This is a genomic window from Pseudomonas linyingensis (genome assembly GCF_900109175.1).
In the GTDB taxonomy this organism is placed as follows: domain Bacteria; phylum Pseudomonadota; class Gammaproteobacteria; order Pseudomonadales; family Pseudomonadaceae; genus Geopseudomonas; species Geopseudomonas linyingensis.
The window spans coordinates 54,162-109,757 of sequence record NZ_FNZE01000012.1 but is presented as its reverse complement, the minus strand read 5'-3'; the positions used below and the strand labels follow the sequence as shown (position 1 = coordinate 109,757).

The 55,596-nt window shown below is 68.5% G+C and carries 50 protein-coding genes and 1 pseudogene (1 of these 51 cut by a window edge); 21 read left to right on the top strand and 30 right to left on the bottom strand.

Translation table 11 applies throughout. The features are described from left to right. Window positions 1-285, top strand: partial view of an addiction module antidote protein gene (locus BMZ19_RS15355; RefSeq protein WP_090312399.1) — the 3' portion only. 6 nt of this gene lie to the left of the window's left edge; the window shows 285 of its 291 coding nt (coding positions 7-291); its start codon lies beyond the left edge, outside the window; the stop codon is at window positions 283-285. 160 nt (window positions 286-445) lie between these two features. On the opposite strand, the gene BMZ19_RS15350 is transcribed toward BMZ19_RS15355, so the two are convergent. Continuing rightward, complete coding sequence (locus BMZ19_RS15350; RefSeq protein ID WP_090312397.1) at window positions 446-973, bottom strand: CAP domain-containing protein; 528 nt, start codon at window positions 971-973, stop codon at window positions 446-448. A gap of 260 nt (window positions 974-1,233) precedes the next feature. Between BMZ19_RS15350 and BMZ19_RS15345 the strand changes: the two genes are divergently transcribed. From BMZ19_RS15345 to BMZ19_RS15335, 3 genes are all read left to right on the top strand, one after another. Next, window positions 1,234-2,193, top strand: coding sequence for a class I SAM-dependent methyltransferase (locus tag BMZ19_RS15345; protein ID WP_090312396.1), 960 nt, complete (start codon window positions 1,234-1,236; stop codon window positions 2,191-2,193). Between the two features lie 66 nt (window positions 2,194-2,259). After that, complete coding sequence (locus BMZ19_RS15340; RefSeq protein WP_090312394.1) at window positions 2,260-3,018, top strand: FRG domain-containing protein; 759 nt, start codon at window positions 2,260-2,262, stop codon at window positions 3,016-3,018. A gap of 163 nt (window positions 3,019-3,181) precedes the next feature. Beyond that, complete coding sequence (locus BMZ19_RS15335; RefSeq protein ID WP_090312392.1) at window positions 3,182-4,270, top strand: FUSC family protein; 1,089 nt, start codon at window positions 3,182-3,184, stop codon at window positions 4,268-4,270. Here BMZ19_RS15335 and BMZ19_RS15330 read toward each other — a convergent pair whose 3' ends face one another. After that, entirely contained in the window at window positions 4,271-5,143 is an 873-nt protein-coding gene (locus tag BMZ19_RS15330) for a carboxylate/amino acid/amine transporter (RefSeq protein ID WP_090312390.1), read from the bottom strand. It lies immediately after the preceding gene. A gap of 99 nt (window positions 5,144-5,242) precedes the next feature. Next, complete coding sequence (locus BMZ19_RS15325) at window positions 5,243-6,142, bottom strand: LysR substrate-binding domain-containing protein (protein WP_090312389.1); 900 nt, start codon at window positions 6,140-6,142, stop codon at window positions 5,243-5,245. A gap of 145 nt (window positions 6,143-6,287) precedes the next feature. On the opposite strand from BMZ19_RS15325, the gene BMZ19_RS15320 reads away from it, so the two are divergent. Then, entirely contained in the window at window positions 6,288-7,238 is a 951-nt protein-coding gene (locus tag BMZ19_RS15320) for a DMT family transporter (protein WP_090312387.1), read from the top strand. Between the two features lie 44 nt (window positions 7,239-7,282). Here BMZ19_RS15320 and BMZ19_RS15315 read toward each other — a convergent pair whose 3' ends face one another. The 7 genes from BMZ19_RS15315 to uvrD all read right to left on the bottom strand — a co-directional run bounded on the left by BMZ19_RS15315 (window position 7,283) and on the right by uvrD (window position 16,386). After that, window positions 7,283-8,512: a DUF3422 domain-containing protein gene (locus BMZ19_RS15315; RefSeq protein ID WP_090312386.1), complete on the bottom strand. Its 1,230-nt coding sequence runs from the start codon at window positions 8,510-8,512 to the stop codon at window positions 7,283-7,285. 238 nt (window positions 8,513-8,750) lie between these two features. Beyond that, window positions 8,751-9,545, bottom strand: a complete 795-nt coding sequence (locus tag BMZ19_RS15310) for an ankyrin repeat domain-containing protein (protein WP_090312384.1) — start codon at window positions 9,543-9,545, stop codon at window positions 8,751-8,753. A 20-nt stretch (window positions 9,546-9,565) separates the two neighbouring features. Then, window positions 9,566-11,221 (bottom strand): SagB family peptide dehydrogenase, encoded by a 1,656-nt coding sequence (locus BMZ19_RS15305; RefSeq protein WP_090312383.1) that lies wholly within the window; start codon window positions 11,219-11,221, stop codon window positions 9,566-9,568. 194 nt (window positions 11,222-11,415) lie between these two features. Beyond that, window positions 11,416-11,820 carry an SMI1/KNR4 family protein gene (locus BMZ19_RS15300; RefSeq protein ID WP_090312380.1) on the bottom strand — a complete coding sequence of 135 codons (405 nt, stop codon included), beginning with the start codon at window positions 11,818-11,820 and terminating at the stop codon, window positions 11,416-11,418. 146 nt (window positions 11,821-11,966) lie between these two features. Next, a complete protein-coding gene (locus BMZ19_RS15295) occupies window positions 11,967-12,848 on the bottom strand; it encodes a Tim44 domain-containing protein (protein ID WP_090312378.1) in 882 nt (293 codons plus the stop codon). A gap of 172 nt (window positions 12,849-13,020) precedes the next feature. After that, the gene (locus BMZ19_RS15290) at window positions 13,021-14,124 is read right to left on the bottom strand and encodes a TRAP transporter substrate-binding protein (RefSeq protein ID WP_090312376.1); all 1,104 of its coding nucleotides are present in this window, start codon (window positions 14,122-14,124) and stop codon (window positions 13,021-13,023) included. An 84-nt stretch (window positions 14,125-14,208) separates the two neighbouring features. Continuing rightward, window positions 14,209-16,386, bottom strand: a complete 2,178-nt coding sequence (gene uvrD / locus BMZ19_RS15285; RefSeq protein WP_090312476.1) for a DNA helicase II — start codon at window positions 16,384-16,386, stop codon at window positions 14,209-14,211. Between the two features lie 937 nt (window positions 16,387-17,323). Between uvrD and BMZ19_RS22930 the strand changes: the two are divergent. Further along, window positions 17,324-18,661 (top strand): annotated as a pseudogene (locus tag BMZ19_RS22930) (putative bifunctional diguanylate cyclase/phosphodiesterase); the annotation flags it as partial. A 142-nt stretch (window positions 18,662-18,803) separates the two neighbouring features. Here the strand turns inward: BMZ19_RS22930 and trhP are convergent. Then, window positions 18,804-20,180, bottom strand: coding sequence for a prephenate-dependent tRNA uridine(34) hydroxylase TrhP (gene trhP, locus BMZ19_RS15275; protein WP_090312374.1), 1,377 nt, complete (start codon window positions 20,178-20,180; stop codon window positions 18,804-18,806). 368 nt (window positions 20,181-20,548) lie between these two features. On the opposite strand from trhP, the gene BMZ19_RS15270 reads away from it, so the two are divergent. Next, window positions 20,549-21,226: a thiopurine S-methyltransferase gene (locus tag BMZ19_RS15270; RefSeq protein ID WP_090312373.1), complete on the top strand. Its 678-nt coding sequence runs from the start codon at window positions 20,549-20,551 to the stop codon at window positions 21,224-21,226. Window positions 21,227-21,379: 153 nt separating this feature from the next. Here BMZ19_RS15270 and BMZ19_RS15265 read toward each other — a convergent pair whose 3' ends face one another. The 6 genes from BMZ19_RS15265 to BMZ19_RS15240 form a co-directional block, all read right to left on the bottom strand. After that, on the bottom strand, window positions 21,380-22,780 hold the full coding sequence (locus BMZ19_RS15265) for an efflux transporter outer membrane subunit (protein ID WP_090312371.1): 1,401 nt from the start codon (window positions 22,778-22,780) through the stop codon (window positions 21,380-21,382). Continuing rightward, on the bottom strand, window positions 22,777-25,953 hold the full coding sequence (locus BMZ19_RS15260; RefSeq protein WP_090312370.1) for an efflux RND transporter permease subunit: 3,177 nt from the start codon (window positions 25,951-25,953) through the stop codon (window positions 22,777-22,779). Before BMZ19_RS15260 ends, BMZ19_RS15265 begins: the two co-directional genes overlap by 4 nt. A gap of 11 nt (window positions 25,954-25,964) precedes the next feature. Further along, entirely contained in the window at window positions 25,965-27,206 is a 1,242-nt protein-coding gene (gene mexE / locus BMZ19_RS15255; RefSeq protein WP_090312368.1) for a multidrug efflux RND transporter periplasmic adaptor subunit MexE, read from the bottom strand. A gap of 136 nt (window positions 27,207-27,342) precedes the next feature. Beyond that, window positions 27,343-28,257 carry a LysR family transcriptional regulator gene (locus BMZ19_RS15250; protein ID WP_090312366.1) on the bottom strand — a complete coding sequence of 305 codons (915 nt, stop codon included), beginning with the start codon at window positions 28,255-28,257 and terminating at the stop codon, window positions 27,343-27,345. Between the two features lie 144 nt (window positions 28,258-28,401). After that, window positions 28,402-28,875, bottom strand: coding sequence for a tetratricopeptide repeat protein (locus BMZ19_RS15245; protein ID WP_090312364.1), 474 nt, complete (start codon window positions 28,873-28,875; stop codon window positions 28,402-28,404). A gap of 157 nt (window positions 28,876-29,032) precedes the next feature. Then, the gene (locus tag BMZ19_RS15240; RefSeq protein WP_090312363.1) at window positions 29,033-29,437 is read right to left on the bottom strand and encodes a hypothetical protein; all 405 of its coding nucleotides are present in this window, start codon (window positions 29,435-29,437) and stop codon (window positions 29,033-29,035) included. Between the two features lie 501 nt (window positions 29,438-29,938). Here BMZ19_RS15240 and BMZ19_RS15235 point away from each other — a divergent pair. Continuing rightward, window positions 29,939-30,958 (top strand): zinc-dependent alcohol dehydrogenase family protein, encoded by a 1,020-nt coding sequence (locus BMZ19_RS15235; RefSeq protein WP_090312360.1) that lies wholly within the window; start codon window positions 29,939-29,941, stop codon window positions 30,956-30,958. Between the two features lie 214 nt (window positions 30,959-31,172). Further along, window positions 31,173-31,958 carry an endonuclease gene (locus BMZ19_RS15230; protein WP_244517256.1) on the top strand — a complete coding sequence of 262 codons (786 nt, stop codon included), beginning with the start codon at window positions 31,173-31,175 and terminating at the stop codon, window positions 31,956-31,958. 162 nt (window positions 31,959-32,120) lie between these two features. Here BMZ19_RS15230 and BMZ19_RS15225 read toward each other — a convergent pair whose 3' ends face one another. Then, window positions 32,121-32,339 (bottom strand): HP1242/YdcH family protein, encoded by a 219-nt coding sequence (locus BMZ19_RS15225; RefSeq protein ID WP_090312357.1) that lies wholly within the window; start codon window positions 32,337-32,339, stop codon window positions 32,121-32,123. A 333-nt stretch (window positions 32,340-32,672) separates the two neighbouring features. Between BMZ19_RS15225 and BMZ19_RS15220 the strand changes: the two genes are divergently transcribed. Then, window positions 32,673-33,683, top strand: a complete 1,011-nt coding sequence (locus BMZ19_RS15220; protein WP_090312355.1) for a zinc-dependent alcohol dehydrogenase family protein — start codon at window positions 32,673-32,675, stop codon at window positions 33,681-33,683. A gap of 40 nt (window positions 33,684-33,723) precedes the next feature. Here BMZ19_RS15220 and BMZ19_RS15215 read toward each other — a convergent pair whose 3' ends face one another. The 9 genes from BMZ19_RS15215 to ectA all read right to left on the bottom strand — a co-directional run bounded on the left by BMZ19_RS15215 (window position 33,724) and on the right by ectA (window position 41,770). Beyond that, window positions 33,724-34,656, bottom strand: coding sequence for a phosphatidate cytidylyltransferase (locus BMZ19_RS15215; RefSeq protein WP_090312353.1), 933 nt, complete (start codon window positions 34,654-34,656; stop codon window positions 33,724-33,726). A gap of 1 nt (window position 34,657) precedes the next feature. Then, on the bottom strand, window positions 34,658-35,353 hold the full coding sequence (locus BMZ19_RS15210; protein ID WP_090312351.1) for a lysophospholipid acyltransferase family protein: 696 nt from the start codon (window positions 35,351-35,353) through the stop codon (window positions 34,658-34,660). 29 nt (window positions 35,354-35,382) lie between these two features. Continuing rightward, window positions 35,383-36,006: a CDP-alcohol phosphatidyltransferase family protein gene (locus BMZ19_RS15205; RefSeq protein WP_090312349.1), complete on the bottom strand. Its 624-nt coding sequence runs from the start codon at window positions 36,004-36,006 to the stop codon at window positions 35,383-35,385. An 87-nt stretch (window positions 36,007-36,093) separates the two neighbouring features. Then, window positions 36,094-36,975, bottom strand: coding sequence for a universal stress protein (locus BMZ19_RS15200; RefSeq protein WP_090312347.1), 882 nt, complete (start codon window positions 36,973-36,975; stop codon window positions 36,094-36,096). 112 nt (window positions 36,976-37,087) lie between these two features. Continuing rightward, window positions 37,088-38,518, bottom strand: coding sequence for an aspartate kinase (locus BMZ19_RS15195; RefSeq protein ID WP_090312345.1), 1,431 nt, complete (start codon window positions 38,516-38,518; stop codon window positions 37,088-37,090). A gap of 93 nt (window positions 38,519-38,611) precedes the next feature. Continuing rightward, entirely contained in the window at window positions 38,612-39,520 is a 909-nt protein-coding gene (thpD, locus tag BMZ19_RS15190) for an ectoine hydroxylase (protein ID WP_090312344.1), read from the bottom strand. A 35-nt stretch (window positions 39,521-39,555) separates the two neighbouring features. Further along, on the bottom strand, window positions 39,556-39,951 hold the full coding sequence (locus tag BMZ19_RS15185; RefSeq protein WP_090312342.1) for an ectoine synthase: 396 nt from the start codon (window positions 39,949-39,951) through the stop codon (window positions 39,556-39,558). An 11-nt stretch (window positions 39,952-39,962) separates the two neighbouring features. Next, window positions 39,963-41,240, bottom strand: coding sequence for a diaminobutyrate--2-oxoglutarate transaminase (gene ectB, locus BMZ19_RS15180; protein WP_090312340.1), 1,278 nt, complete (start codon window positions 41,238-41,240; stop codon window positions 39,963-39,965). Next, entirely contained in the window at window positions 41,237-41,770 is a 534-nt protein-coding gene (gene ectA / locus BMZ19_RS15175) for a diaminobutyrate acetyltransferase (protein WP_090312339.1), read from the bottom strand. Before ectA ends, ectB begins: the two co-directional genes overlap by 4 nt. A 61-nt stretch (window positions 41,771-41,831) precedes the next feature. Between ectA and BMZ19_RS22220 the strand changes: the two genes are divergently transcribed. Then, window positions 41,832-42,074 carry a hypothetical protein gene (locus tag BMZ19_RS22220; RefSeq protein ID WP_139214693.1) on the top strand — a complete coding sequence of 81 codons (243 nt, stop codon included), beginning with the start codon at window positions 41,832-41,834 and terminating at the stop codon, window positions 42,072-42,074. A 187-nt stretch (window positions 42,075-42,261) separates the two neighbouring features. On the opposite strand, the gene zwf is transcribed toward BMZ19_RS22220, so the two are convergent. Then, on the bottom strand, window positions 42,262-43,692 hold the full coding sequence (zwf, locus tag BMZ19_RS15170; protein WP_090312337.1) for a glucose-6-phosphate dehydrogenase: 1,431 nt from the start codon (window positions 43,690-43,692) through the stop codon (window positions 42,262-42,264). Between the two features lie 136 nt (window positions 43,693-43,828). Between zwf and hexR the strand changes: the two genes are divergently transcribed. Both hexR and BMZ19_RS15160 read left to right on the top strand, forming a co-directional pair. Beyond that, entirely contained in the window at window positions 43,829-44,710 is an 882-nt protein-coding gene (gene hexR, locus BMZ19_RS15165) for a transcriptional regulator HexR (RefSeq protein ID WP_090312335.1), read from the top strand. A 150-nt stretch (window positions 44,711-44,860) separates the two neighbouring features. Then, the gene (locus BMZ19_RS15160) at window positions 44,861-45,085 is read left to right on the top strand and encodes a PA3496 family putative envelope integrity protein (protein WP_090312334.1); all 225 of its coding nucleotides are present in this window, start codon (window positions 44,861-44,863) and stop codon (window positions 45,083-45,085) included. An 18-nt stretch (window positions 45,086-45,103) separates the two neighbouring features. Here the strand turns inward: BMZ19_RS15160 and BMZ19_RS15155 are convergent, their stop codons facing one another. Beyond that, entirely contained in the window at window positions 45,104-46,033 is a 930-nt protein-coding gene (locus tag BMZ19_RS15155; RefSeq protein ID WP_090312332.1) for a LysR family transcriptional regulator, read from the bottom strand. Window positions 46,034-46,195: 162 nt separating this feature from the next. Between BMZ19_RS15155 and BMZ19_RS15150 the strand changes: the two genes are divergently transcribed. The 6 genes from BMZ19_RS15150 to acuI all read left to right on the top strand — a co-directional run bounded on the left by BMZ19_RS15150 (window position 46,196) and on the right by acuI (window position 52,463). Then, the gene (locus BMZ19_RS15150) at window positions 46,196-47,611 is read left to right on the top strand and encodes an acetyl-CoA carboxylase biotin carboxylase subunit (RefSeq protein ID WP_090312331.1); all 1,416 of its coding nucleotides are present in this window, start codon (window positions 46,196-46,198) and stop codon (window positions 47,609-47,611) included. A gap of 9 nt (window positions 47,612-47,620) precedes the next feature. Further along, the gene (gene oadA, locus BMZ19_RS15145; protein ID WP_090312329.1) at window positions 47,621-49,429 is read left to right on the top strand and encodes a sodium-extruding oxaloacetate decarboxylase subunit alpha; all 1,809 of its coding nucleotides are present in this window, start codon (window positions 47,621-47,623) and stop codon (window positions 49,427-49,429) included. Between the two features lie 74 nt (window positions 49,430-49,503). Beyond that, entirely contained in the window at window positions 49,504-50,445 is a 942-nt protein-coding gene (locus BMZ19_RS15140) for a sodium-dependent bicarbonate transport family permease (RefSeq protein ID WP_090312328.1), read from the top strand. Window position 50,446: 1 nt separating this feature from the next. Further along, a complete protein-coding gene (locus BMZ19_RS15135; RefSeq protein ID WP_090312326.1) occupies window positions 50,447-50,761 on the top strand; it encodes a P-II family nitrogen regulator in 315 nt (104 codons plus the stop codon). Between the two features lie 32 nt (window positions 50,762-50,793). Beyond that, window positions 50,794-51,426 (top strand): acrylate utilization transcriptional regulator AcuR, encoded by a 633-nt coding sequence (gene acuR, locus BMZ19_RS15130; RefSeq protein WP_090312324.1) that lies wholly within the window; start codon window positions 50,794-50,796, stop codon window positions 51,424-51,426. A gap of 53 nt (window positions 51,427-51,479) precedes the next feature. Next, a complete protein-coding gene (gene acuI / locus BMZ19_RS15125; RefSeq protein ID WP_090312323.1) occupies window positions 51,480-52,463 on the top strand; it encodes an acrylyl-CoA reductase (NADPH) in 984 nt (327 codons plus the stop codon). An 85-nt stretch (window positions 52,464-52,548) separates the two neighbouring features. On the opposite strand, the gene BMZ19_RS15120 is transcribed toward acuI, so the two are convergent. Continuing rightward, entirely contained in the window at window positions 52,549-53,091 is a 543-nt protein-coding gene (locus BMZ19_RS15120; RefSeq protein ID WP_090312320.1) for a gamma carbonic anhydrase family protein, read from the bottom strand. 169 nt (window positions 53,092-53,260) lie between these two features. Between BMZ19_RS15120 and prlC the strand changes: the two genes are divergently transcribed. Next, window positions 53,261-55,312, top strand: coding sequence for an oligopeptidase A (prlC, locus tag BMZ19_RS15115; RefSeq protein ID WP_090312319.1), 2,052 nt, complete (start codon window positions 53,261-53,263; stop codon window positions 55,310-55,312). Further along, window positions 55,309-55,593, top strand: coding sequence for a YheV family putative zinc ribbon protein (locus BMZ19_RS15110; RefSeq protein ID WP_090312317.1), 285 nt, complete (start codon window positions 55,309-55,311; stop codon window positions 55,591-55,593). The genes prlC and BMZ19_RS15110 overlap by 4 nt, the downstream gene beginning before the upstream one ends. Window positions 55,594-55,596 lie beyond the last annotated feature (3 nt).

The following is a 55,596-nucleotide window of genomic DNA, read 5'->3' as shown; positions in this document are numbered from 1 at the left end:
CCCGTGATTACCGAGTTCGACCTGGCGGCGCTGCTCGACAGCGAGGAAGCCATCAGCGAATACCTGTCCCAGGTGCTGGCCGAGGGCGATATCGACGAACTGATTCGCGCCGTCGGCCACGTCGCCAAGGCGCGCGGCATGGCGCAGATCGCCCGGGACTCCGGTCTGGGACGCGCAAGCCTGTACAAGGCCTTCGCCCCCGGCGCAAAGCCCCGTTTTGATACTGTGGTGAAGGTGATGCGCGCAATGGGCGTCGAGCTGGCGGCGCATCCGCTGCGGGCCTGACCCCACCACACTGCTTGGCGGAAGGCCGGCAATTGATCGTGCCCACGCTGCCGCGTGGGCACGTACTCCAAACCGCTCCTGCGGCTGGACGCAGAGCGTCCAGAGGTCGGGCTCCCACGCAGGAGCGTGGGAGCCATCATTTGCGCTCCGGCGGATCACCTCAATACGGCGCCCGCCCTATGAAGTTCCCCTTCGGCTCGTAGTGGCACACCACGATCATCTTGTCGTCGCACTCGCTGACGCCGCAGCCGAGGCGGCGGGTGTCGCGCCAGACCATCTGGGTGTAGTGGCCGCTGGGTGCCCAGTTGTGCCGCTTGAGCGGGCCGCCGCGATAGAGGCGTTTCTCCCGCGCCCAGGACCGGGCGGCGTCGCGCACCTCGTAGTGGTCGACGGTGGCCCGGTACAGGTTCTCGCCGTAGCCCGAGCCGCGGCTGTGCTGCATGCGGCAACTGCTGTCGGCGAGGCGGTCGGCCCAGCGCTGGGCGGATTTGGCGACCTGCGGCGACCATTGCAGCGGCCGCACGCCGACATCGGCGCGCGCGCGGTTGTGTTCGCGCAGCAGGTCTTTCACCTCGTCCGGGTAGAGCCGCGAGCCGTTCGCGCCGGAGGCGGCCGGGGCGCTGGGGCAGGCGAGCAGCAACAGGGAGGCAACGCAGATCGACAGGTAGCGGGCAGGGCGGGTAGGCATGGGGAGTGCTTCGAGTGGGTGGGAACGGGAATGGATTTATTGGTGGAGCGCAGACAACGCGCCGCCCGCCGCGTTCCCGACGTCCGGCCTGTGGCGGCAGATAGCCGCCGGACGGCTGCGGCGCGGGGCGCTTGCGCGCAGCCACGCGTCTGCGTCGGGACCCCGGCACGAACAGTCAGCGGCGTTTCATCGCCGGAGCAGCACCGCCAGCCCCTCGGCTGCGCTTAAAATACGCCGCAACCTCTGCCCGATACCGAGCCATGCATCCACAAGCCATCGCCACCCTGCACGAGCAATTGATCTGCGCCCTGAGTTCCCTGCCCGACGAAACCCGCCGCCTGTTTCACGGCCGCGGCCGGCGCTGGGCGGGGCTCGAACATGTCACCGCGGACTGGCTGCAGGGCGTGCTGCTGGTGGCGCTGTTCCGCGAGCCGGGCGAGGCCGAGCTGGCCGCACTGAAGCAGATGCTGATGGCCCTGAGCGAGTCCCCGGCCTGGCAGGCCAGCCAGGCGCACACCCTGTTGCTGCAGCACCGCTACCTGCCGGAGAGCACCACCGAGTTCCTGCGCGGCGAGCCCATCGACGAATGGCTGATCAGCGAGAATGGCCTGCGCTTCAAGCTGGATATCGGCAGGAAGCAGAACAACGGCCTGTTCCTCGACATGCGCTACGGCCGCCGCTGGGTGCAGGAGCAGGCGCAGGGCAAGCGGGTGCTCAACCTGTTCGCCTATACCTGCGGCTTTTCGGTGGCGGCGCTGGCCGGCGGCGCCGAGCAGGTGGTCAACCTGGACATGGCCAAGGCGGCGCTGAACCGCGGGCGCGACAATCACCGCCTGAACGGCCAGGATCTCGACCGGGTGAGCTTCCTCGGCCATGACCTGTTCAAGTCGTGGGGCAAGCTGAAGAAGTACGGTCCCTACGACCTGATCATCATCGATCCGCCGTCCTTCCAGAAGGGCAGCTTTGCGCTGACCAAGGACTACCAGAAGATCCTCCGCCGCCTGCCCGATCTGCTGACCGCCGACGGCACGGTACTGGCCTGCGTGAACGACCCGGCCATCGGCGTCGACTTCCTGATCGACGGCATGGCCAGCGAGGCGCCCAGCCTGCTCTTTGTCGAGCGCCTGGAAAACCCGCCCGAGTTCGCCGATATCCACCCCGACAGCGGCCTCAAGGCGCTGGTGTTCACCCAGCACGGCGCCGCCGCTCACCCCGCGTAACCGAACCGGGAGCGAGCCCGCGCGGTTCGCTCCCGGTGCAGTACCCAGCCAACAGGTTTTTCGAACATGAACAAGGGAACGCAACCCCGCTGGACATCCGGCCGAGTCCGCGACGGCATCGAGGAGATCCACATCCGCAAGTGGAACTTCTTCATCGACTACGTGCAGGAAACCTTCTCGCCCGGCTGCGGCTGGATCTATCGCGGCCATCGCAAGGACTACTACAAGCTCGAGTCGACCATCGACCGACGGATCGCCGACAAGTCGAAGACCGCCAAGCTGCGTCAGGAGCAGCTCAACCGCTTCAAGATGGCCATCCGCGGCAAGCGTGGCGCCAATCCGCCGCAGTACGACGAGCCGCTGGAGTGGTGGGCGCTGGGCCAGCACTTCGAGCTGCTGACGCCGCTGGTCGACTGGACCCACTCGCCCTACACCGCGGCGTTCTTCGCCTTCGCCAACACCGACAAGGACGACACCCGCAAGCGCATCGTCGTGTCGCTGAACAAGCGTGAAGTGGAGGAGCGCCCCAATCTGGCGAAGATGGTGCGCTTTTACACGCCGAACTCCGACGAGAATGCCCGGGTGCTCGGCCAGAACGGCCTGTTCTCCTATTCGGAATCCGGCGAGGAGCTGGAAGCGCTGATCGCCCATGAGTTCGCCGGCTCGAACCGGGCGGTCATCCGCAAGATCCACCTGCCCAACGCGGAACGAATCGACGTCCTGCGCGGCCTCGAGCAGATGAACATCAACCACCTGACGCTGTTCCCGGACCTCAGTGGGGCGAGCAACTACGCCAACATGCAGTTCGAGCTTTACTCCAACTAGCGACCTGCCCGCTGCATTCCGTCAGTCGAGTGCCGCGCCCAGGGCGCGCTGCCGGGGTGCCACCCGCCGTATTCAGAGAGCCGTCGTGCATTTGCCGCGACGCGGCGCTGGCCGGAGCTTAGGATGGCAGGGCGGATAGCGCGGCAGCGGACGGGGAGGCGCGATGCACGGCAAATGGACTGAACTGCAAAGACTGCTGCAGGCGCAGTGGCGCCAGCTGGTGACCGTCAACCCCAGCGACCGGCCCTGGCAGAAGCCCTTCGCCGCGGCGCTGGCCAGTGGCCTGCCGCTGCTGATCGGCACGCTGCTCGGCCGCATGGACTACGGCCTGGTGGCCGCGCTGGGCGGCCTGGTGTTCCTCTACACGCCGCGCACGCCGCTGTACCACCGCATGCTGACGGTGATGGCAGCGGCCTTCGCGATGATCGCCTGCTATGCGCTGGGGCTGCTGAGCCACTTCGTGCCGCTGCTGAAGATGCCGGCACTGGTGTTCGTCACCATCCTGGTGAGCATGGCCTGCCGCTTCTACGGCTTGGGCGTGCCCGGCAGCCTGTTCTTCGTCATGGCCGCGTCGCTCGGCGCCTACACTCCGCTGGAATGGCAACAGGTGCCGCTGATGGTCGGCCTGGTGGCTTTGGGGGCGCTGCTGGCCTGCCTGATCGCCTTCTTCTACAGCGCCTACATCCTGCGCTCTCGCGAGCCCGATCCGGCACCGCCGCTGCCGGTGCCGACCTTCGACTTCGTGGTGTTCGACTCGGTGGTGATCGGCCTGTTCGTCGGCCTGTCACTGGCCATCGCCCAGCTCCTGCAGCTGGAGAAGGCCTACTGGGTACCGGTCAGCTGCCTGGCGGTGATCCAGGGCGCCTCGCTGCAGGCGGTATGGAACAAGCAGCTGCACCGTCTGCTCGGCACCGCCATCGGCCTGCTGGTCGCCTGGGGGCTGCTCCTGCTGCCGCTCGAGCCCTGGAGCATCACCCTGACGATGATGCTGCTGGCCTTCGTGGTGGAGACCGCGGTGGTGCGCCACTACGGTTTCGCGGTGATCTTCATCACACCGATGACCATCCTCCTCGCCGAGGCCGCCACCCTCGGCCAGGGGCCGGTCGCCGCGCTGATCGAGGCGCGCTTCTTCGATACCGTGCTGGGCTGCCTGGTCGGCCTGGCCGGCGGCGTGTGCATCCACAACGCACGCTTTCGCGCCGTGGTGGGCCGGCAGCTGCGCCGGCTGGTGCCGGCGCGCTTCGGCGGCTAGCTAGGCCGGACTGGGAGCGCTCCAGCGCCGCCGTCCCAGCCGGCACAACCACAGCGAGGCGAGGATCACCGCGCCGCCGGCGGCCAGGCGTGGCAGGTCGGCGTCGCGGTTCCAGATCAGCAGATTGACCAGCAGGCCGGCCGGCACGTGCAGCTCGTTGAGCACCGCCAGGGTGCCGGCGTTCACCCGCGTGCTGCCCTTGACCCACCAGAACATGCCCAGCGCGGTGGCGAACAGGCCCATCCACAGCAGCACGCCCCACTGCACGGCGGTGTGCGGCAGCTTGGCCGGGTTGCCGAACAGCAGGAACGAGGGCAGCGCCAGCACCAGTGCGCCGAGGAAGAAGTGGCCGAAGTAGCGATGCAGCGGCTGCTCTACCGGATAGCGCGCCAGCAGCTGGCGGCACAGCACCTGGCCGGCGGCGAAGGTGGCGTTGGCGACCTGCAGCAGCAGGAAGCCGAGCAGGTAGTCGCCCTCCAGCGGCTTGAAGCGGATGATCGCCCCGCCGCCCACCGCCACCACGGCGGCGAACAGCGCCCAGGGGTTGAAGCGCCGCGCCAGAGCGTCGTCGAGCAGGGTCACGTAGATCGGCGTGAGCACGGTGAACAACAGCACCTCGGGCACCGTCAGCACGGTGAAGCTGCGGTACAGGCACAGGTAGGTGATGCCGAACTGCAGCGCCCCGGCCAGCCAGAAGCCGGCCAGCAGCCGCACCGGCAGGCCGCGCCAGACGGTGAACGGCAGGAACACCAGGGCGGCGACCAGTACCCGCGCCAGCACGGCGAAGTCGCTGTCCACCTGGCCGGCCAGGTATTCGCCGATCAGGCTGAAGGAGAAGGCCCAGAGCAGGGTGACGATCAACAGGTAGGGCATGGATAGTGCGCTTGGCGACGGAACGGGCGCGGATCATAGGCCGCAGCGGCGGCCAGCGTCGAGACAGGCGCCCTTGCGCCGTCGGGGTCAGCGCGCCGATCAGGCCGGCGTCTGGCCCAGCAGCCAGTCGCGAAAGGTCGCCGCCGCCGCCGACAGCGGCTTGTGCCGCGGGTGGACCAGGTAGTCGGCGTTGCCGGTGACGAACGCGAAGGCGCCGACCCGCTTCAGCTCGCCGCGCGCGATGCCGTCGCGGGCCATGAACTCCCAGCCGAGGCCGACGCCCAGGCCCTGCTCGATGGCCTTGAAGGCCAGGGTCACCTGGTTGAAGGTCGGCGCGTCCTCGGCCGGAATGTGCTCGAGGCCAAAGTGGCGGAACCAGTCGCGCCAGTCGATGCAGTTCCACGCCGAGGCGTCGAGCTCGATCAGCGGCAGCGCCGCCACCTCCGCGGGCGTGCCGACCGGCGCGGTCTGCAGGCGGGCGCTGGCCAGCGGATAGACGATCTCGGGGAACAGCAGCTCGGCACTCAACGACGACCAGCGCCCCGCGCCGTAGAGAATGCCGAAGTCGTGGTCGGCCACCCGGGATTCGTCGATCTCGTTGCTGGCGTGCAGGTTCACGGTGATCGCCGGGTGCGCGCGGTTGAAGCTGAGCAGGTGGGGGAACAGCCAGAACTGCGCCACCGCGTGGGTGCACAGCACGCTGACGCTGTTGCTCTGGTGGGCGGCGCGGATGCGCGTCGCGGCGCCCTGCAGCCGCTCCAGGGCGACACCGACCTCGGCGTAGAAGGCCGCGCCCGCCGCGGTCAGGCGGATGCCGCGGGCCTGGCGCTCGAACAGGGCGACGCCGAGGCTGTCCTCGAGGGCGCGGATCTGCTTGCTCACCGCGCTCTGGGTCAAGTACAGCTCAGTGGCGGCGCGGGTGAAGCTGCCGTTGCGGCCCACCGCCTCGAAGGCGATCAGGGTTTCCAGCGGTGGCAGATGGCGGGCGTAGCGGCTCACGGGGACCTCCGGGGATGGGGACAGGGGGAGCCCCGATGATCGCCAAAGCCATTCCAGACAGGAATGGACCTGTGCCGATTTATCTTTTGTGGAGTGCCGTCCCGCTGCCTATTCTTGGCCGCCTCGACAACTGGGGGTGGCTGGAATGAAACGCGGTGTAGTCTACGGAGGCATGGCGGGCGCGACCTGGGGGCTGGTCATCCTGGCCCCCAGCCTGCTGCCGGAATTCAGCCCGCTGCTGCTCAGCTGCGCGCGCTACAGCCTGTACGGCCTGGTCTCCCTGCTGATCGCCCTGCCGGTGGCGCCGCGCCTGCTGCGCCGGCTGACCATCGACGACACGCTCAAGCTGGTGCAGCTCGCCCTCACCGGCAACATCGTCTACTACCTGCTGCTGGCCAGCGCCATCCAGCTCGCCGGGGTGGCCAGCGCGGCGCTGATTGTCGGCGTGGTGCCGGTGACCGTCACCCTGCTCGGCCGCCGCGACGCCGGCGCCGTGCCGCTCAGGCGCCTGGCCGTGCCGCTGCTGCTGGTGGTGGTCGGTATCGCCTGCATCAACCTGGAAACCCTACTGTTCGACCCCGCGCCGCAGCGCCCGCTCGGCGAGCGCCTGCTCGGCATCGCCTGCGCCTTCGCCGCGCTGGGCTGCTGGACCTGGTTCGCCGCCGCCAATGCCCGCTGCCTCAAGCAGAGCCGCTTCGACAGCGGCGAGTGGTCGACGCTGTGGGGCATCGTCACCGGCCTGCTCGCCGCGCTGCTGTGGCTGGGCGCCGCCCTGCTGCTGCCCGACAGCCTGCGGGTCGAGGCCAGCGAGCAGCGCTGGACGGCCTTCTGGCTGCTCAGCCTGAGCTCCGCGGTGCTCGGCTCCTGGCTCGCCAACCTACTGTGGAACGCCGCCTCGCGGCGCCTGCCGCTGACCCTGACCGGGCAGCTGATCGTCTTCGAGACCCTGTTCTCCCTGCTCTACGGCTTCCTCTACCTGCAGCGCCTGCCGACCCTGCTGGAAACCCTGGCCATCGGCCTGCTGATCGGCGGAGTGACCTGGGCGGTCAGGCGGCATGCCGTGCCGCACGGCGAGATGGCCGGCGGCGCGGGGTAGGGCGCTGACCGCGCCCGGCCTTGTGACGAGGGGCAGAAACTTTCTCAGTGCTGCCTGGCCTGGCGGATGCGCCGCATGATGCCGAGCAGGATCAGCAAGGCCAGCGGGCCCATGCCGAGCATCGCGCTGCGTACCGAGATGTCCAGACCGAGTCCGTGCAGCCCCTGATACAGCAGCTTGAACAGGCTCAGCAGGTAGTAGCTGATGGCGATGATCGACAGGCCCTCGACCGCCTTCTGGATGCGGATCTGCGTATCGGCGCGGGCGTTCAGGCTGTGCAGGATGGCCGAGTTCTGCTCCTCCACTTCCACCTGTACCCGTGCCTGCAGCAGGTCACCGAGGTTGGCCACGCTCTGGCCGAGGCGCTCCAGGCGCTGGTCGGTGGCCGCGCAATAGCGCACGGTGGGGCGGAAGCGTCGCTCGATGAACACGCCGAGACGCTGGCAGTCGTCGACATGGCCTTCGCGCAGCTCGGCGATGCGCTCGAAAACGATCTGCGCATAGGCGGCGGTGGCGCCGAAGCGCTGGCGGGTGCGCACGGAGCAACTGACGATGCGCGCGGACAGCTGGGCGATGGCGGCGGAGAGCACCTTGGCGCTGTCGCTGCCCTCGGCATTGCGGTCGGACAGGCTGGCCAGTTCGCGGTCGTAGTCCTTCAGTTGCAGGCTGACCTCCTGCGCCACCGGCAGGGTCAGCGAGGCCATCATGCGGTAGGTCTCGATCTCCAGCAGGCGCCGGATTATGCGCCCCAGGCGGTAGGCATTGAGCCGGCGATTGACCAGCAGGATGCGGTTGACGCCGTTGTCGTCGAGGCGAAAGTCCGACCAGGCGGTGGCGTCACCATCGCCCAGATGGGAGCCGGCGGGATCCTTGAAACCATAGGCAGTGGCCGCGCCCGCCCAGTCCCGCTCGGCTTCCACCAGCACCTGAACGGCGCTGATCAGCAGCGGCCGGTGCGCCTCGATCAGCCCGGCCCACGGTTCGGGCAGCGGCGGCCAGGGCGCGCCCTGCGCGGGGCGTGGCAGCACCAGGGTGAGGGTGAAGAACTCGCTGTGGCGCTCCCACTTCAGGGTGGCGGCGTCCAGGCGCAGCAGGCCCTGCATGCCGTTGCCCGGCAGCACGTCGCTGGCCAACTGGCCAAGCTGCCCGATCAGTTCGTCACAGGCCTGCTCGGCATCGACGAAAGCCAGGTGATAGACATGGGATGGCTCGCGGAAATAGATCGACGGGCGCGAGTGCAGTTCGTTGTGCAGGGTTGTGCGCAAAGGGTGCATGGGGGCGGCGGACCATAAAGGGAGAGATGCTCAGAATGACGCAGACGCGTGACCGCATGGTCACATTTTCCGGTCAGTGCTCGCCAGCGGCTCGCGCAGTGGCCTCTCGTCCTGCGCGGATGCCGAACGGCGAGCGGCGGACCGAGCCCGGCGGCAGGTCCGCGGGCTGAGCTCGTAGACGGCGAAACGCCTGGCGCGGCCGTCCTTGTGGCCATTCGGGACCTCGCTCAGCGCGGCCTCACTCCGCCGTATGGCGCAGCAGCTTCAGGCAGGCCCTGGAGGCGGCCAGTTCCACCGCGCGCAGGTCGTCGAAGTTGCGCAGCTGCGGGTCGGCGCCGGCGGCGAGCAGCAGTTCGAGCAGTTGCGGGCGGTCGCTGGAGGCGGTGTACATCAGCGCGGTGGCGCCGGCGTCGTTGCGGTTGTCCAGCTCGCTACCGGCTTCGATCAGGTCCTGCACCAGGCCGGCGTCGCGCGACACGCAGGCCAGCCACAGGGCGGTGTTGCCGTCGTCGTTGCGCGCGTGCAGGTCGACGCCGAGGGCCAGCAGTTCCTGGACGATCTCGCGCTCGCCCTGCAGGGCGGCGCGCATCAGCAGGGTCAGTCCGTGGGGGCCACCGGCGTCGAGGTCGCCGGCCGGGTATTCCCAGTCGGCGAGAAAGGCGCTCAGTGCGGAGCTGAGCGCATCGCTCGGTGCCTCTTCCCCCGCGGGCGCGGCCAGGGCGTTGGCCAGCGGCCGGAAGCCGCCGTCGACGCTGTACACGCGGGCGAAGCGGAAGTCGCTGAACATCTGCGCGAAGGTCTTGCTGGCGTTGCCGTGGTAGCAGTAGACCAGCAGCGGCGCCTCCCTGGGCAGGCGGCCGACCCACAGCGGCACGCGGTCCTCGCTGAGGTGCATGGCACCGTCGAGGTGCTCCTGCTGGTAGCTCTGCAGGTCGCGCACGTCGAACAGCTTGAGGTCCGGCTCGGCGCGGATCAGCGCCGCGGCTGCGTCGGCAGCGAGGCATTGGAAGGGCACGCGTTCGGCTGTGGTCATGGGAAATCTCCGCAGAGGGGTCAGTCGGGGTAGGCCGGCGCGGTTTCGATGCGCGCATCGTCCAGCGCCCGGCCGACGGTGAAGTGGTAGAGGCTCTGCCAGGCCGTGCCGGCGAGGCCGAGCAGTTCGTGCACCGGGTCGTCGAAGAAGCAGCCGATACCGGTACCGCGCAGGCCGTGGACTTCGGCCTCCAGGTAGAGCGCCTGGCCGATCAGCCCGGCTTCGCGGTGCAGCGCGCGGTAGGCGGCGGGACCGGCGGCCAGGGCGGCGTCGAACTCGCAGAGCATGCCGACGGCGAAGCAGGCGGTGGACGCCAGCTCCTGGTGGCAGTGCAGGGCGCGGGCGATGCGCGCCAGGGCGAGCGGCTCCAGCGCGGCGAGCTGCAGCAGGGACTCGATGCCGGGGATCGGCCACAGGCGGAAGCGCTCGGCCAACTGCGGACGCAGGGCGGACAGCTGCGCCTCGCTGCGCGGCAGCAGGTAGAGGCCGGGCACCAAGCCCTCGACCCGGTTGACGAACAGCAGCAGCGCCGCACGCGGGGTGGCGGCGCACACGTCCCAGGGCACGCCGGCGGCGGGCTGCAGGCGGGCGAGCAGGGCGGTGAACTGGGCGAGCGTCATGCGGTGCTGATGGTCGAAGCGCTGGGCGCTGCGCCGTCCGAGGATCAGCGGCTGCAGCGGCTGGGCGGCCTCGCCCGGCGCGCGCGGACGCGGCGGTGCCAGCACGGCGGCGGGCGGCACAGCGCCATCCTCGCCGCGGCTGGCGGCGGCCACCTCGGCGATCAGCGGCCAGTGGTACAGCGGGTGGCGGTCGATGCTCGAGGCGACGCCATGCCACTGCGCGCTGGCGGCCAGCGCCTGCAGTTCGGCGGCGGCCAGCGGCGTCGGCGGCGCGCCGGTCAGGCCGACGGCGAGAAGGATCTCGGCTTCCTCCACTTCGGTCTCGGCGCGCTTGCGGGCGGGGAACTCGGCCAGGCGGTCGATGCCGGCCAGCTGCGCCAGACTGCCGCTGCCGACCTGCGGCTGTTCGGCCAACGTCCAGCCCAGCGCGGCAGCGGCGTAGCGCAGGGCGCCGGCGGCGTGGCCGGTATCGAGCTGGCAGTAGCGGAAGGCGCGTTCGCCGTACTTCCAGGCCTCGCGCCACATCACCGAGGTGAGCAGCACGGCCAGACGCGGGCCGCCGCCGGTGGTCGCGTGACTGGCGCGCAGCTCGAGGGCGTGGCTTTCCGGGCGGTAGTGGTAGAGGCCGTCGACCAGGCCGTCGATCCCGCCGAGCAGCAGGTAGGCCTCGATGGGGTGCAGGTTGCCGCTGGAGGGGTTGGCGCGCAGCGCCCAGCGGTCCGGGCCGTAACTCTTCCAGGCGGTGAGGCCGAGCGACAGCTGCAGCAGGGCGCCGATGCTCGCCAGGTCCACCGGCAGCGGCGGCAGGGGGTCGTCCAGCGCGGCGAACGGCCGTTGCAGCGCCGCGTACAGGACGCTGCCGGGCGCCAGCGCGGCGAGGCGCGGCAGGGCGATCTGCGCCGCACCGTCGAAATGGCGGAACGGCGCCGGCTGCGCGTCCCAGTCGAGGGTGCCCGGGCCGTGGGCGTAGGCGGCGAAGCGGTGCTTGGTGCGCTGGTGGTAGTCGCGCACCACGGCGAGGGCTGCGGCGGGGTCGGGCAGGGTCTGGGTCGACATGGGACGGGCACGCTCCTGTAGGCCTGGGAGAGGCCGTTGCAAGAGCGATACCAAGATGGCGACCCGCCTGCAAGCCAGATGCGGCGGGCGGTTGCTGGCCAAGCGGCGGGGCGGCCTGTCGGCTTTGCGACATTCGCCTGGGGACGACGCCACAACGGCGTCGCTTCAGCCGAAGGCGTCGCGGTCGAGGCGCGTCAGGCGCCTTCCAGCCAGACCTCGTCGATCCAGTGCCAGACCGAGTCCCAGCTCTGGTCCTCGTCGATCTCGCCGTCCCACAGCAGCACCTGGCCTTCCGGGTCGACCGCGTAGTAGCGGCCGCGGTCCTCGCACAGCGGCACCAGATAGCGCGGCAGGCCCTCGTGCCAGGCGCGGGAGGCGACGTCGGGCAGGTAGGTGTGCGAGTGCGGATCGCTGGCGGTCACCGGCTCCAGGTGGCCGTAGACCACATCGCTGGCCTTGAGCAGGTACTCGCGCAGCTCGAAGGGCAGGTGGATGAGGATCTGCTCCTGGATTTCCACCAGCATGTCCTCGTCCGGTAGTTCCAGCGGCACCGGCACCGGCTCGTTCAGCTCGTGCAGTCGGTCGATCACTTCTTCCACGGCAACAGCCCTCTTGATGGGTAATGGGGAACGGCAAAGCGGGGTGCTTTATAGCGCAACGGCGCGCGCCCCGCGAATGCCTGAAACGACAAGACCCGGGCCAGGCCCGGGTCTTGTCTCGTTCTTGTGGGTCGTGCGCTGCGCAATCAGCCGTTCTGGCGGATACCGGCGACCAGCCAGGGCTGGTTGTCGCCGTCGGCACGCTCCATGCGCCAGCTTTCGCTGAAGGCTTCGCCCTGGTCGAAACGCGAGGTCTTGGCCACGCCGTCGAAGGTCAGGGTGGCGATGGTCTTGCCGCCCTGCTGCTCGATGCCGTCCAGGTTGACCTGCAACTGGTCGACGTAGGTGGACTGGAAGCCGTCGCCCAGGCTGGCGCGCTCCTGCTTGAGGAACTCGAGCATCTGCGGGGTGACGAACTCGGCGATCTTGTCCATCTCCGCGGCGTCCCAGTGCTGCTGCAGGTTGAGGAAGTGCTCGCGGGCCACGCCGACGAAGCGCTGCTCGTCGAACCAGGCCGGGGCGTTGAAGGTGCGCGCCGGCTGCGCGGCGCCGCCACCGAACACGGTGTTGGCGGCCGGACTGGCCGCCGCAGCGACCTGCGGCTGGGCCGGGGCCTGGTAGGCCTGGGCGTTGCCCATGCCGGCGTAGGCCGGAGTAGCGCCCTGGGCCTTGCGCCGCGAGGCGAAGAAACGGAAGGCCAGGAAGGCGATCAGGCCGAGAATCAGGAAGTCGAGAAACTGGAAACCCTCGAAGCCGTCACCCATGAACATCGAGGCGAGCAGGCCGCCGGCGGCGATGCCGGCCAGCGGGCCGAGCCAGCGCGAAGCACCGCTGGCCGGACGGGCTGCGGCACCGGCGGTCGGGGCGGTGGCCGTCGGCGCCGCCTGGGTGGTCTGGCGCTGCTGGGTCTGGTGCGTCGGCGCGGAGCCGAACGACTTGCCGCCGCCGAAGCGCTTGGCGGCGAAGGCATCAATGCTGAGAGTCAGGCTGAGGCACAGGGCCATGGCCAGGCTGAGAAATCGTTGCATGTGAGAGGGCTCTCGGTTGTGAAATTCACGCGGACCATCTTTGCCCAGCGGCGGGCAGGCGGCCAGTTGCAGATTGTTTCGGGCTGTTGCACGCCCGCATGTCGGGCCCGCCCTGCGGCAGGCGCCGACGTACGGCAACCTCAGGACGGACGATTGCGCCGCCGGGCGGGTCTCAGCGCCAGTTGTGCAGCTCTTTCTCGGAGATTTTGCTCATCTCGACGGCCTGCTCGCGGTAGGCCTTCATCGACGACCAGATGCGGCCGTTCAGGTCGCTCTGGGCAGCCAGCTGGTCGAGCACCTGCTCGGACTCGTGGCGCATGGCGGCCAGCACTTCGTCGGGGAAGCGCTTGATCACCACGCCCTGCTTCTTCAGCTCGGCCAGCGCCTTGGCGTTGTTCCAGGAGTACTCCTCGAGCATGACCTGCACGGAGCCGCGCGAGGCTTCCTCGACGATCGCCTTGAGGTCGGCCGGCAGGCTGTCCCAGGCCTTCTGGTTGATCAGCAGTTCGATGACCGCCTGCGGCTCCTGCCAGCCTGGGGCGTAGTAGTACTTGGCCGCCTTGTGGATGCCGAAGGCCAGGTCGTTGTATGGGCTGACCCAGTCGGTGGCGTCGATGACGCCGGTCTGCATGGCGGTGAACACCTCGCCGCCGGGCAGGTTGACGGTGGTCGCGCCCAGACGGTTGTAGACCTCGGCGCCGAGGCCCGGGGTGCGGATCTTCAGGCCCTTGAGGTCTTCCAGGCTGTTGATCTCCTTGTTGAACCAGCCGCCCATCTGCATGCCGGAGTTGCCCGCGGCCAGCGGCTTGATGCCGAACGGCGCGTAGGCTTCCTGCCACAGGGCCATGCCGCCGCCGTGGGTCAGCCAGGCGTGCATTTCCATGGTCGACAGGCCGAACGGTACGGCGGTGAAGAACTGCGCCGCGGCGGTCTTGCCCTTCCAGTAGTAGGGGGTGGTGTGGGCCAGCTCGGCGGTGCCCTGGGACACGGCGTCGAACGCCTCCAGCGGCGGCACCAGCTCGCCGCCGGCGTACACCTTGATGGTCAGGCGGCCGCCGCTCATGGCGTTGACCCGCTGGGCGAAGCCCTCGGCGCCGGTGCCCAGGCCCGGGTAGTTCTTCGGCCAGGAGGTGACCATCTTCCAGGTGAAGGTCTGCGCCGGCGCAGCGGCCGGCTGGGTGGTGCTCTGTGCTGTGGCAGCTTCTTCCTTGCAGCCGGTCAGGCCCATGGCAGCCAGCAGCGCTGCGGCAGCGCCGAACAGTTGGCGACGATTCATCGGGTGTTCTCCATTGCTCGATGGGGCCGCAATCGGCCGTTTTTTGTTGTGTCGTTTGGAACGCGCAGCCAGCGACAGCGCCGGCTACAGCGCTTCCAGCTTGGCGTAGGACAGCATCAGCCACTTGGTGCCTTCGCTGGCGAAGTTCACCTGCACCCGCGCCTGGGCGCCGGAGCCTTCATAGTTGAGGATCACCCCTTCGCCGAACAGGCTGTGGCGCACCTGCTGGCCGAGGGCGAAGGCGGTTTCCGGCACGCTGGCGCCGGCGAACGGGCTGGCCACGCTGCGGTTGCCGGTATACGGCCGGCTGACCGCGTTGGCCAGGCGCACCTCGTGGATCAGTCCCGGCGGAATCTCGCGGACGAAGCGCGACACCTTGTTGTAGGTCTCGCTGCCGTACAGGCGGCGCGTCTCGGCGTAGGTCAGCACCAGGCGCTGCATGGCGCGGGTCAGGCCGACGTAGGCGAGACGGCGCTCCTCCTCGAGGCGGCCGGGCTCCTCCATGCTCATCTTGTGGGGGAACAGGCCTTCCTCCATGCCGACCAGGAACACCAGCGGGAACTCCAGGCCCTTGGCGCTGTGCAGGGTCATCAGCTGCACGCTGTCCTCGTCGACGTCGGCCTGGGTGTCGCCGGCTTCCAGCGCGGCGTGGTCGATGAACGCGGCCAGCGGCGACAGCTCCTCCTCGGTGGTCTCGAACGCGCGCGCGGCGCTGACCAGTTCCTCGAGGTTGTCGATGCGGGTCTGGCCCTTCTCGCCCTTTTCGGCGAGGTGGAAGGGAATCAGCCCGGACTGCTCGATCACCGTCTGGGTCTGCAGGTGCAGCGGCATCTCCTCGACGCGCAGGGCGAGGGTGTCGATCAGCTCGACGAAGGCGTTCAGCGCGCCGGCGGCGCGGCCGGGCACCAGCTTGTTGCCAACCGCCTGGTGCAGCGCGCGCCACAACGACAGGTTCTCACTGCGGGCGATCTCGCGCAGGGTCTCCACGGTCTTCTCGCCGATGCCGCGCGGCGGCAGGTTGAGCACCCGCTCCAGCGCCGCGTCGTCCTCGCGCTCGCGCACCAGGCGCAGGTAGGCCATGGCGTTCTTGATCTCGGCGCGCTCGAAGAAGCGCTGGCCGCCGTAGATGCGGTAGGGCACCTTCTCGCGCAGCAAGGACTCCTCGAGCACCCGCGACTGGGCGTTGGAGCGGTAGAGGATGGCGATCTCGCTGCGCTTGAGGCCGTCCTTGCGCACCGCGTCGACGATGCTCTCGACCACGTAGCGCGCCTCGTCGTACTCGTTGAACGCGGCGTACAGCGCCAGCGGATCGCCCTCGTGGCCCTCGGTCCACAGTTCCTTGCCCAGGCGGCCCTGGTTGTTGGCGATCAGCGCGTTGGCGGCCTTGAGGATGCGCGCGGTGGAGCGGTAGTTCTGCTCCAGGCGGATGGTTTCGGCGTCGGCGAAGTCGCGGCCGAACTGCTGGATGTTCTCGATCCGCGCGCCGCGCCAGCCGTAGATCGACTGGTCGTCGTCGCCGACCACCATCAGGCTCGATCCACCCTGGCCGAGCAGGCGCAGCCAGGCGTACTGCACGGCGTTGGTGTCCTGGAACTCGTCGACCAGAATATGCCGGAAGCGCCGCTGGTAGTGCTCGAGCAGGCCGGGCTGGTCGCGCCACAGGTCCAGCGCGCGCAGCAGCAGCTCGGCGAAGTCGATCGCCCCGGCGCGCCGGCAGGCGGCCTCGTAGGCGCTGTAGATCTGCAGCATGGTGGTCAGGTAGTGGTCGCCGGCCGGCTGGATGTGCTGCGGGCGGATGCCCTCGTCCTTCTGGCCGTTGATGAACCACTGTGCCTGGCGCGCCGGCCACTTGTTGTCGTCGAGGCCCAGCTCGCGGATCACCCGCTTGACCAGGCGCTGCTGGTCGTCGGAGTCGAGGATCTGGAAGTTCTCCGCCAGGCCCGCCTCCTGCCAGTGGGCGCGCAGCAGGCGGTGGGCCAGGCCGTGGAAGGTGCCCACCCACATGCCGGCCGGGCTGATGCCGAGCAGCTGCTCGATGCGCGCACGCATCTCGGCGGCGGCCTTGTTGGTGAAGGTGACCGAGAGGATCGAATGCGCCGGCGCATTCTCCACCTCGATCAGCCAGGCGATGCGATGCACCAGCACGCGGGTCTTGCCCGAGCCGGCACCGGCCAGCACCAGCTGGCGGCCGAGTGGAGCGGCGACGGCCTGGCGTTGGGCATCGTTGAGAGTACTAAGCAGAAAGGATAGGTCTTCGCGCATCATGGCATTCTAGCGGTCGGCGCGAAGACGGGGCAAACTCTGCGCTGGCCGGAAGTGCCGGCCACTCGCCACAGGGAGTGAGCCGCGCCATGTCCAGGACGACAATACAAAAACAACAAGACAAGCAGCACTCATGACCTTTCTCTTTTCGTCTGATGTCGCCCCGCCGGTGATCGCGCCGGAGGACGTACGTCAGCACTATGCCGCGCAGATCGACGCGGCGCTGACCCGCCAGCTGTACCGCGGCTCGCGCCTGCCCACCCTGCTGATGCTGCTCGGCGGCCTGAGTTGCGTCACCCTGCTCTGGGGTCAGCACAGCCCGCTCCTGCTCGGCGGCCTGCTGGCCTGGCTGAGCCTGCTCGGCGGCCTGCGCCTGTGGCAGACCCGTGCCTTCCAACAGGCGCCGGCCGAGTTGCAGGCCGCCCCGGCCTGGCGACAGACCTTCCTGTTCGGCGCCGCCGCCTCGGGCATCACCCTGGCACTGGTCGGCGTGCTGCTCATCCCGCTGGCCGCGCCGCTGCAGCAGGCGCTGATCTACGGCATCCTGGTGGCGGCGATCATTACCTCCAGCGTCGCCTATGCCGCCAGCCTGCGCGCCTTCCTGGCCTTCGCCGTGCCCGGCCTGCTGCCCTCCAGTCTGTACCTGCTCGGTCGCGCCGACGCCCAGCTGCAGGGCTGGGGGGTGTTCGGCCTGATCCTGCTGGCGGCGCTGCTGGTCAGCGCCTGGCAGATCAACCGCGCGTCCCTGCGCAACCTGCTGCAGCGCTTCCAGAACCAGTCGCTGATGACCTTCGAGGAGCACGCCCGCCGCGCCAGCGACCAGCTGAACCGCGAGCTGGCCAGCGAAGTGCGCCAGCGCCAGCAGGTCGAGGAGGAACTGCGCGCCGCCCAGCGCGCCCTCGAGCAGCGGGTCAGCGAGCGCACCCAGGCGCTGAGCGCCAGCGAGCAGGCGCGCCGCGAGGAGGAAGCGCAGCGGCGTTTCCTGGCCAACCACGACACCCTGACCGGGTTGGCCAATCGCAGCCTGCTGCTGGAGCGGGTCAAGGAAGCCGCGCGCCGCGTGCGGCCGAAGGGGCACGAACTGGTCCTGCTGCACCTCGACCTCGACCGCTTCAAGCTGCTCAACGAGAGCCTCGGCCTGCAGGTGGCCGACGACATCCTCTGCGAGATCGCCCGCCGCCTGACCCGCAGCGTGGGCCGCGCCGACATCATCGCGCGGCTGGCCGTGGACGAGTTCGCCATCCTACTCGACGGCCAGCTGGCGGCCGAGGAGCTCGAGCCCATGGCGCGCCGGCTGCTCGCCGAACTGCGCCAGAGCCTGCAGGCCGGCGGCCACGAACTGGTGGTCAGTGCCTCGCTGGGCATCAGCCTGCTGTCCAGCGCCGGCGATCCGGCCGCTCTGCTCAGCCAGGCGAGCATGGCCATGCGCCACGCCAAGCAGCTCGGCGGCAACACCGCGCAGCTCTACCGCGACAGCCTGCAGAGCAGCAGCCACGAGCGCCTGCTGCTCGAGGCGCAGCTGGACAAGGCGCTGGACAAGGGCCAGCTGGAGGTGTTCTACCAGCCCAAGCTGACCCTCGGCGCGGATCGACTGCTCAGCGCCGAGGCGCTGGTGCGCTGGCGCCATCCGGAGTTCGGCCTGGTGGCGCCGTCCAGCTTCATCGAGCTGGCCGAGGAAACCGGGCAGATCACCGCCATCGGCGCGTTCGTGCTGCGCGAGGCCTGCCAGCAGGCACGCAGCTGGCAGCTGGCCGGGCTGGCCGAGCTGCGCGTGTCGGTGAACATCTCCATGCACCAGCTGCGCCAGGCGGACTTCGTCGCCCAGGTCGCCGCGGTGCTGGCGGAAACCGGCCTGCCGGGATCGCTGCTGGAGCTGGAGCTGACCGAGAGCCTGCTGTCGGACAACGTCGAGGCGCTGGTCGGCGTGTTCCGCGAGCTGCGCGTGCTGGGCGTGCGCCTGGCGATCGACGATTTCGGTACCGGCTACTCCTCGCTCGGCTACCTCAAGCACCTGCCGGTGGACGTGGTGAAGATCGACCGGGCCTTCATCCGCGAGCTGGATGGCAGCGGCCAAGGCGGCGATGCGGCGATCACCCGGGCGATCATCGTCATGGCCCACAGCCTGGGTCTGGAGGTGGTCGCCGAGGGCGTCGAGGAGCCGGCGCAGCTGGAATTCCTGCGCGCCCACCATTGCGACGAGATTCAGGGCTACCTGATCAGCCGGCCGGTGGAAGCCCGGGAGATGACCGAACTGCTGCGCGCCCAGGCGGCCTGAGAGCGGCTACGGCCGCCCCATTCATCCTTGTGGGAGGCCCGACCTCGGGGCGATGCCCTTGATCCGTTGGCGGGCCTGCGGCCCGCTTCGCCGCGAGGGCGCGCCTCGCCCACTACAAGGGCGACGGGGCGCCGCGCACCACTCAACCGCGGGTGCTGCTGCCGTCGAGGTGGCGCATCAGCAGCGCCAGGTTGAGGTCGACCTCTTCCGGTACCGGCAGGTAGACGACGTGGCCGTCGCCCGGCGCCACCTGGCTGGCCTCGGCCTTCTTGTTGAGCATGTGCTCGAGGCGGAAATTCAGGTTGCCCTGCGGGGTCATCAGCTCGAGCAGGTCGCCGACCTGGAAGCGGTTCTTCACCGCCACCTCGGCGAGGCCGTCCTTGCGCACGCCGGTGAACTCGCCGACGAACTGCTGGCGCTCGGACAGCGAGTAGCCGTGCTGGTAGTTCTGGTACTCGTCGTGCACGTGGCGGCGCAGGAAGCCCTCGGTGTAGCCGCGGTGGGCCAGCGATTCGAGGGTATCCATCAGCGACATGTCGAACGGCCGGCCGGCCACCGCGTCGTCGATCGCCTTGCGGTACACCTGGGCGGTGCGCGCCACGTAGTAGTGGCTCTTGGTGCGCCCCTCGATCTTCAGCGAGTGCACGCCCATCTGGGTCAGACGCTCGACGTGCTGCACCGCGCGCAGGTCCTTGGAGTTCATGATGTAGGTGCCGTGCTCGTCCTCGAACGCCTCCATGTACTCGCCGGGACGGTTGCTCTCCTCGAGCAGCATCACCTGATCGGTGGGCGCGCCGGCACCCAGGGTCGGCTCCACCGCTGCATTGGGGTCGATCTGCATCACCGGGATCGGCTCGTGGACGTGGACCACGTTACCCAGCTCGTCCTCCTTGCCCTCGTGCACCTTGTACTCCCAGCGGCAGGCGTTGGTGCAGGTGCCCTGGTTGGGATCGCGCTTGTTGAGGTAGCCGGACAGCAGGCAGCGCCCGGAGTAGGCCATGCACAGCGCGCCGTGGACGAACACCTCCAGCTCGATGCCCGGCACCTGCTCGCGGATCTCGCCGATCTCCTCCAGCGACAGCTCGCGGGAGAGGATGATGCGGCTGACGCCGATGCGCCGCCAGAACTCCACCGACGCCCAGTTCACCGCGTTGGCCTGCACCGACAGGTGGATGACCTGCTGCGGGAAGTGGTCGCGCACCAGCATGATCAGCCCCGGGTCGGACATGATCAACGCATCCGGCCCCATCGCCACCACCGGCTCGAGGTCCTTGATGAAGGTCTTCAGCTTGGCGTTGTGCGGGGCGATGTTGACCACCACGTAGAACTTCTTGCCCTGCGCATGGGCTTCGTCGATGCCCAGCTTGAGGTTGGCGTGGTCGAACTCGTTGTTGCGCACCCGCAGGCTGTAGCGCGGCTGGCCGGCGTACACCGCATCGGCGCCGTAGGCGAAGGCGTAGCGCATGCTTTTCAGCGTGCCGGCGGGAGATAGCAGTTCGGGGCGGAAGGCGGTGGTCATGGCGCAGCGACTCGCAAGGCGTACACAAAGTGCGGGATTTTACTGCGCTTTGCCACGAAATGCGCCACCCGCAGCGGACGCTGGACGGGTGGCGGCGCTCGACCGTGCTACTGTCCCCCGATGACCTCCCCAAGGCGATCCCGGGGCGTCTCTGCGAGTGTCTTGTCGATCCGCATCCCGCCTCTCGGGAAGTTTGGTGCTCATTCGATCGGAACCTTTTCCTGATCCACCACGCTTCACCCGCACGAGGAAAGCGCCATGCCCGTCCGTCACCCGCCAGCGCCGGCCTGCGTTGTCGCAACGCCGCCGCCACGCCATTGCCCCGCCACCCAGCCTACGGAGGCAGCAAGGTCCCAGCTGCAGTCCGCATGAGCGGGCGCGACAACCAGCTGTGGCTGCAGCTCTGGCGCGAGCGGCGCACCGACTTCCACCAGCGCACGGTGAACCGCCTGCTGACCGGATTCTGGCCGACCCTCGGCCTGCCCCGCGACAGCCGTATCTTCGTGCCCCTGTGCGGCAAGAGTCTGGACATGCTCTGGCTGGCCGAGCAGGGCCACGAGGTCGTCGGCGTCGAGCTGAGTCCGCTGGCGGTGCGCGCCTTTTTCCGCGAGAACCGCCTGCAGCCGGTCAGGCGCCAGCAGGGCGAGCTGACCCTGTGGCAGCATGGCAACATCCGCATCCTCTGCGGCGACTACTTCGCGCTGACCACAGCGGACCTCGGCCCGATCGACACGGTGTACGACCGCGCCGCGCTCACCGCCCTGCCGGCGGAGGTGCGCACCCTCTACGTGGCCCACCTGCGGCGGATCGTGCCGGCCACCGCCACGGTGTTTCTGCTGACCGTCGAGGACGCCGAGGAAGACGCCACCCTGGCGCAGGCCCTGGGCGTGGACGACGAGGTCGCCGCGCTCTACGCGGACGGTTTCGAGATTGCCCTGGCGCACGTCGAAAGCGTGCTCGAGGCCGACCCACAGGCGCCGGAACAGGCGCCGAAACGCGCCGAATACAAGGTCTACCGACTCGCCGGCAAGAAACGCGAGCGCTGAGGAGCAGCCTACGCAAGGGGCGGGACTTACTGCGAATTGCCGGCAAATGCACGACCGGCGAGCGCACGGGACGAATGGCGAAAAACCCCACGGCGCGAAGTGGTGCCGTGGGGGGGGCAATGGCCGACCGGCGTGGTCGACCCAAGGGGAAAATCAGCCGCGCGGCTGCCAACCACCACCGAGGGCCTTGTAGATGGCGACGATGCCGCGGTACAGCTCGATCTCGGCCTGCGCCTGGGCGTCCTCGGCGGCCAGGCGTTCGCGTTCGGCATCCAGCAGCACCAGGAAGTCCGCCGCGCCCTCGCGGTAGCGGATCGCCGCCTGCCCGGCGGCGGCGCGGCTGGCCTCGGCCTGGCGTACCAGGGCGAGCAGGCGCTGCTGGCGCTGGCCGTAGTCGCTGAAGGCGTTGGCCGACTCCTCGAGGGCCAGCAGCACCTGCTGCTCGTACTGCGCCAGCGCGCCCTCGGCCCCGGCCTCGGCGCCGCGCAGGCGGGCGCGCACGCTGCCCAGGTCGAAGGCCGCCCAGCTGATGGTCGGCGCCACGCTCCAGGCGTTGGCCGCGGCGGCGCCCAGTTGCGAGCCGCGCCCGGCGGTGAAGCCGAGGAAACCGGCGACGCTGACCCGCGGGAACAGGTCGGCGGTGGCCACCCCGACATTCGCCGTGGCGGCGGCCAGGCGGCGCTCGGCGACGCGCACGTCCGGGCGGCGGCGCAGCAGCTCGGCCGGATCGCCGACCGGCAGGGCCTTGGCGATCACCGGCAGCGGCTGCGGCGACAGGTCGGCGTCCAGCTGCTCGGGGCGCTGGCCGAGCAGGGTGGCGATGCGGTGGCGCGCGCGCGCCTCCTCGGCCTGCAGCTGCGGCAGGCTGGATTCGGTGGCGGCCAGGCGGGCGTCGGCGCGCAGCACGTCCAGTTCGCTGCCGATCCCGGCGTCGCGCAGCTGCGCGGTGAGCGCGCGCGACTCCTGCTGGTTGCTCAGGTTGTCGCGGGCGATGCGTTCGCGCAGCTGCGCGCCGCGCAGGTTGCCGTAGGCGTCGACCAGCTCGGCGATCAGGCTGACCTGCAGCTGGTACAGCTCGGCCTCGGCGGCCTCGCTGTGCGCCTCGCTGGCTTCGATGCGGCGCTGGATGCGGCCGAACAGGTCGAGCTCCCAGGCCATGTCCAGGCCCAGGTCGTAGCGATCGACATTCACCCGCTGCTCGCTGAAGCCCGGCTGCTGCGCCTTGCCGATCTCGGCGCCGGCGCGGCTGGTGACGGTGGGCAGCTGGTCGTTGGCCGCATCGTCGCGCAGCGCGCGGGCGGCCTTGAAGCGTGCGAAGGCCACGCGCAGCTCGCGGTTGCCCTCCAGCGCCTGCTGCACCAGGCGGCTCAGGGTCGGATCGTCGAACTGCCGCCACCAGGCCGTCTCGAAGCGCGTGCGGTCGTAGCCGGCGGAGGCGCTCGCGGCGAGGCTGGCCGGGGCGGTCTGCGGCGCCTGGTAGTCGGGACCGACGGCGCAGGCGCTCAACATGAAGGCGGGCGCCAGGGCGAGCAGGGCGGGGATCAGGGCTTTCATGCGTGCACCTCGACAGCGATGGAGTGCGCCTTGCGTGCCTGGCGCTTCTCCACGAAGGCGCGGATCAGCACGTAGAACAGCGGGGTCAGCAGCAGGCCGAACAGGGTCACCCCGATCATCCCGGAGAACACCGCCACGCCCATGGCATGGCGCATCTCGGCGCCGGCGCCGGAGGACAGCACCAGCGGCACCACGCCCATGATGAAGGCGATGGAGGTCATCAGGATCGGCCGCAGACGCAGGCGGCAGGCTTCCAGCACCGCGCGGACGCGGTCCAGGCCTGCCTCCTGCTTCTCCTTGGCGAACTCGACGATGAGAATGGCGTTCTTGCACGCCAGGCCCACCAGCACGATCAGGCCGATCTGGGTGAAGATGTTGTTGTCGCCACCGGTGAGGATCACCCCGCTGATCGCCGAGAACAGCACGGTCGGCACGATCAGGATCACCGCCAGCGGCAGACTCCAGCTCTCGTACTGGGCGGCCAGCACCAGGAAGGCCAGCAGCACGCACAGCGGGAAGACGAAGATCGCGGTGTTGCCGGCGAGGATCTGCTGGTAGGTCAGCTCGGTCCACTCGAAGCTCATGCCGTTGGGCAGCTCCTCGCGCAGCAGCCGCTCCAGCGCCGCCTCGGCCTGGCCGGAGCTGTAGCCGGGCGCCGCGGCGCCGTTGATCTCGGCGGTGAGGAAGCCGTTGTAGTGCATCACCCGGTCGGGGCCGGCGCTGTCCGCGACCGTGACGAAGGTGGACAGCGGGATCATCTCGCCGCGGTTGTTGCGCACCTTGAGCTGGCCGATCTGCTCGGGCTCCAGGCGGAACTGCTGGTCGGCCTGGACGTTGACCTGGTAGGTGCGGCCGAAGCGGTTGAAGTCGTTGGCGTACAGCGAGCCGAGGTACACCTGCAGGGTGTCGAAGATGTCGCTGATCGCCACGCCATGGGTCTTGGCCTTCTCGCGGTCGATGTCGGCGTCGACCTGCGGCACGTTGACCTGGTAGCTGGTGAACAGCCCGGCCAGCTCCGGCACCTCGCGGCTCTTGGCGATGACGTTCTGCACCTGGCGGTACAGCTCCTCGTAGCCGAGGTTGCCGCGATCCTGGATCTGCACGCGGAAGCCGCCGATGGTGCCCAGCCCCTGCACCGGCGGCGGCGGGAAGATGGCGATGTAGGCGTCCTGGATCTCGGCGAACTGGGCGTTGAGCTCGGCGGCGATGGCGCCGGCGGACAGCGCAGGATCGCGGCGCTGGTCGAACGGCTTGAGCGGGGTGAACACGATGCCGCTGTTCGGGCTGTTGGTGAAACCGTTGATCGACAGGCCGGGGAAGGCCACGGTGTTCTCCACGCCCGGATGGCGGCCGGCGATCTCCGACATCTGCTTGATCACCGCCTCGGTGCGGTCGAGGGTGGCGGCGTCCGGCAGCTGGGCGAAGGCCACCAGGTACTGCTTGTCCTGCGGCGGCACGAAGGCGGTCGGCGTGCTGGCGAAGCCCAGCCAGGTCAGGCCCATCAACCCGGCGTAGAGCACCAGGGCGATGCCGCTGCCTCGCAGCACGCGGCGCACAGTGCCGACGTAGCCGTGGCTGGCGCGCTCGAACAGGCGGTTGAACGGCGCGAACAGCCAGCCGGCGAACAGGCGGTCGAGCAGCCGCGAGAAGCGGTCGCGCGGCGCGTGGTGCTCCTTGAGCAGCACGGCGGCCAGCGCCGGCGACAGGGTCAGCGAGTTGAACGCCGAGATCACCGTGGAGATGGCGATGGTCAACGCGAACTGCTGGTAGAACTGCCCGGTCAGCCCGGAGATGAACGCGGTCGGCACGAACACCGCGCACAGCACCAGGGCGGTGGCGACGATCGGTCCGGTCACCTCGCGCATCGCCTGGCGGGTGGCGTCCACCGGATTCTTGCCGAGGGCGATGTTGCGCTCGACGTTCTCCACCACGACGATGGCGTCGTCGACCACGATGCCGATGGCCAGCACCAAGCCGAACAGCGACAGCGCGTTGAGCGAAAAGCCGAGCAGGTGCATCACCGCGAAGGTGCCGATCAGCGACACCGGCACGGCGACCAGCGGGATGATCGACGCGCGCCAGGTCTGCAGGAACAGGATCACCACCAGCACCACCAGGGCGATGGCTTCGAGCAGGGTGTGCACCACCGCCTCGATGGAGCCGCGCACGAAGATGGTCGGGTCGTAGACGATCTCGTAGTCCACGCCCTGCGGGAAGCTCTGCTTCAGCTCGGCCATGCGTGCGCGCACTGAGTCGGAAATCTCGATGGCGTTGGAGCCGGGGCGCTGGAAGATCGGGATGGCCACCGCCGGCTGGTTGTTGAGCAGCGAGCGCAGGGCGTACTGGCTGGAACCCAGTTCGATGCGGGCGATGTCCTTCAGGCGGGTGATTTCGCCGTTGTCGCCGGCGCGCACGATGATGTTCTCGAACTCCTCCTCGCTGACCAGGCGGCCCTGGGTGTTGATCGACAGCTGGAAGCTGTTGTCGGCAGCGGCCGGCGGCGCGCCGAGGGCACCGGCGGCGACCTGGCGGTTCTGCTCGCGGATCGCCTCGACCACATCCGAGGCGGTGAGGCCGCGCGAGGCCACCTGGTGCGGGTCGAGCCACACGCGCAGCGAGTAGTCGCCCATGCCGAACAGCTGCACGTCGCCGACGCCGTCCAGGCGCGCCAGCTCGTCCTTGACGTTGAGCGCGGCGTAGTTGGACAGGTAGAGCATGTCGTAGCGGTTGTCCGGCGAGGTCAGGTGCACCACCAGGGTCAGGTCCGGCGAGGCCTTGTCCACGGTCACGCCGAGGCGCTGCACCTCGGTGGGCAGGGTCGGCTGGGTGCGGGTCACGCGGTTCTGCACCTGCACCTGGGCGTTGTCCAGATCGGTGCCGAGGGCGAAGGTGACGGTCAGGGTCAGCTTGCCGTCGGCGGTGGCCTGCGAGGACATGTACAGCATGCCCTCGACGCCGACGATGGCCTGCTCCAGCGGCGAGGCGACGGTCTCGCCGATCACCTTGGGGTTGGCGCCGGGGAAGTTGGCGCGCACCACCACGGTCGGCGGCACCACTTCCGGGTATTCGCTGATCGGCAGCTGGAACAGCGAGATGGCGCCGCCGATCAGGATCAGCAGGGAGAGCACGGCGGCGAAGATCGGCCGCCGGATGAAGAACTGGGAAAAATTCATGGTGTTCTACCTCAGCCGCGCGGCGCGCTGGCGGGTTGGGCGTTCTGTTCGACCAGGCGCGGCGCAGCGGCGCCGTCGACGGCCCGGCGCAGGCGCGCCAGCTGGGCCAGGGTGGCCTCGTCGGCCATCGGCACGCTCTGCGGCGCGACGGTGGCGCCGGGGCGGGCGCGCTGCAGGCCGTTGACCACCACCTGCTCGCCCTTGGCCAGGCCGCTGCGCACGATGCGCAGGCCCTCCAGCTTCGGCCCCAGCTCGATGGCGCGGTAGGCCACGCTGTTGTCCGCGCCGAGGACCAGGACGAACTTCTTGCCCAGGTCGGTGCCCACCGCGCCGTCCTGGATCAGGGTGGCGGCGTAGCTGCCGCTGCCGACCAGCTTCAGGCGCGCGTACAGGCCCGGAGTGAAGCGGCCCTCGGGGTTGGCGAACACCGCGCGGCCGCGGATGGTGCCGGTGCGCGGGTTGACCTGGTTGTCGAGGAAGTCCAGCCGGCCTTCGTGCGGATGGCCGTCCTCGCCGCTCAGGCCGAGGTACACCGGGCTCCCGGCGCGCACGTCGCCACCGGCCTGGCGGGCCAGTTCGAGGTACTTGAGGTAGGCGCGCTCGTCGGCGTCGAAGTAGGCGTACACCTTGTCGGTGGAGACCAGGCTGGTGAGCAGGCTCTGCCCGGCGCTGACCAGGTTGCCGGCGGTGACTTCGGCGCGGCTGACGCGGCCGTCGATGGGCGCGGTGATACGGGTAAAACTCAGATTGAGCCGGGCATTGTCCAGCTCGGCCTGGGTCGCGGCGACCGCGGCCTGGGCCTCGGCGGCGGCGCTGGCGCGGGCGTCGGCCAGCTCGGCGGAGATGGCGTTGCTGGCGCGCAGGCGCTCGCCGCGCTTGGCCTCGCTGGCCAGGCGGGTGTGGCTGGCGCGGGCCTGCTGCAGCTGCGCCTGCAGGCGCTTGACCTCGGCCTCGAAGGGCCGCGGGTCGATCTGGAACAGCAGGTCGCCCTTGTTGACCAGGCTGCCCTCATCGAAGGCCACCCGGTCGATGTAGCCGGCCACCCGCGGACGCACCTCCACCGACTCCGGCGCCTCCAGGCGCCCGGTGAACTCGTCCCACTCGGTGACCGGTTGTTCGATGACCGCGGCGACGCTGACCTGGGCCGGCGCCGCCGCCTGGCGGCTATCCGCAGACTTGCCGCAGGCGCCGAGCGCCAGCAGGGCGACCAGGGCCACAGGCAGGCGCAGGGACAGGGGGATGGAATGGGCCATGGGTGACTCCGCCGCTCGCAATTGTGAATTAGGAGCGAAGTCTGCGGCGCGGCCTCCCCATCGACGAATCGAATGGGGCGAAAGCCACTATCAGCGGCAGTGATGATGACGCCGGGGCGGCGCTCTGCGCCGCGGGTTACAGGCTGTCGGGGTCGCCGCAGAACATCTGGATCCGCGAGCGCAGCCAGCGCTCGGCCGGGTCGTTGTCCTGGGCGGCGCGCCAGGCCATGTGCAACTCGTAGGGGCCGCAGTCGAGCGGCAGCGGCTCGGCGCGCAGGCCGCCGGCGGCGGTCAGCGCGGCGGCGGTGTAGTCCGGCACGCTGGCGACGATGTCGGTGCCGGCAAGCAGCGCGGTGAGGCCGTTGAACTGCGGCACCGCCAGCACCACCCGGCGCTGGCGGCCGAGCTTGGCCAGCTCGTCGTCGATGTAGCCGCCGAGGTCGCCGGCGAAGGACACCAGCGCATGCGGGCGGGCGCAGAACTCGTCGAGGCCGAGGCGCCCCGGCACGCTGTCGGCGCGCAGCAGGCGCGGCCAGGCGCGACGCAGCACCTTGCGCTTGGCGTTGGCCGGCAGCTCCTCGGTGTAGGCAACGCCCACCGAGATCTCGCCGGAGGCCAGATGGCCGGCTATCTGCAGGTAGTTGGTGCGGCGGATCACCAGCACCACGCCGGGCGCCTCGGCGCGCAGGCGCTTGATCAAGGGCGGCAGCAGGCCGAACTCGACATCGTCGGACAGGCCGATGCGGAACACCGCCGTGCTGGTCGCCGGGTCGAAGTCGGCGGCGCGGCTGACCGCGGTGGAGATGGCGTCCAGCGCCGGGGTGAGCAGGGCGAAGATCTCCAGCGCCCGCGCGGTCGGCTCCATCTGCCTTCCGCTGCGCACGAACAGCGGGTCGTCGAACAGGCTGCGCAGGCGCGCCAGCGAGGCGCTGATCGCCGGCTGGCCGAGGAACAGCTTTTCCGCCGCGCGGGTCACGCTGCGTTCGTGCATCAGCGTCTCGAAGACGATCAGCAGGTTGAGATCGACGCGGCGCAGGTCATTGCGGTTCATTGAGGATTCCGTTCGAGTGGAGCACGCATCAGGCCCCGCGAAAAAGCGGCCCTGGCTGAGCTTGGTGGCGTCAAATCGGCGGCAAGTCAACCGTGAGCGGGAGGCCAGTCATCCTCCCGACAAACCGTGCCACTTCGAAACGGGTCAATCGGCGCGCTGGCGGAGATAGTCCATGGCTTCCGTTTGACCCTCGGCAGCGGCACGTTCCAACCACGTGCGCGCTTGGTCGGGATCGGGATCCACCCCGACGCCCTCCCAAAGGGCAACGCCCCAATGATAACGTGCCAGGCTCACGTAGGCGGTGCCGTCAGGCTGCTCGGCCCCACGCTTGATCAGCGCCGCGGCCTTGCCAAGATCCTTCGGCACCCCGCTGCCCGATTCATACATCTGCGCCAACCAGATCATCGAATAGACATCGTTCCAGCGCGCGATGCAATCATTGAAGATCTGCATGGCCGCCGCGTGGTCGCCGGTCTTGGTTGCCGCGTACCCATATAGACACTTGATTCGTTTGTCGCTGTGGACGAAGCCCTGGTAGCTAAGATCGTCCGCACTGGCGGCCAAGCTCACGCAGCTGGCGACGACGGCCAGCACCCCCGACAATACTTTACGGTCCATTCATTCACCATTGATGTCCAAAGTTGAATTTCAAAGATCGATTTTCAACCGCGATTGGAATATTTACAGTTGCACCGCGACGATTAATCATGGCGAGCAGCCAGGCTGGCAATTTTTTATCGCCAACTTATATCCATGGATGGCCTGGCGAGACGATCTAAACAACAAAAATCGTCGCCGGATAAAACAAGAAGTTCAGGATGAAGAGAGCAGCCCACAAACCGATCTCCAAGGTTTCGGTCATCGGCTGAATGCGCTTTAAAGCACCATACACATGCACGACGAACATCAGACCAAACACCACGAACAGGATGTCGAAGGCATAGCAGAAGCTGGTCCCCGTTGTCGCAGAGCGGAGCATGGCGGCTTCCACCACCAGGATGAACGCACCGAGACAACGGCCGAAGTAGATGGCCAAATGTTTCTGCTCCGGAATTTCCCAGAGCATCAATCGGGCCCAGGCGAGGGGGGCAAAAAAGATAGGAAGAGCAAAGAATATGGTCGTCACGACCATCAAGGCCGTGATGTATTCCCTGCTGTACTGAGAGTAATAGCCGAGCATTGTAAGACTCCTGTCTTATCGATCCATGATCAGTCACATTCCTGTGCCTGTCGTATGTGCCTGCTTGGCATTCCTAGAGAGTCTCCGAGAGTAGCGGGCGATGTCAAACCGGTAATAACCCGGCAAAACCAAAGAATTAGCCAGGGCAATGTGGTAGTAATACTTCAGGATGAAGAACATTCCTCAACCGTGATCCAGAGATTGGGTTCTTGGCAAATAGCGCGCTGAAGCAGAGCTATTTCCTACTCCGAGCAATGCTCGTCACTGAATTTCTAGCGGATGCATTGCAAGCTTGCAGGGTTATCGGTGGAGGAACGCCACATCCGCGGGTCTGCTTTCCTTCCGCAGCATCCCGGCCGCAAACGCCTGCAGCCTGACCAGACCTGCCGATATGCCCCGCCCATCAGTGCCAGGCATGGTGACTATCGTCCGCATGCAGGTGGTATCGCCGGGCGAGCCCGGCTAAAGTCCGGGTCACAGAGGTTGCAGGCGAGGTAGGCGATGTCCCGCATCATTCGTTTTCACCAGTTCGGCGCGGCCGAAGTGCTCAGACTCGAGGAGCGGCCGTGCCCGCAGCCGGCCGCCGGCGAGGTGCTGGTGCGCGTCGAGGCGATCAGCGTCAGCTGGTACGACGTGCTCTGGCGGCAGAACCTAGCCAGCACGCCGGCCCAGCTGCCGGCCGGTCTCGGCCACGAACTGGCCGGCGTGGTGCTGGCGCTGGGCGAGGGCGTCGACGACCTGGCGGTCGGCGACCGGGTCGCCAGTTTCCCCGCACACAGCGCCAACCACTACCCCGGCTACGCCGAGGAGGTGGTGCTGCCGCGCCAGTCGCTGCATCGCTACCCGGCGCAGCTGAGCGCCCTGGAGGCCTGCGGCCACTACCTGCCGGCGCTGACCGGCTGGTTCGGCCTGGTCGAACTGGCAGCCCTGGTGCCGGGCGAGAGCGTGCTGGTCACCGCCGCCAGCCAGTGCTGGGGCCCGACCATCGTGCAACTGGCCAAGGCCCTCGGTGCCCGGGTGATCGCCGCCACCGAGCTGGGCGAAGACCGCGACTACCTGCTCGAGCTGGGCGCCGAGCGGGTGATCCTCACCGAGGAGCAGGACCTGGTCACCCGGGTCAACCAGCTCACCGACGGCCGCGGCGTCGATGTGGTGATGGACTCGCTCGGCGGCCCGCAGATGAGCCTGCTCGGCGACGCCCTGGCGCCGCGCGGGCGCCTGGTGCTGTTCGGCCTGCAGGGCGGCAATGACACCCACTTCCCCGCCTGCGCCGCGTTCCAGAAGAACATCCGCTTCTTCGTCCACTGCATCGGCAACTTCACCGGCAAGGAAGAACTGGGCATCCCCCAGGACCACGCCGCCGTGACCCGCGCCCTGCAGAACATCGACCGGCTGACCGGCGAAGGCCTGCTGCGCCCGCAGATCAACCGGGTGTTCCCCTTCGCGCAGGTCGTCGAAGCCCATCGCTTCATGGAAAGCTGCCCGCCGCGCGGCCGGGTGGTGCTGCAGGTGGGGCAGTAGCGGCGGGCCCGGCGTGACGCCAGGAGGCTGCGCGGTTGCTCGATCACGCCAGGCTCGGCTCACCGAGGTTGCGCTGCGCAGACCCATGGCGGGGCTACGGCCCGGGCGGTGCCCGCCCTTGCCTTGCCGTCGCCCGCCGCATAGAGTGCCGCCCCCTTGATGGACTACAGGGAGCGCCTCAATGAGCAACTCGGCCGCCAAAAAGCTGCTGGCGATGATTTCGCTGGTGATCTCGGCCCTTCTCGCCGTCGTCTTCACCGATATCCAGCCGCCGGCCACCTTTCAGGCGGCCAAGAAGGTCGCCTGGGAGATCCACGCCGACAACCCGCGCACCTTCTACTGCGGCTGCCGCTACCAGGGCAATCGCGTCGATCTGGCCAGCTGCGGCTATCAACCGCGCAAGAACCGCCAACGCGCCAGCCGGGTGGAGTGGGAGCATGTGGTGCCGGCCTGGGTGATCGGCCACCAGCGCCAGTGCTGGAAGAAGGGCGGCCGTGACCACTGCAGCGCCAACGACCCGGTATTCGCCCGCGCCGAGGCCGACCTGCACAACCTGGTCCCGTCGATCGGCGAGGTCAACGGCGACCGCAGCAACTACCCGTTCGCCATGCTGAACGCCAGGCCCCACCAGTACGGCCGGTGCGAGGTGGTGGTCGACTTCGGCAAGCGCCAGGTCATGCCCCGCGAGGAAATCCGCGGTGCCATCGCGCGCACCTACCTGTACATGCACGAACGCTACCAACTGCGCATGTCCAAGCAGGACCAGCAGCTGTACGGCGCCTGGAACCGCATGTACCCGGTCACCGAGCAGGAACGCCGGCGCAACCAGGCCGTCGCCTGCCAGATGGGCTGGGGCAATCCCCATGTCGGCGAGGTCGAGCTGTGGCAGTGCGGCCTGCTCGGACGCGTGGGCGACGTGGCCGGCAGCGCCCTCGGCATCGCCAAGGGGCTGCCGCTGGAGGAGTTGGGCAGCGCCGCACTGAGCCTGCTCAAGCACTGAGCCGTGCGCCTGTCGGCAGACGCGCGACTGCTCGAGCGTTTGCGTGGCAAGGGCTTCGCTGCGCAGAAACGGCAGGGGACGGGGCAGGAGTAGCGGGGCGGATGGCAGAGGCCATCCGAATGCTCCCCGCCAGGACTGTCGGGGAGCTGGCAAGGCCGGCGGTCAGGCCGCGTCGGCTTCCTTGAGGATCGCGTGCAGCTGATCCTTGAGGTTGAGCTTCTCCTTCTTCAGGGTTTCGATCTCGGTCTCGGTGCCCAGCTCGATACGGGCCTCGAGGTTCTTGATGCGCTGGTCCAGCTCGTTGTGCTCGTCGAACAGACGGGTGAAGTGCGCGTCTTCGGTCTTCAGGCGGGAAATAAGGTCGCGGTATTCGGGAAACATGGGGCACTCCTGGTTCAGGGATATCGAACCGCCGGCTCGCGCGTCGTGCTTCGACTGCGCGCCCGCGGCAACATGGGCTTGATGTCATCCTGACACTCCGGCGCAGGGCGCGGTATTGATCGGCGTCATCCCGCGTTCGCGTGCGCGGCACAATCGCACCGCCTGGCCAGCCGGCAGGCCCCGGGAGCGGCTGGCGGCGCAACGGGCGGGCCAGCCGCGAAGTTACCGGGCAACTGCCTGGCGGGTATTGCCGGAAAAGCTGGCATGCTTGACCCGTACGCTTGGATATTTCCGAACGCGCAGCAAAGAACCCCACCAGGAGAGCTTCCTTCCATGCACAGCAAAGCCATCTACGTTCAGCCGGGCGGCGGTTACGCCAACGTCATCGTCGGCAGCAGCGAAGCGACCGCCCCGGGGCCGGGCGAGATCACCGTGCGCCTGCACGCCAACTCGCTCAACTACCACGACTTCGCCGTGGTCAGCGGCATGTGGGGGCCGAGCGAGCCGCGCATCCCGATGGCCGACGGCGCCGGCGAAGTGATCGCCGTGGGCGCCGGGGTCAGCGAATTCGCCGTTGGCGACCGGGTGGTCAGCACCTTCTTCCCCGACTGGCTGGGCGGCGAGCCGTTGGTCGAAGGCTTCGCCACGGTGCCGGGCGACGGCATCGACGGCTATGCCCGCGAAGCGGTGACCGCCCGCGCCACCGCCTTCACCCTGGCGCCGCAGGGCTGGAGCCACGCCGAGGCCGCCACCCTGACCACCGCCGGCCTCACCGCCTGGCGCGCGCTGATGGCCGACGGCGCACTGAAGGCCGGCGACACTGTGCTGCTGCAGGGCACCGGCGGGGTGTCGATCTTCGCCCTGCAATTCGCCAAGCTGGCCGGCGCCACGGTGATCGCCACCTCGTCCAGCTACGCCAAGCTCGAGCGCCTCAAGGCCATGGGCGCCGACCATGTGATCAACTACCGTGAGAACCCGGCCTGGGGCGAGACCGCGCGCCAACTGACCGGCGGACGCGGCGTCGACCACGTCATCGAGGTCGGCGGCCCCGCCACCCTCGCCCAGTCGATGGCCGCCACACGGGTCGGTGGGCACATCGCGGTGATCGGCATCCTCAGCGGCGTCGCCGGCGAACTGCCGCTGGTCCCCGCGCTGCTCAAGCAACTGCGCCTGCAGGGCGTGCTGGTCGGCAGCCGCGCCCAGCAGCAGGCGATGATCCGCGCCATCGACGCCAACGGCCTGCGCCCGGTCATCGACCGCCGCTTCGCCCTCGAGGAAATCGTCGCGGCGTTCCAGTACCAGGAAAGCAACCAGCACTTCGGCAAGATCTGCCTGGAGTTCTGAGTCGCCTGGCGGTTCGCGGCCTCAGCCGCGGACCGTCGCCTCAGGTCCAGCCATAGCGCAACACATGAAAGAAGATCGGCGCGGCGAAGCACACTGAGTCCAGCCGGTCGAGCATGCCGCCGTGGCCTTCGATCATGTGCCCCCAGTCCTTCACCCCGCGGTCGCGCTTGATGGCGGACATCACCAGGCCGCCGAAGAAGCCGAGCAGGGTGACGATCAGGGCGATCAGCGCGGCCTGCCAGAAGCTGAACGGGGTGATCCAGAACAGGCTCGCGCCGACCAGGGTGGCCAGCGCCACGCCGCCGGCGAAGCCTTCCACGGTCTTCGACGGCGACAGGCGCGGGGCGATCTTGCGCTTGCCGAGCAGCTTGCCGCAGACGTACTGCAGCACGTCGCTGATCTGCACCACCAGCACCAGCCAGGCGATCAGCAGCAGGTTGCGCCCTTCAAAGCCGGGAATGTCGAGGGTCAGCAGCGCCGGCACGTGGGAGATGCAGAACACCGCGATCATCATCCCCCACTGCACCTTGGCCGCCCGTTCGAGAAAGCCGGTGGTGTCGCCGCCCAGCGAGGCGAGGATCGGCAGCAGCAGGAACACGTAGACCGGGATGAAGATGGCGAACAGCCCGTACCAGTCGGCGGCGATCAGCAGGTACTGCACCGGCAGCACGAAGTAGAACGCCGCGACCAGCGCCGGGTAGTCGCCGCCGCGAGTCGGCGCCAGGGTGATGAACTCGCGCAGGGCGAAGAAGGAGATGGCGGCGAACAGCAGGATCACCGCGCCGTGACCGAGCCAGAAGGCGCCGCCGAGCACCGCGACCATCACCCACCAGGCGTTGATCCGCGCGTTGAGGTTGTCGATCACCGGGCTGGCGGCGCCGCGGCTGCGCCACTTGAGGACGAAGCCGATCAGCGAGGCCAGCGCCAGCAGGGCGCCGATGCCGGCGAACAGGGAGAGGGTGTCGCGGTCCATGTCAGTCGGCCTCCGCAGCCAGTTCGAGCAGGGCGTCGCGGGCGCGGGCGAGGAAGGCTTCCTTGCCCTCGTCGGCCGCGATGCTCAGCGGCGCGCCGAAGCTCACCGTGCACAGCAGCGGCAGCGGCAGCACGCGGCCCTTGGGCATCACCCGGTTGAGGTTGGCGATCCACACCGGCACCAGCTCGACCTGCGGGCAGGCCTGGCCGAGGCGATACAGGCCGCTCTTGAACGGCAGCAGGCCGTCCTCGAGGTTGCGCGTGCCCTCGGGAAACAGGATCAGCGAGTCGCCGGCGTGCAGCGCATCGAGCAGCGGCTGCAGCGGGTTGTGCTGCGGCTCGCTACGCTCGCGGTCGACCAGCACGCCGTGGAACACCCGGTGGATCAGGAAGCGGCGCAGCGCGTCGCGCTGCCAGTAGTCGGCGCCGGCCACCGGGCGGGTGCGCGTGCGCAGGGCCGGCGGCAGCGACGACCAGAGCAGCACGAAGTCGGCGTGGCTGCTGTGGTTGGCGAAGTAGATGCGCTGCCGCTTCTCCGGCGCACAGCCGCGCCACAGGCTGCGCGCACCGGTGAGCAGGCGGGCGAAGCCGATGATCAGCCGGGCCAGCAGGCGCTGGGGCAGGCCGCCGTTCGGCCGCGGCGGCGGCGCAGGGGGCGGCAGGTCTTCGCCGCTGGGCGGGATCGGGGTGTCGTTCATCGGCGTGCTCCTTGCTGCGATTGATCGGCTCAGGCCGGCGGGGTGTTCCTGTCTGCCTCGGCGATGCCCTGGCGCACGCGATTGGCCAGCGTCCACACCAGCAGCGCGGCGATCAGCATGAACAGGGTGTCGAGCCAGTCGATCGGCAGCAGGCCCGTGGCGACGCCCGCGCCGAGCACGCCGAAGACGAAGGCGCGGTCGCTCTTGCCCAGCGGTCCGTCGTAGCGGCGAGCGGCGCCGACCAGCGGGCCCATCACCCCGGCGTACTCGACGATCACTGCCAGCAGGGTCGCCACCACCACCCACAGCGGCGAGACCTCCGCCAGCATGGCGAAGGGCAGGATCAGCGCGCTGTCGGCGATCACGTCGCACAGCTCGTTGAGGTAGGCGCCGAGCACCGACTGCTGGCCGAACTCGCGGGCGAGCATGCCGTCGATGGCGTTGAGCGCCATGCGCAGGAACATCCACAGCGGGATCAGGGCGAACAGCCAGAGGTAGCCGGCGAAGGCGGCGACCAGCAGGCCGAGCAGGACGGAAACGGCGGCGGCGGCGAGGGTCACCTGGTTGGCGGTGACGCCGCGCGCGTGCAGGCGCTGCACCAGCGGGCGCAGCAGGTTCTGGAAGCGGGGCTTGAGCTGGTAGATGGAGGGCATGGCGGATTCCGGTGCCGAAGTCGTCCTTGAGGGTAGGCGCAAGATAGCCGGCCTGCCGGTGCGGCGTCCATGAACTGGCGCAGGCTCTCAGATCACCAGCACGTCACCCTTGGCCTGGCTGAGAATATGCTTGGTCACGCTGCCCAGCAGCAGCTCCTCGAGCGCGCCCTGGCCGCGCTTGCCGATGACGATCAGCTCGCAGCCCTGCAGCTGCTCCTGGTCGAGGATGTGCACGCTGGGGTCGCCATGCACGATGACCGGCTGCACCGCGTCGGCCGGCAGACCGGCGGCGGCGATCAGCTCGGCCATCTGCGCACCGGCCTCGCGTCTGGCGTTGGCCAGCAGGCCGGCCAGCTCGGCCTCGCTGACCCCGGCATGGCGCAGACGGCCCTCGAAGGGCACCTCGAAGGCGTGCAGCAGGACGATCTCGGCCTGCGGCGCCAGCGTCCGAGCCAGCGCGACGGCCTTGAGCCCGCGCGGCGAGAAGTCCACCGGCACCAGCACCCGGCGATAGTCGTCGCCGGCCTCGCCGCGCACCACCAGCAGCGGCCGGCCGGTCTTGCGCAGCACGCGCTCGGTGGTCGAGCCGATCATCAGGTCGCGCACCAGGCTGGCGCCGCGCGCGCCGAGCACCAGCAGGTCGGCATCCAGGGCGTCGGCGTGGCTGGTGATTTCCGCCAGCGCGTTGCCGGCGCTCAGGTGGATATCCGCCGAGACCACATGCGCCGCGCACAGCTCGGCGGCCAGCTCGCGGACCTCGTCGCGCGCCTCGTCGAGCAGGCGCTGGCGCAGGTCGCCGGGCTGGGCCGCGAACAGCTGGCGCAGGGCATCCAGCGCCCCGCGGCTGACTACATGCTGCAGGCTCAGCCGGGCGCCGCTGTGGCCGGCAATCGACGCGGCGCGCACCACGGCCTGGCGCGCCGGCGCGGACAGGTCGGTGGCGGCGAGTACGGTGCGGATCGGGGTCATCGGGCAGTCTCCTTGTTGCCACATAGCTGTGGCGACCTTAGCACGGAGACGGTCAGGGGCAGAGCGATCAGGGGAGGCTGCCGGGCGCTGGCGCCCGGCAGTGGGGTGCGGATCAGGCCGCGGCGATCACGTCGCCGTGGTTCTCCGGCTCGATCAGCGCGCGGTGCAGCGCGGCGATGGCGGCGGCGTAGTCTTCCTCGTTGACCACGCACTGCATCTCCACCTGGCGGATCGACTGGTGCAGCGCCTGGATGCTGATGCCGGCCTCGGCCAGCGCGGTGGCGGTGCGGGCGAGGATGCCCTTGACCTTGAGGTTGGAGCCGATCGCCGAGACGATGGCGACGTTGTGCATGGTCACCTCGGCGGCCGGGAAGCGCTCCTCGACCAGCTTGGCGGCACGGTTGATCAGCTTGCGCGAGCCGCTGACGTAGTAGGTGATGCTGTTGGCGTCGGAGTCCTTGTTGATCACGTAGAGCTTGAGCTGCTTGAGCTGCTTGCTGATCTCGATGTCGTGGTCGGGGTCGCCGAGCATCTCCTGATCGAACACCGCGATACCGATCACGTCCTTGCGCCCGGCGACGATCTCCACGCAGGGCCGCGCGCTGCAGTAGTCCTGGCTGATCAGGGTGCCGGCGTGCTGCGGCTCGAAGGCGTTCTTGATGCGCAGTTCGATGCCGGCGCGACGCAGGGTGCGCGCGGCGCGCGGGTGGATCGCTTCCATGCCGAGGTTGGACAGCTGGTCGGCGACGTCGTAGTTGGTGCGGCCGATGGTCACCACCTTGTCGGCGCCGACCAGGTTCGGGTCGGCGCTGCTGAGGTGGAACTCCTTGTGGATGATCGCCTCGCGGGCGCCGGTGGCGGCGGCGATCTGCGCGAAGGTGATCTCGCTGTAGCCGCGGTCGAAGGTGTTCATCAGCCCTTCGCTGCAGTGCGCGTAGCCGGTGGCGATGACCAGCTCGCGGGACAGGTCGATACCCGCGAAGTTGGCGCGGATCATCTCCTCGAACGGCAGCGGGGTTTCCATCTGCCAGCCGCTGAGGTCGACCAGGCGGGCGTTGATGTCGCGCTGGCGCAGCGCCAGCACGCTGTTGAAGGCGCTGTGCGCCTCGCCGAGGGAGGCGAGCATCTCGCGCACCTTCATCAGGTTCTCGGTGAGCTGGAAGTGGCCGTAGGTGCACAGCTTCTGCAGGCTGTCCATGCAGTCGCGGGCGTCGTCGATGCGCGAGCCGATGAACTGGTCGGCGACCGCCAGCTCGGGCGTGCCGGCGAACAGCTCGGCGTTCTTGGCCAGCATGCGCGCGCGCACGTCTTCCAGCGCCTCGCGCCAGGCCTCTTCGTTGTGGGCATCGGCGAAGCGCTGGTAGACGCCCGGCTCGCCGGTCTTCTTGTGTTCCAGCAGCAGGTTGGTCATGCCGCTGTAGGCCGAGACGACGAACACCCGCTGGTACAGCGCGGCGCCCTGTCGCGGGCCGATGAAGATGTTGTCGAGGAGTTCCTCGAAGCGGCTCATGGAGGTGCCGCCGATCTTTTCTACGGTATGCATCGTTTTTTCAGCGTTCGGTCGTCGATGGGAAGCGGGCCGGCAGCTGCCGACACAAGGCGACGGCCCCGTGTCGACGGGGCCGTCGGTGTGACGTCAGATATACCGCTGCGGCTGGATGTCCAGCGCGCGGAAGTCCCGCCGCTCGGCCACGAAGGGCGGGCGGGGGGACTGCTCGCAGAAGGGCGCCTGTACGGCATTGCCGACGTGATTGTAGACGTAGAAGAGGTTGCTGCGCGCGTCCGGCGTGATGTTGCCGTTGGAGCCGTGCATGATATTGCAGTCGAACAGCACCACGCTGCCGGCCGGGCCGATGGCGCTGTCGATGCCGTGGCTGGCCGCCAGCTCGCTCAGGCTGACCTGGTCCGGCACGCCGACCTCCTGGCGCCGCAGCGATTGCGCGTAGTGGTTCTCCGGCGTCGCGCCGACACAGTGGATGTACTGGCGGTGCGAACCGGGCATCAGCAGCAGCGGGCCGTTGTGCGCCTGGTTGTCGGTGAGCAGGATCGAGCAGCTCAGCGCACGCATGCGCGGCATGCCGTCCTCGACGTGCCAGGTCTCGAAGTCGGAGTGCCAGTAGAACTCCTTGCCGTCGAAGCCCGGCTTGAAGTTCAGCCGCGACTGGTGCACGTAGAGATCACCGCCGAGGATGAAGCGGGCGATGCCGGCGATCCGCTCGTCGCGGGCGACGCGGGCGAACAGCGGGTTGTCGCGGTGGATGTCGAACACCGAGCGCACCGCGCCGCTGTCCGGCTCCTGGATGGTCTTGCCGGAGGCGACGACGGCCTCGTCGGCGAGCATGCGCTCGAGTTCGCGGCGAAACACCGCCACTTCCGCGGCGCTGAACACCTTCGGCAGGACCACATAGCCGTCACGCTCGAAGCGGGCGATCAGCTCGGCGGCGATCGGCGCGTTGTCCAGGTCCTGGCGGTGGACCACCGGGTCCAGGCGTTCCTGCCAGCGCGGCTCGGCACACTGGCGCGAAGGGTAAAGATCGGCTTGCACAGGGGTCACACTCGCTTCCTCCGTATCGGTTCTGCTCAGGCGATGGCTTCAGCTTCCAGCGGGTAGACGCCGTCCTCGTTGTGGACTTCCTTGCCGTTGAGCGGCGGATTGAACACGCAGGCCATCTTCATCTCGCTGAAGCCGCGCAGCAGGTGTTCGTCGTGCTGGTCGAGGATGTACAGGGTGCCGGGCTTGATCGGGTAGACCTTGCCGTCGGCGAGGGTCTCGATCTCGCCTTCGCCGCTGATGCAGTACACCGACTCCAGGTGGTTCTGGTAGTGGATGTGCGTCTCGCTGTCGGCGTAGATGGTGGTGATGTGGAAGGAGAAGCCCATGTTGTCGTCCTTGAGCAGCATGCGGGTGCTGTCCCAGGTCTCGGTGACGATCTTGCGGTTGGACTGCTCGCATTCGGCCAGGGTGCGTACGATCATTGAAAATCTCCTCAGGAAGCTTGGGTGGCGGTCTGCGCGGACAGCACCGCGGCGAAGGCGGCGTCGAGAATGTCCATGGCCTTGTCGATCTGCTCGTCGCTGATGACCAGCGGACACAGGCACTTGACCACTTCGCTGTGCGCGCCGCTGGTCTCGATCACCAGACCGTGCGCGAAGGCGTGACGGCAGATGGCGGCGGCGATGTCGCCATCCGGGCAGCCGATGCCGAGCATCATCCCGCGGCCCTTGAGCTGCAGGGAGTCGGGGCCGTGACGGCGGACAATGCGCTGCATGCGCTCGGCGATGCGCTGGCCCTTGGCGCGCACGCTGGCGGCGAAGCTGTCGTCCTGCCAGAAGTGCTCCAGCGCCGCGGCGGCGGTGACGAAGGCGTGGTTGTTGCCGCGGAAGGTGCCGTTGTGCTCGCCCGGCTGCCACTGGTCGAGCTGCTTGCGCAGCAGCAGCATGGCGAAGGGCAGACCGTAGCCGCTGAGCGACTTGGACAGGGTGATCAGGTCCGGCTGGATGCCCATCTTCTCGAAACTGAAGAAGCTGCCGGTGCGCCCGCAGCCGGCCTGGATGTCGTCGACGATCAGCAGCATGTCGTGCTTGCGGCACAGGCGCTCGAGCTTGCGCATCCACTCGGCGGAGGCGACGTTGAGGCCACCCTCGCCCTGCACCACCTCGACGATCACCGCGGCCGGCTTGTCGATGCCGCTGCTCGGATCGTCGAGCAGCTTGTCGATCATCGCGATGGTGTTGACCTGGTCGCCGAAGTAGTTGGCGTAGGGCATGCGGCTGACGTCGCTCAGCCCGGTGCCGGCGGCGCCGCGGTGATGCTGGTTGCCGGTGGCAGCCAGGGCGCCGATGCTGCAGCCGTGGAAGCCGTTGGTGAAGCTGATCACGTTGCTGCGCCCGGTGACCTTGCGCGCCAGCTTCAGCGCGGCTTCCACCGCGTTGGTGCCGGTCGGCCCGGTGAACTGCATCAGGTAGTCGGCCATGCCGCGTGGCTTGAGGATCAGCCGGTGGAAGGTCTCGAGGAAGCTTTCCTTGGCCGCCGAGTACATGTCCAGGCCATGGGTCAGGCCGTCGCTCTCGATGTAGTCGAGCAGCGCCTGCTTGAGCAGCGGATGGTTGTGGCCGTAGTTGAGGGTGCCGGCGCCGGCGAGGAAGTCGATGTAGCGCTGGCCGTCGCGGGTGATCAGTTCGGCGCCGCGCGCCTGCTGGAATACCACCGGGAACGAGCGGCAGTAGCTGCGTACGGACGATTCATGCTGTTCAAAGGCGTTCATGCGGTCTCCTTGAGTTCTTCTTCGAATTCGGGTGCGGCAAACGGACCCGCGCGGTAGAGCACTTCGTCTTCGTGCCGGCCGGCAAAGTGCTCGGCACGCGAGAACAGGATGCGGGTGCTGTAGTCGGCACCAAGGCGGGCGAAGCCCCTGCGGAACAGCGCCTGCGAGGCGGCGTTGTCCGGCGAGATGGTGGTCTCGAGGTAGCGTACGCCGCGCTCGGCGGCGACCCGGGCGGTCAGCGCCAGCAGCATGCGCAGGGCCAGCCCCTGGCCGCGCAGCGAGGCATCCACGGCGACCTGCCAGACAAACAGGGTGTCCGGACGCGAGGGCGGACAGTAGCCGGAGATGAAACCGACCAGCCGGCCCGAGGCATCCTCGGCGGCGATGGCGGTATCGGCGAAATCGGCGCATTGCAGCAGATTGCAGTACACCGAATTGGTATCCAGCGGCGGACAATTGGCCACCAGCTGATGGAGGTTGTATCCGTCGCTGTCGGTGGGACGACGGAGCGTGACGGGGGAACTTCGCAAAACGGAATCCTTTGGGGTTGTTGTCGAAATCCTTATTCAGGCAAACACAGGGAGTTGCAGGGTGCAACCCGCAATCGCCCCGGCCGGCCTCAATATCGCGTCATCTGCCGGCCTTCTGCGGCGCCGCGGGCGGGCGCTGGTGAACTTCGCGAAAAAGAACCAAGCTATTGATTTAAAAGGAATAAATTTCAATATCGAGCAGTGCAGCAAGGCGCCATGGCGGCGCCACGCAGACGCTGAAACATTTTGTTACTCACCGGCAGATATACGCGGATATTCCGCCAGAGATATCGGCGACCAATAGCGCAGGGAACTTCCAGATCTCCAGGAGAGAATTGGCCGATATATGTGCGTCGCCAATTAGCCGATTCGCCAAATATCGGCGGATATACTCAAGCGCGATTCGGCCAATTCAATTCGATGACGCAAACATGAATTCCGCCATATATCCGCGACAGGGCTGCAGGCCCCCGTCGCGGTGTCTGGCGCGCTCAGCCGTGCCAGTGGCGGCCCTGCAGTTCGAGCAGGCTGCGGGCTTGCTCCGGACCCGCCGAGCCGGCCGGATAGGGGCGCGGTTTCTGGTAGTGATGGTGCCAGCCGTCGAGGATCGGGCTGACCCAGCGCCAGGCGGCTTCCACCTCGTCCTTGCGCATGAACAGGGTCGGGTCGCCCTCGATCACGTCGAGCAGCAGCCGCTCGTAGGCTTCCCAGCGGCGCTGGCGGGAGAAGGCGGTGGCCAGGTTGAGGTCGAGCTCGACCGGCTCGAGGGCCATGCCCTTGCCCGGGGTCTTGGCCAGCAGCTGCAGGCTGATGCGCTCCTCGGGCTGCAGGCGGATCAGCAGGCGGTTGGCCTGTTCCGGCGCGCCCGGGAACAGGCTGTGCGGCACCGGCTTGAACTGGATGACGATCTCCGAGCACTTGCGCTGCAGGCGCTTGCCGGTGCGCAGGTAGAACGGCACGCCGGCCCAGCGCCAGTTGTCGATCTCCGCCTGGACGGCGACGAAGGTCTCGGTATCGCTGTCGTTGTCGACGTTCTTCTCGAAGTAGTAGGCGGGAACTTCCTGGCCGCCGATGTGTCCGCTGCTGTACTGGCCGCGCACGGTCTTGTCGCGCACGTCGAGGCCGGCCAGCGGTTTGAGCGCCTGAAGGATCTTCACCTTCTCGTTGCGCACCGCCTCGGCGTCGAAGCGCACCGGCGCCTCCATGGCCACCAGGCAGAGCAGCTGCAGCAGGTGATTCTGCAGCATGTCGCGCATGGCGCCGGCCTGGTCGTAGTAGCCGCCGCGGTTCTCCACGCCGAGGGTTTCCAGCACGCTGATCTGCACATGGTCGATGTGCCCGGCGCGCCACACCGGCTCGAACAGGGCATTGGCGAAGCGCAGCGCCATCAGGTTCTGCACGGTTTCCTTGCCCAGGTAGTGGTCGATGCGGAACACCTGCGACTCGTCGAACACCTTGCCGATCGCCTCGGTGATCGCCAGCGCCGACTGCAGCGAGTGGCCGATCGGCTTCTCCAGCACGATACGCGTGTCGGCGCCGGCCAGGCCGGCGATGGCCAGGTTGGCGGCGATCGGCGCGAACAGCTGCGGCGCAGTGGCCAGGTAGTAGATGCGCGCGCGCGTGCAGGCGCCGCCCAGATGCTGGGCCAGGCGGCCGAATTCGGCGCTCTGTGCGGCGTCCATGGCGAAGTAGTCGAGACGCTCGGCAAAGCTCTGCCAGGTGTCGACGGCGAAGTCGGCGCGGGCGACCTGCGCCCGGCAATGGCGCTCGGCCAGCGCCTGGTAGGCCTCGCGGCTCAGCGCGCTGCGGGCCAGGGCGAGGATGCGCAGATCGGCGGGCAACCGGCGCTCGCGGTGCAGGTGATAGAGTGCCGGCAGCAGCTTGTGCAGGGCCAGATCGCCGGTGCCGCCGAACACCAGCATGTCGCAGGGAAGAACGGGTGAAAGGGACGGCACAGGGTATCTCCGACGCGGTTTGCCTGGGCGCTGGCGCAGCTTTTGTAGTATAACTACAAAGTTACTACCTCCGGCTTTTGCCGATCATAACCGAGTCCGCGCCGTGAATCTGTTGCAACACATTGCCCAATCCCGCGCCCTGCTGCGCAAGTCGGAACTCAAGGTCGCCGACTACGTGCTGCAGGACCCGGCGGCCGTCATGCATAGCTCGATGGCCGACCTTGCCCACCAGGTCGGCATCAGCGAGCCGACCATCGTGCGCTTCTGCCGCGCCATCGGCTGCAGCGGCTTCCAGGACCTCAAGCTCAAGCTGGCGCAGAGCCTGGCCGCCGGCGCCAGCTTCGGCCAGTTCGCCATCCACGAGGAAGACTCGCTGGCCGACTTCAGCCTGAAGATCTTCGACACCACCCTGCACACCCTGATCGAGGTGCGCGAGCACCTCAACATGCAGGCTCTGGAGCGGGCGATCAACGCCATCGCCAACGCCCAGCGCGTGGAGTTCTACGGCTTCGGCGCCTCCGGCGCGGTGGCCGCCGACGCCCAGCACAAGTTCTTCCGCCTGCTGCTGACCGCCGCCGCCTACTCCGACCCGCACATGCAGGCGATGAGCGCGGTGACCCTCAAGCCGGGCGACGTGGCGATCTGCATCTCCCAGTCCGGGCGCTCCAAGGATCTGCTGACCACCGCCAATCTGGTGCGCGAAAGTGGTGCGACGCTGATCACCCTGTGCCCCAGCCAGACCCCGCTGGCCGACCTGGCCACCGTCAACCTGGCCATCGATGTGCAGGAAGACACCGAGATCTACACCCCGCTGACCTCGCGGATCGCCCACCTGGTGGTGATCGACGTGCTGGCGATGGGCGTGGCCATGGCCCGCGGCCCGGACCTGGTCAACCACCTGAAGAGCGTCAAGCGCAGCCTGCGCAGCCTGCGCCTGTCGCCGAAGACCGCCAAGCCGAGCGAGGAAGGCCCGGCCGGCGCCTGAGCCCCGGCCATCGACGGCAGGGCGCCCCGCGCGCCCCCTGCCGCGACACCCCCGCAGCTGTCACGCCGCCGTCACCGCTTCGCCGTCAAGCCGTCACCTGGCACGCGGCATGCTGCAACTCCCGGAATCACTCGAGATGGGAGAGACGCCATGCCCCGCCACCATGCTGTCAACGTCGCCACCGATATCCCCCGCCTGGACGCCAAGACCCGCCGCAAGCTGGAAGACCAGCGCCGCATGGCCTTCCGCCGAGCCATCGAGCAGCACAACGAAGAGCGCCGCCTGAGCCAGGCGATCGACGACTATCCCGACCTGATCGCCATCAACTACGTGCGCGCCCTACGCGCCGAAACGCGCCGCCAGCCCGGCGCGTAGCGCGGCTCGCGCAGGAGTTCAAAGGCTCAGATTAAGCGCGTTGATCGCCGCACGATTGCCGCGGATGTACGCCAGAAAGGCGCTGGCCACCGGACTCAGGCGGCGGTCGCGTGGGTGCACCACGCACCAGCTGTGCTGCAGCGGCAGCTCGGCCACCGGCAGCTCGCACAGGCGGCCGCTGGCCAGCTCCAGGCTCACCGCATGGCGCGGCAGCAGGGCCAGGCCGAGACCGGCCAGCACGCCGGCGCGCTGCGCCTCCTGGGAGCCGAGCTGCAGGGTGTGGGCGAAGTGCGCGCGCTTGTCGTGACAGAAAGTCTCGCAGGCCTGGCGGGTGCCCGAACCCGGCTCGCGCACCAGCAGCGGCTGGTCGGTCAGCTCCTGCAGGCTGAGGCGCTCGCGCTGGCACAGCGGATGCCCGGCCGGGGCCACGGCGACGATCTGGTTGGTGAGAAACGGCATGAACTCCAGGTTCATGCCGGTGGGCACCTGGGAGAGGATCATCAGCTCGTCGCGACTGACACCGAGGCGACGCAGTGCCTGGGCATGGCTGGCGACGGTGAGCTGCAGGCCGACTTCGGGGTGCTGCTGACGGAAGGCGGCGAACAGGTGGGGCACCACGTATTCGGCGCTGGACTCCACGGTCAGGCTGAGCTGGCCCTGCAGCGAGCCGCGCAGGTCGGAAAGCTGCATGTCGAGGCTTTCCAGGCGGGCGAAGATGTCCGCCCCGGCCCGCTGCAGCGCCTCGGCGGCGTCGGTGAGGTAGAGCCTCTTGCCGACGTACTCGAACAACGGCTGGCCGACCAGCTCCTCGAGCTGGCGGATCTGCTGGCTGACCGCCGGCTGGGTGAGCGCCATTTCTTCGGCGGCGCGGCTGTAGGAGCGGGTCTCGCACACCGCGCGGAACACCTGCAGCTGGCGCAAGGTCAGCCGCATCAGGTACTTGCGCATAACGGGAAGGCCTCTGGGACGGGCGTTTCGCGCAACTATAAGTCAGGACTTATGCATTACCCAATAATTATTCATTTTTAGTAATCCATCCCTCGGCGCTAGGGTATTTGCACCTGTTGCCTGACCGGCCGGGTCAGCCAGCCCAAACCGAGGGAGACCTCCGTGATAAGAAAAATCCTCATCGCCAACCGTGGCGAGATTGCCGTGCGTATCGTGCGGGCCTGCGCCGAGATGGGCATCCGCTCGGTGGCCGTGTATTCCGAAGCCGACCGCCATGCGCTGCACGTCAAGCGCGCCGACGAAGCCTACAACCTCGGCGACGAGCCGCTGGCCGGCTACCTGAACCCGCGCAAGCTGGTCAACCTGGCGGTCGAGACCGGTTGCGATGCCCTGCATCCCGGTTACGGCTTCCTGTCCGAGAACGCCGAACTGGCGGAGATCTGCGTCGAGCGCGGGATCAAGTTCATCGGCCCGAGCGCCGAAGTGATCCGCCGCATGGGCGACAAGACCGAGGCGCGGCGCAGCATGATCAAGGCCGGCGTGCCGGTCACCCCGGGCACCGAAGGCAACGTCGCCGACCTCGACGAGGCGCTGCGCGAAGGCGAGCGCATCGGCTACCCGGTGATGCTCAAGGCCACCTCCGGCGGCGGCGGCCGCGGCATCCGTCGCTGCAACTCGCAGGAAGAGCTGGAGCAGGCCTACCCGCGGGTGATCTCCGAAGCCACCAAGGCCTTCGGCAGCGCCGAGGTGTTCCTCGAGAAGTGCATCGTCAACCCCAAGCACATCGAGGCGCAGATCCTCGCCGACAGCTTCGGCAACACCGTGCACCTGTTCGAGCGCGACTGCTCGATCCAGCGCCGCAACCAGAAGCTGATCGAGATCGCCCCCAGCCCGCAGCTGACCCCCGAGCAGCGCGCCTACATCGGCGAGCTGGCGGTCAAGGCGGCGAAAGCCGTGGGCTACGAGAACGCCGGCACCGTGGAGTTCCTGCTCGCCGAGGGCGAGGTGTACTTCATGGAGATGAACACCCGGGTGCAGGTGGAGCACACCATCACCGAGGAAATCACCGGCTTGGACATCGTCCGCGAGCAGATCCGCATCGCCGCCGGCAAGCCGCTGTCGGTGCAGCAGGCGGACATCGTCCACCGCGGCTACGCGATCCAGTTCCGCATCAACGCCGAAGACCCGAAGAACAACTTCCTGCCGTCCTTCGGCAAGATCACCCGCTACTACGCGCCCGGCGGCCCCGGCGTGCGCACCGACACGGCGATCTACACCGGCTACACCATTCCGCCGTACTACGACTCGATGTGCCTGAAGCTGATCGTCTGGGCACTGACCTGGGAAGAGGCGATGGACCGCGGCCTGCGCGCGCTGGACGACATGCGCGTGCAGGGGGTGAAGACTACCGCGCCCTACTACCAGGAAATCCTCCGCAATCCGGAGTTCCGCAGCGGCGTGTTCAACACCAGCTTTGTCGAAGCCCACCCGGAACTGATCAACTACTCGGTCAAGCGCAAGCCCGAAGAGCTGGCCCTGGCCATCGCCGCCGCCATTGCCGCCCACGCCGGCCTGTGAGGAATTGAGATGAACAAGAAGATCACCGTCACCGATACCATCCTGCGTGATGCGCACCAGTCGCTGCTGGCCACCCGCATGCGCCTCGAGGACATGCTGCCGATCTGCGCCAAGCTCGACCAGGTCGGCTACTGGTCGCTGGAAGTCTGGGGCGGCGCCACCTTCGACGCCTGCGTGCGCTTCCTCAAGGAAGACCCGTGGGAGCGCCTGCGCCAGCTCAAGGCCGCGCTGCCCAACACCCGCCTGCAGATGCTCCTGCGCGGCCAGAACCTGCTCGGCTACCGCCACTACAGCGACGACGTGGTCAAGGCCTTCGTCGCCAAGGCCGCGGTCAATGGCATCGACGTGTTCCGCGTGTTCGATGCGATGAACGACGTGCGCAACCTGCGCACCGCCATCGAGGCGGTCAAGGCCGCCGGCAAGCACGCCCAGGGCACCATCGCCTACACCACCAGCCCGGTGCATACCGTCGAGTCGTTCGTCGAGCTGGGCAAGCGCATGCAGGAGAAGGGCGTCGACTCGATCGCCATCAAGGACATGGCCGGCCTGCTCACCCCCTACGCCACCGCCGAGCTGGTGCAGGCGCTGAAGGCCGAGATCGACCTGCCGATCTTCATCCACTCGCACGACACCGCGGGCATGGGCAGCATGTGTCAGCTCAAGGCCATCGAGGCCGGCGCCGACCACATCGACACCGCGATCTCCAGCTTCGCCTGGGGCACCAGCCACCCGGGCACCGAGTCGATGGTCGCCGCGCTGCGCGGCACCCCGTTCGACACCGGCCTGGATCTGGAGTTGCTGCAGGAGATCGGCCTGTACTTCTACGGCGTGCGCAAGAAGTACCACCAGTTCGAAAGCGAATTCACCTCGGTGGATACCCGCGTGCAGGTCAACCAGGTGCCGGGCGGCATGATGTCCAACCTGGCCAACCAGCTGAAGGAGCAGGGCGCCCTGCACCGCATCAACGAGGTGTTCGCGGAAATCCCGCGGGTGCGCGAAGACCTCGGCTTCCCGCCCCTGGTCACCCCGACCTCGCAGATCGTCGGCACCCAGGCGGTGTTCAACGTGCTGGCCGGCGAGCGCTACAAGACCATCACCAACGAGGTGAAGCTGTACCTGCAGGGCCGCTACGGCAAGGCGCCGGCACCGGTCAACGAGCACCTGCGCTTCCAGGCCATCGGCAGCGAGGACGTCATCGACGTGCGCCCGGCCGACCTGCTGCAGCCGGAAATGACCCGCCTGCGCGAGGAGATAGGCCCGCTGGCCAAGTCGGAAGAGGACGTGCTGACCTTCGCCATGTTCCCCGACATCGGCCGCAAGTTCCTCGAGGAACGCGCCGCCGGCACCCTGACTCCAGAAGCGCTGCTGCCGCCGCCGGATGCCGCCGCCCGCCCGGCCGCCCAGGAAGGCGTGCCCACCGAGTTCGTGGTCGACGTGCACGGCGAGAGCTACCGCATCGACATCACCGGCGTCAGCGTCAAGAACGACGGCAAGCGCCACTTCTACCTGGCCATCGACGGCATGCCCGAAGAGGTGGTGTTCGAGCCACTCAACGCCTTCGTCGGCGGCGCCGCCAGCGGCAAGCGCAAGCAGAGCGCCGCGCCGGGCGACGTCAGCACCACCATGCCGGGCAACATCGTCGACGTGCTGGTGAAGGAAGGCGACGTGGTCAAGGCCGGCCAGCCGGTGCTGATCACCGAAGCGATGAAGATGGAGACCGAAGTGCAGGCGCCGATCGCCGGCACCGTGACGGCCGTCCATGTAGTTAAGGGCGACAGGGTCAATCCCGGTGAAGTACTCATCGAGATTGGAAGTTAAGCCCCCCGGGGGAGCCGCAAGGCTCCCCTTTTTTATTTGAGCTATAGATAACCGAATTGCCCGAGGAGGGATGGATGAGCCTCGACCCGGTGGTGCTGTTCTTCGTCTTCGGCCTGACCGCAGGCCTGCTGAAAAGCGAACTGAAGCTGCCGCCCGCGCTCTACGAAACCCTATCCATCCTCCTGCTGCTGGCCATCGGCCTGCACGGCGGCGTGGAGCTGGCCGAGCAGGCCAGCCTGGCGCTGCTCGGCCAGGCGGGGCTGGTGCTGGGCCTGGGCATCGCCCTGCCACTACTGGCCTTCGCCCTGCTGCGCGGCCTGCGCTTCGACCGCATCAACGCCGCCAGCGTGGCGGCGCACTACGGCTCGGTGAGCGCAGGTACCTTCGCCGTGGTGGTCGCCTATCTGGCATCGCGGGAGATCTTCTTCGAGAGCTACATGCCGCTGTTCGTGGCGATCCTCGAGATCCCGGCGATCCTGGTCGGCATCCTGCTGGCCAAGGGCATCTCCCGCGACACCCACTGGAAGGAGCTGGGCCGCGAGATCTTCCTCGGCAAGAGCATCATGCTGCTGCTCGGCGGCCTGGTGATCGGCGCGCTGGCCGGCAAGGAGGCGATCAAGCCGCTGGAGCCGCTGTACACGGGCATGTTCAAGCCGGTGCTGGCGTTCTTCCTGTTGGAGATGGGCCTGATCGCCTCCGGGCAGCTCGGCTCGCTGCGCCAGTATGGCGTGCGCCTGGCCGCCTTCGCCCTGTGCATGCCGCTGCTCGGCGCGCTGGTCGGCGCCCTGCTGGCGCGGCTGATGGGCCTGTCGCTGGGCGGCACGGCGATGCTCGCCACCCTGGCCGCTTCGGCCTCCTACATCGCCGTGCCGGCGGCCATGCGCCTGGCGCTGCCCGAGGCCAACCCCTCGCTGTCGCTGACCGCCGCACTGGGCATCACCTTTCCCTTCAACATCCTGATCGGCATCCCGCTGTATCTGATGCTGGCCGAGCAACTGATCGCCTGGGGACTCTGACATGGCCCACACCACCCTGCTCACCGTGATCTGCGAGGCGGCACTGGAGCACAAACTGGTCGCCGACCTCGAACAGCTCGGCGCGCCCGGCTGGACCCTCTCCGACGTGCGCGGCCGCGGCTCCCACGGCCTGCGCCGCGCCGACTGGGACACCGCCGGCAACATCCGCGCCGAGATCCTCTGCGAGCGCGAACTGGCCGAGCGCATCGCCCGCCACCTGCAGGAGCGCTACTACGCGCACTTCGCGATGGTCTGCTACCTGGCCGAGGTCGAGGTGCTGCGCCCCGAGAAGTTCGCCGCCAAGCCGGCCGGTTGACTTTTCAAGACGACCAGTCTAATAATCGACGCATGAATTCTCTCGCCCCCCAGCCGCGCCGCGGCCGTCCGCCCAAGCTCGACCGCGACAATCGCGAGACCCGCGAGGCGCTACTGCATACCGGCATGCGCCTGCTCACCGAGCAGGGCTTCCTGGTCACCGGCATCGACACGGTGCTCAAGCAGGTCGGCGTGCCCAAGGGCTCCTTCTACAACTACTTCGCCAGCAAGGAGGCCTTCGGCCGCGCCGTGCTGGAGCGCTACGCCGGCTACTTCGCCGCCAAGCTGGACCGCTGGCTGCTCGACGAGAGCCGCCCGCCGCTGGCGCGCCTGGAGGACTTCGTTGCCGACGCCAGCGCCGGCATGGCCCGCCACGGCTATCGGCGCGGCTGCCTGGTCGGCAACCTCGGCCAGGAGGTGACCCAGCTGCCCGAGGGCTTCCGCGAGCAGCTGGAGGAAGTGCTGTGCAGCTGGCAGGAGCGCCTGGCCGCCTGCCTGCGCGCCGCCCAGCAAGGCGGCGACCTGGCGGCGACGCTGGACTGCGACGAGCTGGCGGCGTTCTTCTGGATCGGCTGGGAAGGCGCCGTGCTGCGCGCCCGCCTAGTGCAGAGCGATGCGCCGCTGCAGACCTTCATCCGCGGTTTTCTCGCCCTGCTGCCGCGCTGAATTTTTCAGGCCAATTTATAGACGATCGGTCTAATAACCAAGAGGTGTGACCCATGTTCCGTGCCATTCTGATCGACAAGGACGACAGCGGTTACCGTGCCAGCGTGCAGACGCTCGACGAGGCGCGACTGCCCGAAGGCGACGTGCAGGTGCGCGTCAGCCACAGCACGCTGAACTACAAGGACGCCCTGGCCATCACCGGCAAGAGCCCGGTGGTGCGCCAGTTCCCCATGGTGCCGGGCATCGACCTGGCCGGCATCGTCGAGCACAGCGGCCACCCCGACTATCGCCCCGGCGATGCGGTGCTGCTCAACGGCTGGGGGGTGGGCGAGAGCCACTGGGGCGGGCTGGCACAGAAGGCGCGCCTCAACGGCGACTGGCTGATCCCGCTGCAGCGCGGCTTCAGCGCCGCCGAGGCGATGGCGGTGGGCACCGCCGGCTACACCGCGATGCTCTCGGTGCTGGCCCTGGAGCGCAACGGGGTGACCCCGGCGCACGGCGAGGTGCTGGTCACCGGCGCCAACGGCGGCGTCGGCAGCTTCGCCATCGCCCTGCTGGCACGCCTCGGCTACCGGGTGGTGGCCTCCACCGGGCGTCCCGAGGAGGCCGACTACCTGAAGAGCCTCGGCGCGGCGGGGATCATCGAGCGCGCCAGCCTGTCCGAGCCGGGTCGCCCGCTGGCCCGCGAGCGCTGGGCCGGGGCGATCGACTCGGTGGGCAGCCACACCCTGGCCAACGTCTGCGCGGCCACCCGCTACGGCGGTACCGTGGCCGCCTGCGGCCTGGCCCAGGGCATGGACTTCCCGGCCACAGTGGCGCCGTTCATCCTGCGCGGCGTGACCCTGGTCGGCATCGACAGCGTGATGCGCCCACGCGCCGACCGCCTGCAGGCCTGGCAGCGTCTGGCCCGCGACCTGGACAAGGGCCTGCTGGCGTCGATGACCCGCGTGATCGGCCTGGCCGAGGCGATCCCCAGCGCCGAGGCGCTGCTCGCCGGCCAGGTGCGCGGCCGCGTGGTGGTCGACGTCAATCGCTGAAGCGCACACCCGCTCGCCCTCCCACAGACAGGCAATGGCGCCGATGGGAGGCGCGACCTCGCGGCGATCCGGGCCGCCGCCTCACTCAGCCGCCGTAGCCCTCCAGCAGGTGCAGGTCCTTGAGCTTCACGTAGTTGGCCGCGCTGTAGGTGAAGAAGGCGCGCTCCTTGTCGCTCAGCGGCCGCGCCTGCTTCGCCGGGCTGCCGACGTACAGGTAGCCGCTCTCCAGGGTCTTGCCCGGCGGCACCAGGGTGCCGGCACCGATCACCACCTCGTCCTCGACCACCACGCCGTCCATGATGATCGTGCCCATGCCGACCAGCACACGGCTGCCGATGCGGCAGCCGTGCAGGGTCACCTTGTGGCCGACGGTGACGTCCTCGCCGATCTCCAGCGGATAGCCGCCCGGGTTGAACGGCCCGGCGTGGGTGATGTGCAGCACGCTGCCGTCCTGGATGCTGGTGCGCGCGCCGATGCGGATGCTGTGCATGTCGCCGCGGATCACCGCCAGCGGCCACACCGAGCAGTCATCGCCCAGTTCCACGTCGCCGATCACCACCGCGCTGGGGTCGACGAAGGCGCGCGCGCCGAGCTGCGGGGTATGGCCCTGGTAGGTGCGGATGGTCATGGGAAGGCTCCTGGTGAGTTGTTGTAGTCCTCTACTTAACATGCGCGGCGCGGGCTGGCGACACTCGGCAGCGTTCGCTCAATCGTCGCCATAGCCGCCGCCCAAGCTGCGCACTCAGGCATTTGTCATTAACATGGCCCGTGAATCTCCCGACTCAAGGTCCAATGCCGTGACTGCAACCAATCCCCTGCTGCAAGCCTTCGACCTGCCGCCCTATTCGGCGATCCGCCCCGAGCACGTCGAGCCGGCCGTCGACCAGATCCTCGCCGACAACCGCACCGCCATCGCCGCGATCCTCGAACATCAGGGTAGCGCACCCGACTGGAGCGGCCTGGTGCTGGCCCTCGACGAGCTGAATGCGCGCCTGGGCCGCGCCTGGAGCCCGGTCAGCCACCTCAACGCCGTGTGCAACAGCGCCGAACTGCGCGCCGCCTACGAGGCCTGCCTGCCCAAGCTGTCGGCCTACTACACCGAACTGGGCCAGAACCGCGCGCTGTACCAGGCCTGGCACGCGCTGGCCGACAGTCCCGCCGCGGCCGCCTTCGATCAGGCGCAGCAGACCATCCTCAAGCACACCCTGCGCGACTTCCACCTCAGCGGCATCGACCTGCCGGAAGCCGAGCAGCAGCGCTACGGCGCGATCCAGATGAAGCTCTCCGAGCTGTGCAGCCAGTTCTCCAACCAGGTGCTCGACGCCACCCAGGCCTGGACCAAGCAGATCGGCGACGAGGCCGCACTGGCCGGCCTGCCCGACTCGGCCAAGGCGCAGATGCAGCAGGCGGCGCAGGCCAAGGGCCTCGACGGCTGGCTGGTGACCCTGGAGTTTCCCAGCTACTACGCGGTGATGACCTACGCCGACGACCGCGCCCTGCGCGAAGAGCTGCACACCGCCTACGCCACCCGCGCCTCCGACCAGGGCCCCAACGCCGGCCAGCACGACAACGGCCCGCTGATGGCCGAGATCCTCGACCTGCGCCAGGAGCTGGCCAAGCTGCTGGGCTTCGCCCACTACGCCGAGCTGTCGCTGGCCACCAAGATGGCCGAGTCGACCGAGCAGGTGCTCGGCTTCCTGCGCGACCTGGCGGTGCGCGGCAAGCCGTTCGCCGAGCAGGATCTGGCCGAGCTGCGCGCCTTCGCCGCCGAGCGCGGCGTGAACGACTTGTCGAGCTGGGACGTCGGCTACTTCAGCGAGAAGCTGCGCCACCAGCGCTACGAGATCTCCCAGGAGCAGGTCCGCGCCTGGTTCCCGATCGACAAGGTGCTGTCCGGCCTGTTCGCCATCGTCGAGCGCCTGTACGGCATCCAGATCGCTGAACTGTCGGACTTCGACACCTGGCACCCCGACGTGCGCCTGTTCGAGATTCGCGAGAACGGCGCGCACGTCGGGCGCTTCTTCTTCGACCTCTACGCCCGCGCCAACAAGCGCGGCGGTGCCTGGATGGACGGCGCCCGCGACCACTGGCGCAACAGCGCCGGCGAGCGCATCAGCCCGGTGGCCAACCTGGTGTGCAACTTCACCCCGGCGGTGAACGGCCGGCCGGCGCTGCTCACCCACGACGAGGTCACCACCCTGTTCCACGAGTTCGGCCACGGCCTGCACCACCTGCTGACCCGCGTCGACTATGCCGGCGTCTCCGGGATCAACGGCGTGGCCTGGGACGCGGTCGAACTGCCCAGCCAGTTCATGGAGAACTGGTGCTGGGAGCCGGAAGGCCTGGCGCTGATCTCCGGCCACTTCGAGAGCGGCGAGCCGCTGCCGCAGGCGCTGCTGGACAAGATGCTGGCGGCGAAGAACTTCCAGTCCGGGCTGATGCTGCTGCGCCAGCTGGAGTTCTCGCTGTTCGACTTCGAGCTGCACGCCACCCATGGCGACGGCCGCAGCGTGCTCGAGGTGCTGCAGGCGATCCGCGACGAGGTCTCGGTGATGCAGCCGCCGGCCTGGAACCGCTTCGCCAACAGCTTCTCGCACATCTTCGCCGGTGGTTACGCGGCCGGCTACTACAGCTACAAGTGGGCCGAGGTGCTGTCCGCCGATGCCTTCTCGAAGTTCGAGGAAGAGGGAGTGCTCAACCCGGCTACCGGCCGCGCCTTCCGCGAGGCGATCCTCGCCCGCGGCGGCTCGCTGGAGCCGATGCAGCTGTTCGTCGACTTCCGCGGCCGCGAGCCGTCGATCGACGCGCTGCTGCGCCACAGTGGCCTGACCGAGGAGGTGGCAGCATGAGCGAGGAAATCTTCAATCCGCCGGTGAAGCGCTTCATCGCCGGCGCGGTATGCCCGGCCTGCGAGGCGATGGACACCATCCAGATGTGGGACGAGGACGGCACACCGAACCGCCACTGCGTGACCTGCGGTTACGCCGATACCCTCGACGTCAATGGCAACTCGGTCCCCAAGGAACTGCCAACGCGGGTCAACGTCAGCGCGCTGAAACCCAAGGCCGCCGATCCCAAGGTGCAGACCGTGCAGTTCTTCCCCAATCCCAAGCTGAAGAAGCCGGAGTAGGCC

What these genes read in the sequence shown, in the direction of transcription:
- BMZ19_RS15210 (WP_090312351.1), bottom strand. Translation starts at nt 35,353, where the DNA reads ATGAACGACACCCCGATCCCGCCCAGCGGCGAAGACCTGCCGCCCCCT.
- BMZ19_RS15345 (WP_090312396.1), top strand. Translation starts at nt 1,234, where the DNA reads ATGCATCCACAAGCCATCGCCACCCTGCACGAGCAATTGATCTGCGCC.
- BMZ19_RS15260 (WP_090312370.1), bottom strand. Translation starts at nt 25,953, where the DNA reads ATGAATTTTTCCCAGTTCTTCATCCGGCGGCCGATCTTCGCCGCCGTG.
- BMZ19_RS15295 (WP_090312378.1), bottom strand. Translation starts at nt 12,848, where the DNA reads ATGCAACGATTTCTCAGCCTGGCCATGGCCCTGTGCCTCAGCCTGACT.
- BMZ19_RS15230 (WP_244517256.1), top strand. Translation starts at nt 31,173, where the DNA reads ATGATTTCGCTGGTGATCTCGGCCCTTCTCGCCGTCGTCTTCACCGAT.
- BMZ19_RS15195 (WP_090312345.1), bottom strand. Translation starts at nt 38,518, where the DNA reads ATGCATACCGTAGAAAAGATCGGCGGCACCTCCATGAGCCGCTTCGAG.
- BMZ19_RS15245 (WP_090312364.1), bottom strand. Translation starts at nt 28,875, where the DNA reads ATGGACCGTAAAGTATTGTCGGGGGTGCTGGCCGTCGTCGCCAGCTGC.
- BMZ19_RS15110 (WP_090312317.1), top strand. Translation starts at nt 55,309, where the DNA reads ATGAGCGAGGAAATCTTCAATCCGCCGGTGAAGCGCTTCATCGCCGGC.
- uvrD (WP_090312476.1), bottom strand. Translation starts at nt 16,386, where the DNA reads ATGCGCGAAGACCTATCCTTTCTGCTTAGTACTCTCAACGATGCCCAA.
- BMZ19_RS15265 (WP_090312371.1), bottom strand. Translation starts at nt 22,780, where the DNA reads ATGAAAGCCCTGATCCCCGCCCTGCTCGCCCTGGCGCCCGCCTTCATG.
- BMZ19_RS15240 (WP_090312363.1), bottom strand. Translation starts at nt 29,437, where the DNA reads ATGCTCGGCTATTACTCTCAGTACAGCAGGGAATACATCACGGCCTTG.
- trhP (WP_090312374.1), bottom strand. Translation starts at nt 20,180, where the DNA reads ATGACCACCGCCTTCCGCCCCGAACTGCTATCTCCCGCCGGCACGCTG.
- acuI (WP_090312323.1), top strand. Translation starts at nt 51,480, where the DNA reads ATGTTCCGTGCCATTCTGATCGACAAGGACGACAGCGGTTACCGTGCC.
- BMZ19_RS15310 (WP_090312384.1), bottom strand. Translation starts at nt 9,545, where the DNA reads ATGACCACAGCCGAACGCGTGCCCTTCCAATGCCTCGCTGCCGACGCA.
- BMZ19_RS15335 (WP_090312392.1), top strand. Translation starts at nt 3,182, where the DNA reads ATGCACGGCAAATGGACTGAACTGCAAAGACTGCTGCAGGCGCAGTGG.
- BMZ19_RS15270 (WP_090312373.1), top strand. Translation starts at nt 20,549, where the DNA reads ATGAGCGGGCGCGACAACCAGCTGTGGCTGCAGCTCTGGCGCGAGCGG.
- BMZ19_RS15340 (WP_090312394.1), top strand. Translation starts at nt 2,260, where the DNA reads ATGAACAAGGGAACGCAACCCCGCTGGACATCCGGCCGAGTCCGCGAC.
- BMZ19_RS15290 (WP_090312376.1), bottom strand. Translation starts at nt 14,124, where the DNA reads ATGAATCGTCGCCAACTGTTCGGCGCTGCCGCAGCGCTGCTGGCTGCC.
- mexE (WP_090312368.1), bottom strand. Translation starts at nt 27,206, where the DNA reads ATGGCCCATTCCATCCCCCTGTCCCTGCGCCTGCCTGTGGCCCTGGTC.
- BMZ19_RS15155 (WP_090312332.1), bottom strand. Translation starts at nt 46,033, where the DNA reads ATGCGCAAGTACCTGATGCGGCTGACCTTGCGCCAGCTGCAGGTGTTC.
- BMZ19_RS15305 (WP_090312383.1), bottom strand. Translation starts at nt 11,221, where the DNA reads ATGTCGACCCAGACCCTGCCCGACCCCGCCGCAGCCCTCGCCGTGGTG.
- BMZ19_RS15200 (WP_090312347.1), bottom strand. Translation starts at nt 36,975, where the DNA reads ATGACCCCGATCCGCACCGTACTCGCCGCCACCGACCTGTCCGCGCCG.
- BMZ19_RS15135 (WP_090312326.1), top strand. Translation starts at nt 50,447, where the DNA reads ATGGCCCACACCACCCTGCTCACCGTGATCTGCGAGGCGGCACTGGAG.
- BMZ19_RS15350 (WP_090312397.1), bottom strand. Translation starts at nt 973, where the DNA reads ATGCCTACCCGCCCTGCCCGCTACCTGTCGATCTGCGTTGCCTCCCTG.
- acuR (WP_090312324.1), top strand. Translation starts at nt 50,794, where the DNA reads ATGAATTCTCTCGCCCCCCAGCCGCGCCGCGGCCGTCCGCCCAAGCTC.
- BMZ19_RS15330 (WP_090312390.1), bottom strand. Translation starts at nt 5,143, where the DNA reads ATGCCCTACCTGTTGATCGTCACCCTGCTCTGGGCCTTCTCCTTCAGC.
- BMZ19_RS15215 (WP_090312353.1), bottom strand. Translation starts at nt 34,656, where the DNA reads ATGGACCGCGACACCCTCTCCCTGTTCGCCGGCATCGGCGCCCTGCTG.
- BMZ19_RS15315 (WP_090312386.1), bottom strand. Translation starts at nt 8,512, where the DNA reads ATGCACCCTTTGCGCACAACCCTGCACAACGAACTGCACTCGCGCCCG.
- BMZ19_RS15320 (WP_090312387.1), top strand. Translation starts at nt 6,288, where the DNA reads ATGAAACGCGGTGTAGTCTACGGAGGCATGGCGGGCGCGACCTGGGGG.
- BMZ19_RS15140 (WP_090312328.1), top strand. Translation starts at nt 49,504, where the DNA reads ATGAGCCTCGACCCGGTGGTGCTGTTCTTCGTCTTCGGCCTGACCGCA.
- BMZ19_RS15250 (WP_090312366.1), bottom strand. Translation starts at nt 28,257, where the DNA reads ATGAACCGCAATGACCTGCGCCGCGTCGATCTCAACCTGCTGATCGTC.
- BMZ19_RS15220 (WP_090312355.1), top strand. Translation starts at nt 32,673, where the DNA reads ATGCACAGCAAAGCCATCTACGTTCAGCCGGGCGGCGGTTACGCCAAC.
- BMZ19_RS15235 (WP_090312360.1), top strand. Translation starts at nt 29,939, where the DNA reads ATGTCCCGCATCATTCGTTTTCACCAGTTCGGCGCGGCCGAAGTGCTC.
- BMZ19_RS15120 (WP_090312320.1), bottom strand. Translation starts at nt 53,091, where the DNA reads ATGACCATCCGCACCTACCAGGGCCATACCCCGCAGCTCGGCGCGCGC.
- BMZ19_RS15225 (WP_090312357.1), bottom strand. Translation starts at nt 32,339, where the DNA reads ATGTTTCCCGAATACCGCGACCTTATTTCCCGCCTGAAGACCGAAGAC.
- ectB (WP_090312340.1), bottom strand. Translation starts at nt 41,240, where the DNA reads ATGAACGCCTTTGAACAGCATGAATCGTCCGTACGCAGCTACTGCCGC.
- BMZ19_RS15185 (WP_090312342.1), bottom strand. Translation starts at nt 39,951, where the DNA reads ATGATCGTACGCACCCTGGCCGAATGCGAGCAGTCCAACCGCAAGATC.
- zwf (WP_090312337.1), bottom strand. Translation starts at nt 43,692, where the DNA reads ATGCTGGTGTTCGGCGGCACCGGCGATCTGGCCCTGCACAAGCTGCTG.
- BMZ19_RS15160 (WP_090312334.1), top strand. Translation starts at nt 44,861, where the DNA reads ATGCCCCGCCACCATGCTGTCAACGTCGCCACCGATATCCCCCGCCTG.
- oadA (WP_090312329.1), top strand. Translation starts at nt 47,621, where the DNA reads ATGAACAAGAAGATCACCGTCACCGATACCATCCTGCGTGATGCGCAC.
- BMZ19_RS15205 (WP_090312349.1), bottom strand. Translation starts at nt 36,006, where the DNA reads ATGCCCTCCATCTACCAGCTCAAGCCCCGCTTCCAGAACCTGCTGCGC.